40 protein-coding genes and 1 rRNA gene (1 of these 41 cut by a window edge) are annotated in these 47089 nt (G+C 34.2%); 14 read left to right on the forward strand and 27 right to left on the reverse strand.

From position 1 onward, the window contains the following. A protein-coding gene (ribB, locus tag AMQ68_RS17050) for a 3,4-dihydroxy-2-butanone-4-phosphate synthase (protein WP_054511804.1) crosses the window boundary here: on the forward strand, positions 1–687 show its 3' portion. The gene continues 435 nt to the left of window position 1, outside the view; the window shows 687 of its 1122 coding nt (coding positions 436–1122); the start codon falls outside the window, past its left edge; its stop codon occupies positions 685–687. A gap of 47 nt (positions 688–734) precedes the next feature. Here ribB and fmt read toward each other — a convergent pair whose 3' ends face one another. The 6 genes from fmt to folK form a co-directional block, all read right to left on the reverse strand. Beyond that, positions 735–1682 carry a methionyl-tRNA formyltransferase gene (gene fmt / locus AMQ68_RS17055; protein WP_054511805.1) on the reverse strand — a complete coding sequence of 316 codons (948 nt, stop codon included), beginning with the start codon at positions 1680–1682 and terminating at the stop codon, positions 735–737. Positions 1683–1774: 92 nt separating this feature from the next. Then, complete coding sequence (locus AMQ68_RS17060) at positions 1775–3676, reverse strand: ATP-dependent DNA helicase RecQ (RefSeq protein ID WP_054511806.1); 1902 nt, start codon at positions 3674–3676, stop codon at positions 1775–1777. 84 nt (positions 3677–3760) lie between these two features. Beyond that, positions 3761–5212, reverse strand: coding sequence for an OmpA family protein (locus tag AMQ68_RS17065; protein ID WP_054511807.1), 1452 nt, complete (start codon positions 5210–5212; stop codon positions 3761–3763). 203 nt (positions 5213–5415) lie between these two features. Next, the gene (locus AMQ68_RS17070) at positions 5416–6969 is read right to left on the reverse strand and encodes an OmpA family protein (protein WP_054511808.1); all 1554 of its coding nucleotides are present in this window, start codon (positions 6967–6969) and stop codon (positions 5416–5418) included. 83 nt (positions 6970–7052) lie between these two features. Beyond that, complete coding sequence (locus AMQ68_RS17075) at positions 7053–8165, reverse strand: flagellar motor protein MotB (protein WP_054511809.1); 1113 nt, start codon at positions 8163–8165, stop codon at positions 7053–7055. A gap of 21 nt (positions 8166–8186) precedes the next feature. Next, the gene (gene folK / locus AMQ68_RS17080; RefSeq protein WP_054511810.1) at positions 8187–8603 is read right to left on the reverse strand and encodes a 2-amino-4-hydroxy-6-hydroxymethyldihydropteridine diphosphokinase; all 417 of its coding nucleotides are present in this window, start codon (positions 8601–8603) and stop codon (positions 8187–8189) included. A 19-nt stretch (positions 8604–8622) separates the two neighbouring features. Here folK and sppA point away from each other — a divergent pair, with 19 nt between their 5' ends. Continuing rightward, a complete protein-coding gene (gene sppA / locus AMQ68_RS17085; RefSeq protein ID WP_054511811.1) occupies positions 8623–10380 on the forward strand; it encodes a signal peptide peptidase SppA in 1758 nt (585 codons plus the stop codon). Positions 10381–10454: 74 nt separating this feature from the next. On the opposite strand, the gene AMQ68_RS17090 is transcribed toward sppA, so the two are convergent. The 5 genes from AMQ68_RS17090 to rpmB all read right to left on the reverse strand — a co-directional run bounded on the left by AMQ68_RS17090 (position 10455) and on the right by rpmB (position 12444). Further along, a complete protein-coding gene (locus AMQ68_RS17090) occupies positions 10455–10709 on the reverse strand; it encodes a GlsB/YeaQ/YmgE family stress response membrane protein (protein ID WP_054511812.1) in 255 nt (84 codons plus the stop codon). Between the two features lie 68 nt (positions 10710–10777). Then, on the reverse strand, positions 10778–11731 hold the full coding sequence (gene ftsY / locus AMQ68_RS17095) for a signal recognition particle-docking protein FtsY (protein WP_054511813.1): 954 nt from the start codon (positions 11729–11731) through the stop codon (positions 10778–10780). A 112-nt stretch (positions 11732–11843) separates the two neighbouring features. Continuing rightward, on the reverse strand, positions 11844–11996 hold the full coding sequence (locus AMQ68_RS24755; protein ID WP_066755245.1) for a DUF4295 family protein: 153 nt from the start codon (positions 11994–11996) through the stop codon (positions 11844–11846). Positions 11997–12015: 19 nt separating this feature from the next. Further along, entirely contained in the window at positions 12016–12198 is a 183-nt protein-coding gene (rpmG, locus tag AMQ68_RS17100; protein ID WP_027373683.1) for a 50S ribosomal protein L33, read from the reverse strand. A gap of 3 nt (positions 12199–12201) precedes the next feature. Beyond that, positions 12202–12444 (reverse strand): 50S ribosomal protein L28, encoded by a 243-nt coding sequence (rpmB, locus tag AMQ68_RS17105; protein WP_054511814.1) that lies wholly within the window; start codon positions 12442–12444, stop codon positions 12202–12204. Positions 12445–12685: 241 nt separating this feature from the next. Here rpmB and AMQ68_RS17110 point away from each other — a divergent pair, with 241 nt between their 5' ends. Next, entirely contained in the window at positions 12686–14398 is a 1713-nt protein-coding gene (locus AMQ68_RS17110) for a T9SS type A sorting domain-containing protein (protein WP_054511815.1), read from the forward strand. 183 nt (positions 14399–14581) lie between these two features. On the opposite strand, the gene lnt is transcribed toward AMQ68_RS17110, so the two are convergent. After that, on the reverse strand, positions 14582–16216 hold the full coding sequence (gene lnt / locus AMQ68_RS17115; RefSeq protein ID WP_054511816.1) for an apolipoprotein N-acyltransferase: 1635 nt from the start codon (positions 16214–16216) through the stop codon (positions 14582–14584). A gap of 55 nt (positions 16217–16271) precedes the next feature. Between lnt and AMQ68_RS17120 the strand changes: the two genes are divergently transcribed. After that, positions 16272–16694, forward strand: a complete 423-nt coding sequence (locus AMQ68_RS17120; protein ID WP_054511817.1) for a VanZ family protein — start codon at positions 16272–16274, stop codon at positions 16692–16694. On the opposite strand, the gene AMQ68_RS17125 is transcribed toward AMQ68_RS17120, so the two are convergent. Then, positions 16683–17057 carry a helix-turn-helix domain-containing protein gene (locus AMQ68_RS17125; protein WP_054511818.1) on the reverse strand — a complete coding sequence of 125 codons (375 nt, stop codon included), beginning with the start codon at positions 17055–17057 and terminating at the stop codon, positions 16683–16685. The two genes, AMQ68_RS17120 and AMQ68_RS17125, sit on opposite strands and share 12 nt — an antisense overlap. Before the next feature lie 95 nt (positions 17058–17152). Here AMQ68_RS17125 and AMQ68_RS17130 point away from each other — a divergent pair, with 95 nt between their 5' ends. After that, the gene (locus AMQ68_RS17130) at positions 17153–17734 is read left to right on the forward strand and encodes a hypothetical protein (RefSeq protein ID WP_054511819.1); all 582 of its coding nucleotides are present in this window, start codon (positions 17153–17155) and stop codon (positions 17732–17734) included. A 590-nt stretch (positions 17735–18324) separates the two neighbouring features. Here AMQ68_RS17130 and proC read toward each other — a convergent pair. The 9 genes from proC to AMQ68_RS17175 form a co-directional block, all read right to left on the reverse strand. Continuing rightward, on the reverse strand, positions 18325–19128 hold the full coding sequence (gene proC, locus AMQ68_RS17135; RefSeq protein ID WP_054511820.1) for a pyrroline-5-carboxylate reductase: 804 nt from the start codon (positions 19126–19128) through the stop codon (positions 18325–18327). Positions 19129–19151: 23 nt separating this feature from the next. Further along, the gene (locus tag AMQ68_RS17140) at positions 19152–19718 is read right to left on the reverse strand and encodes a hypothetical protein (RefSeq protein ID WP_054511821.1); all 567 of its coding nucleotides are present in this window, start codon (positions 19716–19718) and stop codon (positions 19152–19154) included. An 83-nt stretch (positions 19719–19801) separates the two neighbouring features. Beyond that, positions 19802–20950 carry a cytochrome-c peroxidase gene (locus AMQ68_RS17145; RefSeq protein WP_054511822.1) on the reverse strand — a complete coding sequence of 383 codons (1149 nt, stop codon included), beginning with the start codon at positions 20948–20950 and terminating at the stop codon, positions 19802–19804. A 3-nt stretch (positions 20951–20953) separates the two neighbouring features. Next, positions 20954–22477: a DUF6850 family outer membrane beta-barrel protein gene (locus tag AMQ68_RS17150; RefSeq protein ID WP_054511823.1), complete on the reverse strand. Its 1524-nt coding sequence runs from the start codon at positions 22475–22477 to the stop codon at positions 20954–20956. Between the two features lie 23 nt (positions 22478–22500). After that, entirely contained in the window at positions 22501–23730 is a 1230-nt protein-coding gene (locus AMQ68_RS17155; protein WP_054511824.1) for a DUF4876 domain-containing protein, read from the reverse strand. 19 nt (positions 23731–23749) lie between these two features. Continuing rightward, a complete protein-coding gene (locus AMQ68_RS17160; RefSeq protein ID WP_054511825.1) occupies positions 23750–26509 on the reverse strand; it encodes a TonB-dependent receptor in 2760 nt (919 codons plus the stop codon). Between the two features lie 116 nt (positions 26510–26625). Continuing rightward, a complete protein-coding gene (gene murB, locus AMQ68_RS17165; RefSeq protein ID WP_054511826.1) occupies positions 26626–27639 on the reverse strand; it encodes a UDP-N-acetylmuramate dehydrogenase in 1014 nt (337 codons plus the stop codon). 4 nt (positions 27640–27643) lie between these two features. After that, the gene (locus tag AMQ68_RS17170) at positions 27644–28120 is read right to left on the reverse strand and encodes a hypothetical protein (RefSeq protein ID WP_054511827.1); all 477 of its coding nucleotides are present in this window, start codon (positions 28118–28120) and stop codon (positions 27644–27646) included. 11 nt (positions 28121–28131) lie between these two features. After that, positions 28132–29337: a pyridoxal phosphate-dependent aminotransferase gene (locus AMQ68_RS17175; protein WP_054511828.1), complete on the reverse strand. Its 1206-nt coding sequence runs from the start codon at positions 29335–29337 to the stop codon at positions 28132–28134. Positions 29338–29615: 278 nt separating this feature from the next. Between AMQ68_RS17175 and AMQ68_RS17180 the strand changes: the two genes are divergently transcribed. Next, complete coding sequence (locus AMQ68_RS17180; RefSeq protein ID WP_160317998.1) at positions 29616–31346, forward strand: T9SS type A sorting domain-containing protein; 1731 nt, start codon at positions 29616–29618, stop codon at positions 31344–31346. A 125-nt stretch (positions 31347–31471) separates the two neighbouring features. Here the strand turns inward: AMQ68_RS17180 and AMQ68_RS17185 are convergent, their stop codons facing one another. The 3 genes from AMQ68_RS17185 to AMQ68_RS17195 all read right to left on the reverse strand — a co-directional run bounded on the left by AMQ68_RS17185 (position 31472) and on the right by AMQ68_RS17195 (position 35253). Then, positions 31472–32218 carry a T9SS type A sorting domain-containing protein gene (locus tag AMQ68_RS17185; RefSeq protein WP_054511830.1) on the reverse strand — a complete coding sequence of 249 codons (747 nt, stop codon included), beginning with the start codon at positions 32216–32218 and terminating at the stop codon, positions 31472–31474. Between the two features lie 68 nt (positions 32219–32286). Continuing rightward, on the reverse strand, positions 32287–34155 hold the full coding sequence (locus AMQ68_RS17190) for a choice-of-anchor J domain-containing protein (protein ID WP_054511831.1): 1869 nt from the start codon (positions 34153–34155) through the stop codon (positions 32287–32289). Between the two features lie 36 nt (positions 34156–34191). Then, positions 34192–35253, reverse strand: a complete 1062-nt coding sequence (locus tag AMQ68_RS17195) for an Omp28-related outer membrane protein (protein WP_082384131.1) — start codon at positions 35251–35253, stop codon at positions 34192–34194. A gap of 200 nt (positions 35254–35453) precedes the next feature. Here AMQ68_RS17195 and AMQ68_RS17200 point away from each other — a divergent pair, with 200 nt between their 5' ends. The 7 genes from AMQ68_RS17200 to AMQ68_RS17230 all read left to right on the forward strand — a co-directional run bounded on the left by AMQ68_RS17200 (position 35454) and on the right by AMQ68_RS17230 (position 42316). Next, positions 35454–35936 carry a TlpA disulfide reductase family protein gene (locus AMQ68_RS17200; protein WP_054511833.1) on the forward strand — a complete coding sequence of 161 codons (483 nt, stop codon included), beginning with the start codon at positions 35454–35456 and terminating at the stop codon, positions 35934–35936. 5 nt (positions 35937–35941) lie between these two features. Beyond that, the gene (locus AMQ68_RS17205) at positions 35942–37594 is read left to right on the forward strand and encodes a DUF6029 family protein (protein ID WP_071254897.1); all 1653 of its coding nucleotides are present in this window, start codon (positions 35942–35944) and stop codon (positions 37592–37594) included. Positions 37595–37633: 39 nt separating this feature from the next. Beyond that, complete coding sequence (locus AMQ68_RS17210) at positions 37634–38089, forward strand: DUF1801 domain-containing protein (RefSeq protein WP_054511835.1); 456 nt, start codon at positions 37634–37636, stop codon at positions 38087–38089. Beyond that, complete coding sequence (locus AMQ68_RS17215) at positions 38067–38720, forward strand: YiiX/YebB-like N1pC/P60 family cysteine hydrolase (protein WP_082384132.1); 654 nt, start codon at positions 38067–38069, stop codon at positions 38718–38720. Before AMQ68_RS17210 ends, AMQ68_RS17215 begins: the two co-directional genes overlap by 23 nt. Before the next feature lie 411 nt (positions 38721–39131). Next, entirely contained in the window at positions 39132–39443 is a 312-nt protein-coding gene (locus tag AMQ68_RS17220) for an NIL domain-containing protein (RefSeq protein ID WP_054511836.1), read from the forward strand. Positions 39444–39841: 398 nt separating this feature from the next. After that, the gene (locus AMQ68_RS17225) at positions 39842–40396 is read left to right on the forward strand and encodes a LemA family protein (protein ID WP_054511837.1); all 555 of its coding nucleotides are present in this window, start codon (positions 39842–39844) and stop codon (positions 40394–40396) included. Between the two features lie 3 nt (positions 40397–40399). Continuing rightward, complete coding sequence (locus tag AMQ68_RS17230) at positions 40400–42316, forward strand: DUF2207 domain-containing protein (RefSeq protein ID WP_054511838.1); 1917 nt, start codon at positions 40400–40402, stop codon at positions 42314–42316. Positions 42317–42390: 74 nt separating this feature from the next. Here the strand turns inward: AMQ68_RS17230 and murA are convergent, their stop codons facing one another. Then, a complete protein-coding gene (gene murA / locus AMQ68_RS17235; RefSeq protein WP_054511839.1) occupies positions 42391–43698 on the reverse strand; it encodes a UDP-N-acetylglucosamine 1-carboxyvinyltransferase in 1308 nt (435 codons plus the stop codon). Next, positions 43699–44391: a DUF4290 domain-containing protein gene (locus AMQ68_RS17240; protein ID WP_054511840.1), complete on the reverse strand. Its 693-nt coding sequence runs from the start codon at positions 44389–44391 to the stop codon at positions 43699–43701. A 1613-nt stretch (positions 44392–46004) separates the two neighbouring features. On the opposite strand from AMQ68_RS17240, the gene AMQ68_RS17245 reads away from it, so the two are divergent. Next, positions 46005–47089: ribosomal RNA gene (locus AMQ68_RS17245) — 16S ribosomal RNA — on the forward strand; the annotation flags it as partial.

A 47089-nucleotide genomic window follows, 5' to 3' on the forward strand; every position in this document is an offset into this window, starting at 1 on the left:
GGACATACGGAAGCTGCGATTGATTTAACTCAATTAGCGGGCTTAAAAGAAGGGGGTGTGATCTGTGAGATCATGAATGAAGACGGATCAATGTCTCGTTTACCGGATCTTCAGGTTTTTGCTCAGAAACATGATATGAAAATTGTTTCTATTGAAGATTTGATTCACTACCAGCTTAAAAAAGGAAATCTTATCGAAAGATTGGAAGAAAGAAAAGTAAAAACTGCTTATGGTGAGTTTGATTTTTATGCTTTCAGAGAAACTTCGAATGACCAAATTCACTTTGCTTTAACAAAAGGAACTTGGACGGTTGATGAGCCTGTTTTGGTAAGAGTACAGTCTTCTGATTCTTATTTTGATGTGTTAACAAGACTTAATAATGGTGAAAAGCCTTTATTGGAGAAAGTAACAAGCATGGTAAATGAGGCAGGAAAAGGTGCTGTTATTTTCATTAATAACGTTTCAAACTCTGAAAATACTCTGAAAAAGTTACAACAATTCTTAGATTATCAAGATGGTCAGGAACAACGTCCAACGTTGGCTTATAACTACAGAGATTACGGTATTGGAACACAGATCTTAAAGAATTTAGGAATCAATAAGTTTAAAGTAATCACTCAAAACCCTAATATTAAACCTCAGGTTGGAGGATATGATGTTGAGGTGACGGAGCTGGTTCAACTTTAATGATATAGAAACCTTCAAGGTTTTTAAAACCTTGAAGGTTTATTTTTTTAAGCCATTTTTATTTCGTCGAAATTTCTGAAACCATTCAGAAAATCTTTAACATTCATTCTTTTCTTTCCTTCTAATTGTAATTCTAAGGGAAAATAAACACCGTCTTTGGTATAGATTTTAAATTCATTTTTTGAAATATCTAAACTTCCGACAGATTTTCCGTGGTTTTCGATTTCAAACTTTCCGCCAAATATTTTCAAACCTTTTTCTTCTTCTCCAATTTTTAACGTCGTAAAAGCAGCCGGGTATGGTGACATTCCTAAAATAAACTGATGAACTTCTTTCGATGTTTTAGTCCAGTCTATTCTTGTATCTTCCTTAAATATTTTATAGGCATTTTTAGGATGTTCAACTTCTGGTTGAGGTTTTTCTTCAATTGAATTTTCCGCTAAACCATCTAATGTTTTTACCACCAATTTTGAACCCATGGTCATTAATCGGTCATGAAGAGTCCCTGCATTTTCATCAGGTGAAATTTCTAATTCATCTTGAAGTAAAATATTTCCTTCATCAATTTTTTCATTAATAAAGAAGGTTGTTGCTCCTGTTTTTTCTTCTCCGTTAATAACAGCATAGTTGATAGGGGCAGCACCTCTATAATCAGGAAGCAGAGAAGCATGAAGGTTGAATGTACCCATTTTAGGCATTTCAAAAAGAACTCTAGGCATCATTCTGAAAGCGACAACGATGAAAACATCAGCATCTAATTTTTTAAGCTCTTCCAAAAACTCTGGATTTCTCAATTTTTCAGGTTGAAAAACCGGAATGTTATTTTCTGCAGCAAAAATTTTTACAGGAGATTGATTGATCTTTTGTCCGCGTCCACTTGCTTTATCGGCAACCGTTACAACGCCTACCACTTCATGATGAGATTGATGAACAGCTTCCAATGAAGTTTTTGCAAACTCTGGAGTACCTAAAAAAACTACTTTCAATGATTTCATAATACAAAGATAGGAGTCTTTTGAGTATTGAAAAATTAATTGATTTAAAAAATAGAAAACGAGCCATGAAAATATTACCAATTACTCATTACCTATGCTAATGCGTACGTTCTGAAGTTTAGCATTTTTACTTTTCCGGAATCTAAAAGATAAATAAGATTCTCTAAAATATTTTGTTTGGGATGATAACTCAACTGTACAGAAAGCTCTTCAATTGTAGATGCTTTTTTTGATAAAAGATTAATAATCTGAAGAGAAATATTTTTCCCAAACATAGACTGTTTGTTTTTCTCGCATACCGAGCATTGACCGCAGTTTTTAGAGTTTTTCTCTCCAAAATAGGCCATGATCAATTTCATTTTACAGTAGTCATTATTCTCTGTGTAAAATTTCATTTCTTCCCATTTCTGGATTTTATTCTTTTGAATATGTTCGAAAAGTTTCCAATACGCACTATTTGTAACTCTTTCGTCTCTGGGTTTTAAAAACTTTATGCTTGATAATGCACCGTCTACATATTCCAGATAATTTTTTTGTTGTAATTCTTTAAGCCTTTCCTTGATCAAATGAATGCTTATTCCTAATTTATTACTCACTTGCTGCTCGCTGAACATTACTTTGTGAGTTGTAATTCCTGAAATTGTACGAAGTAAAAGCTCTATAAAATAGGCATCTTTTTTAGGCAGTTGCTCAATTTCATCTGCTTTCATAAGAAGTTCTAAAGAAGACAAGCTTTTATTATCATTAAAATAGATGATTTCCTGATTGTGAAGGAAATTCAATACATTTTTGATTTTTGCATTAGATAACTTCGTGAAATTTTGAATCCCAATCGTATTGAGCTGAAATACTTTCTCGGGTAATTCATATTCTGCAACCTGAAAAATAGAGTAGAGGTAATTAATAATTCTCAAGAATTCACTCTTACTTGGAATTTGGTTTTTTAAAATTTGATCAAAATTTGATATTTCCTGCTGGTTCCAAAGCATGAAAGCAAAACTGTCTTTTCCATCTCTTCCGGATCTACCAATCTCTTGATAATAATTTTCAATTGATGGAGCAGGAGAGAAGTGGATAACAAAACGAACATTGTCTTTATCAATTCCCATCCCAAAAGCATTTGTAGAAATTAAAACATGATTATTACTTTTGTTCCATTGATTTTGTCTGGTGTTCTTTTCTTTCGTAGTTAATCCTGCATGGAAGAAATCAACATTTTTTAATTGATTCTTGTGAAGAAATTCGGTCAGTAACTCTGCTTCTTTTCTGGTACGGACATAGATGATCCCTGAATCATTATTGTATTTTAAAATATCAAAAATTCGTTGGAATTTATCAGAAACTTCTTCGGTGAAGATTTTTATATTATCTCTTTTAAAACTTTTCTGAAAAACTTGAGGATTTTTAAGTTCTAATTTTATTTTAATCTCTTCTAAAACTTTTGGAGTTGCCGTTGCAGTTAAAGCTAAGCAAGGAATTTTAGGATTATTTTTTCTAAATTCTTTTATATTCTGATAACTGGGTCTGAAATCCTGTCCCCATTCTGAGATACAGTGGGCTTCGTCTACCGCAATAAAAGACAATTGTATTTCGTCAATATTTTGTAGAAATTGTTTATTGGTTACTCTTTCCGGAGAAACATAGAGTAGTTTTGTTAAACCATCTTTACATCTGTTATAAATTGTTTCTGCATCGAATTCATCAAGTTCTGAAGAGAGATATTCCGCCTCAATTCCACGAAATTTTAATTGATTAACCTGATCTTTCATTAAGGCTAAAAGAGGAGAAATAACAAGACATGTTCCCTCTTTTAATAAAGCCGGAAGTTGATAACATAATGATTTTCCTGCTCCTGTAGGTAATAATACCAAAGAATCTTTTTCGTTTAAAACTGAATTAATGACTTCTTCCTGAGAATCTCTAAATTGATCATAGCCCCAAAAATACTTCAGGGTTTCATATTTTAATTTTTGAAAATCTTGTTCGGAAATCATTAGGTAAAAATAAGGAAAGTATTTATGACAACAAAAAAAGTCACGCAATGCGTGACTTTAATATATAATTAAATAATTCGTTTATTATTTAGCTTCAAAGTAAACTCTTCTGTTTGCTCTGTTTTTCCATTCAGGACACTTAGTTGCTGGCTCACACTCTGGGTATTTAAGGTCTTTTTCACCTTTACCAATTGCATTAAGTTTTCCGTTCTGAACACCGTTTTTAACTAAATAATCTTTAACGTTATTAGCTCTTCTTTGAGATAATTTTTGATTATAAGCATCAGTACCTCTTGTATCAGTAGCACCAACTACGTTATAAGCACCACTTGAAGTATTAATATAGTTAACCGCGTTATTTAAGATTGGTGTATTAGAAGGTAAGATTCTGTCTGAATTTAAATCAAACTCAATTCCTTCTAATTTAGTTTCAGTTTCTACTACCGGTCCTGTAGTTGTAGTTGGACAACCGTTGTTTTCAACAGGTCCGGGAACCGTTACACACTTGTCGTAAAGATCAATTACTCCATCTAAGTCTGTGTCAAGAGCTACACCAGCACCGTCAACTCTTGCACCAGCAGGAGTATCAAGTTGTCTGTCCCAATCATCACAAACACCATCATTATCAGCATCTCCTTTTTTACAAACTTCGATATCTTGGTTTTTAGTAGCCAAAACGTCTAATTTGTAATAGATTTCCTGTAATGGATCATGCCACATTAAGTGAGATTCATGCTTCCCTAACTTTAAAGAAATACCTAAAGTAGCATTGAAGAAGTTATCTGAAGTATTTTCTTCACGTTGGTTTATAGCACTGTATGGTGCTCCTCCGCCATCGAAAGTATCATCACCAGTAACTACATACATTACTCTACCTTCAATGTCTAATCTTCTGTTAACTTTAAATTTAAGACCAGCACCTGCCTGACCGAATAATGAATTCAGTTTGAAAGGTTTAACTTCAGTCATTAATCTTTGTCCAGTCTCATCTTTTTGGTACGCTTTGTATGCTAAAGTACCAATACCTGCATAACCATGTAGTGCCCATCTGTATGTAGAATGGTTATCAACTCTTCTTAAAAGATTTGAGAAGTTGATATCTCCTAAGATTGAGATCGCATCATACTGAGTTCTACCAGCAACTTGTTGATATTTTGAAGCATCTACAGGTGCAGCGTCTTTAGTATTAAACCATCCTTGTCTAGTTTCTCCTCTATCATACTGAAGGTTAATACCAAAAGCATGAGTAATAGCCTTGTCAATACTTACGTAAGCAGAATAGCCAAAAAGGTTTTTACCGTTACCGTTTTTGATTGACGTTAAATCGGCAGATTGAACCAAAGGTACCCCAGCACCAATTGAAACTGACCAATCATTAAATCTTTTAGATTTCTGTGTAAATGGGGAAACATTAGCAGAACCAGAAGAAAATGTATTTGGATATTTTCCGTTTGAAGAAACTGCCGTTGAGTCTTGTGCATAACTTGCTGTAGGAACAGCCAGTGCAAATGCAATAATTGCTAAACTTAATTTCATAGTGTATTTTTATTTAGTTATATAAATGATTGTATTTTCCAGTATGAAGTTTTTAATGCTTTTTACTTAATTTAAATCAAAAGCAATTTTAAGAATACATTCTGAAAATTATGTAAATTTAATAAAAAAAAATCATTTTATGGAAAAATAAAACCGAAAAGAGCTTCCCTTCGGTTTTATTTTGTTTATTGTAACAAAGAAAATTATTTTTTCTTCTTTTTAACTACTTTTTTTGCAGATTTTTTTACTGCCTTTTTTACAGTAGGAGCATCTGTATAATCTTTCTTTTGTATAGAATTCCACTCATTAGTATCTTCTATAGCTTTTACAGTAACTTTTCTGTCAGCTAATCTTTCAGCATCAGAAGCAGTTGCAGCGATTGTAGCTTCAGCAGAACCAACACCTTTAGATTTAAGTACATCTGCAGAAACTCCTCTATTTTCTAAAGCTACAACAACAGCAGCAGCTCTTTCCTGAGAAAGTTTAAGATTGTAGTTTGGATTTCCTTTAACATCAGTATGTCCTGTTAGTAAATATTTACCGTCATTTTCTTTAATTATTTTAGCTGCTTGATCTAACTTTTCGTTAGATTCAGGTCTGATAGTAGCTTTATTGAAATTAAAGTATACATTTTTTAATTCTTGTTCTACCGCTGTAGCAATTACATTGTTATCCTTTTTTACAGGACAACCGTTGTTTTCAACAGGTCCAGGAACCGTTACACATTTGTCGTAAAGATCAATTACTCCATCTAGGTCTGTGTCAAGAGCTACACCAGCACCGTCAACTCTTGCACCAGCAGGAGTATCAAGTTGTCTGTCCCAATCATCACAAACACCATCATTATCAGCATCTCCTTTTTTACAAACCTCGATATCTTGATTTTTAGTAGCTAAAACGTCTAATTTGTAATAGATTTCCTGTAATGGATCATGCCACATTAAGTGAGATTCATGCTTCCCTAACTTTAAAGAGATACCTAAAGTAGCATTGAAGAAGTTATCTGAAGTATTTTCTTCACGTTGGTTTATAGCACTGTATGGTGCTCCTCCGCCATCGAAAGTATCATCACCAGTAACTACATACATTACTCTACCTTCAATATCTAATCTTCTGTTAACTTTAAATTTAAGACCAGCACCTGCCTGACCGAATAATGAATTCAGTTTGAAAGGTTTAACTTCAGTCATTAATCTTTGTCCAGTCTCATCTTTTTGGTACGCTTTGTATGCTAAAGTACCAATACCTGCATAACCATGTAGTGCCCATCTGTATGTAGAATGGTTATCAACTCTTCTTAAAAGATTTGAGAAGTTGATATCTCCTAAGATTGAGATCGCATCATACTGAGTTCTACCAGCAACTTGTTGATATTTTGAAGCATCTACAGGTGCAGCGTCTTTAGTATTAAACCATCCTTGTCTAGTTTCTCCTCTATCATACTGAAGGTTAATACCAAAAGCATGAGTAATAGCCTTATCAATACTTACGTAAGCAGAATACCCAAAAAGGTTTTTACCGTTACCGTTTTTGATTGACGTTAAATCAGCAGATTGAACCAAAGGTACCCCAGCACCAATTGAAACTGACCAATCATTAAATCTTTTAGATTTCTGTGTAAATGGGGAAACATTAGCAGAACCAGAAGAAAATGTATTTGGATATTTTCCGTTTGAAGAAACTGCCGTTGAGTCTTGTGCATAACTTGCTGAAGGGACAGTCAGTGCGAATGCGATAATTGCTAAACTTAATTTCATAGTGTGTCTTTCTTAAAGGTAATTTATTGGTTGGCTAAAGAAACCAACCAATAATTACATTATTTTTGAATTAAAATATTTTATTATTTAGTTGTAGGACAACCATTGTTTTCTGGAGGACCAGGAACTGTTACACACTTATCGTATAAATCAATAACCCCATCAAGATCCATATCTAAAGCAACACCGGCACCATCTACTCTTGCTCCTGCAGGAGTATTTAGTTCTCTGTCCCAATCATCGCAAACTCCGTCATTATCGTTATCACCTTTTTCACATACTACAAAATCTGTTGAAGCGTTTTCAAGTACACTTGTTCTGTAATAAGCTTCTTGTAAAGGATCATGCCAAGCTAAGCTAGACATATGCTTACCTAATTTAAAGGATACCCCTAAATTAACGGTCATCATATTATCTGATCTGTGTTTGTTTAGCATGTTATACTTCGATACTTTAGAATTCACATCGTAGTCGCCAGGTCCAGCCCATCCGCCACCATCAAATTCGTCATCACCACTAAGGATATACATTGCTCTTGCTTCAACGTCAATAAGTTTAGAAACATTATATTTCAAACCTAGACCAAATTGAGAATAGAATGAGTTAATATCAATTTTTTGGTCAATAAACAAAGGGACTCTAGCAGGATTAGTGCTCCATCTATATTCGTTATTGTCATGTAGAGATGTATGGTATCCCATAAATCCAATACCCGCATAACCATGCAATGCCCATCTGTATGGAGAATGATTGTCAACTCTTCTTAATAGATTTGAAAAGTTAATATCTCCCATTAAAGCAATTTGGTCATACTTGGTTTTTGCAACCCCTACACCAGCTAATTGTCCGGCTACTCCATCCAATTGAGCTTTTTGGTTAGTCTCACCTCTTTGATAGATAATACTTAAACCAAATATGTGATTAATCTGTTTGTCTATGCTGACGTAGCTGTTATATCCCCAGTTAATCTTTTTGTCATAGAAAGATGTAAGATCAGCATGAGTCATGAACGCTCCTCCTCCTCCAACTGAAATACTCCAGTCGTTAAATCGTCTAGCCTTGTTGTCGAAAGTTTGGACATTGGCAGAACCTGAGGAAAAAGTATTCGGATATTTGCTAGAGGAACTAACGGCAATACTGTCCTGAGCATAAGTAGCAATAGGCAAAGTGGCCAATAATAATAAACCTAGTTTCATACAATATGTTTTATGTTTTATTTAAATAAAATCTTTTAATAATATTCTAGAAAATTCTCTTTCAAAAAGATGTTTCTGATGAGGGATTTCTAACCTTTCTGACGTGAATTTTAATTCATCATATTTAATGATATCAATGTCTATTAATCTGTCAGTATAACCTCCGGAAGCCCTTGAATCATTAACTCTTCCCATTTCAACTTCAATACTTTTAACAAAATCAAGTAGTTGAATTGGTGAAAGATGTGTGAATATTATTGATGCAATATTACAAAAAATATTGGAACTAACAAATTCTACAGGCTCAGATGTTAAAAATTCACTAATTTTTAATATTTCATTTCCGCCTTCTTTTATCTTGTGAAGGGCTTCTTCTAAATTTTTTTTTGGGTCTCCAATGTTACTGCCTAGTAACAAAATGACCTTATGGTGCGACATATAGGAAAATGATTGTTTTATGAAAAGTTTTTTTAAAAATGTACTGGCAAATATAGTCGCTATTGTGATATTATGTGTCGTGTTTTTCTTCTTTTTCATTATGATGCTTGTGTTTAGCTCAATGGGAAGTGAGAAATCTGTAGAAGTAAAAAAGAATTCAGTATTAACTATTAATATAAAGACAAATATAATAGATAGTCCTACAGAAGAACAAACCGGAGTATTTAATATTAACAATCAAAATAAGAGTATTTTGATTTATGATGCGATTGAAGCAATCAACAAAGCGAAAACGGATGATAATATTAAAGGGATAAGTATTGAAGCTGATGATCTGCATGCAGGAATTACACAGATTGATGATTTAAGAGCTGCTATTGAAGATTTCAAGAAAAGCGGAAAATTTGTGTATGCTTATGGGAATGCTGTTTCTCAGTCTTCTTATTATTTAGGATCGGTTGCTGACCAGTATTATCTTAATCCATCAGGAATGATAGAGCTTAAAGGTCTTGCAACAGAAGTTGCCTTTTTCAAAGATTTTGCAGATAAATATGGGATTGGTATTGAAGTAATTCGTCACGGTAAATTCAAATCTGCTGTTGAGCCATTTTTAAGAAATGATATTTCGCCTGAAAACAGAGAGCAATTAAGTACTCTTTTAAATGATATCTGGAAAAATACTTCTACAAGAATCGCGACTTCCAGAAAAATGGACAGTGCACAATTCAGAACGGTAGTGGATAGTTTATATGGAATGATTCCTGAGTTAGGATTGAAACATAAGCTTGCTGATAAATTAATTCAAAAAACAGAATATGATGATTTAATTAAATCAAAATTAAGTTTAAAAGATAAAGAAAAACTGAATAAAGTATCTTTAGGTAAATATATCGCTTCATATTCTAATGATGATAAATCTGGAGATAAAGTAGCTGTTCTGTATGCTTCAGGATCTATAAATAATGGAGATAATTATAATGATATTTATTCTGATAAATACATCAAATATATTAAAGAGCTTCAGGAAAATGATAAAGTAAAAGCGGTTGTTTTAAGAATTAATTCTCCCGGAGGAAGTGCAAATGCTTCTGATGAAATTTTATTTGAACTTCAACAGTTAAAAAAGAAAAAGCCACTTGTTGTTTCTTTTGGAGATTACGCAGCATCTGGAGGATATTATATTGCTATGGCTGCTGATAAAATTTATTCTGAGCCTAATACATTAACAGGATCTATTGGGGTTTTTGGAGTAATACCTTACTTTAAAGATTTGGCTAATAAAAATGGGGTACGTTCAGATATTGTTGCTACCAATGCAAATTCTCTTTATTACTCTTCTTTAAATGGGGTTACACCATACGGAGTAAATATGATTACAAGAAGTGTTGAAGGAACGTATAAAAGATTTGTACACTTTGTAACGCAAAATAGAAAACAAACTTTTGAGCAGATTGATAGTATTGGTGGAGGTAGAGTATGGAGTGGGACAAGAGCTAAGCAAATTGGTTTGGTAGATGAATTAGGAACTTTAAATGATGCGATTAAATTTGCAGCACAGAAAGCTGGATTAAAATCATCTTACAACGTTGCTTCTTTCCCTAAAAAGATGACTGCCTTTGAGCAAATATTTAATGACTTTAATGAGGATGAAATCTCTGCAAAAATTATTAAAAGTAAAATTGGTAAAGCAAACTATGAAATCTTAAATCAGATTACTAACGAAAAGTTACAGTCTGAAATAAAGATGGAAATGCCTTATCAGATTAAGATAGACTAAATTATATTGTTTCATAAAAGAAGCCGGATTTGAATTTCAAATCCGGCTTCTTTGTTTTATTTTTTTATTTGTAATTAGCTTTTCCTTGTAGCCATTCCGTAGATCCAGAGAACAATAAGTGCTCCTCCCACGGCTAATAGCATACTTCTGAAATCGAAACTGTCTGCAGTTCCCCATCCTAAAAAGCTACCTACAAATCCTCCTACGAAAGCTCCAACAATTCCTAAGATGATAGTCATTAACCAACCTCCTCCTTGTGTTCCAGGCATAATCATTTTAGCAATTGCACCTGCGATAAGACCAAATATGATCCAAGTTAAAATTCCCATAGTTTTAATTTTTAATTGTTAATATTTATGAATGTGTTTTAGTCATTTCAAGAATCATATGATAAAAATCATCTCTTCTTGAAAAATGAATCAACAAATTCTGTACCATTAAACAATTGCAAATCTTGCATCTTCTCACCGACGCCTATATATTTTACCGGAATCTGGAATTGGTCTGAGATACCAATCACGACACCTCCTTTGGCTGTGCCATCCAGTTTTGTTACTGCCAAAGCATTTACTTCAGTAGCTGCTGTAAACTGTTTTGCCTGTTCAAAAGCATTTTGGCCCGTAGATCCGTCAAGAACTAATAAGATTTCATGAGGAGCATCAGGAATAACCTTCTGCATCACTCTCTTGATCTTGGAAAGCTCGTTCATTAAATTAATTTTATTGTGAAGTCTTCCTGCGGTATCTATAATAACAACATCTGCTCCCTGAGCATTGGCACTTTGTACAGTGTCGAAGGCAACAGAAGCGGGGTCAGACCCCATGTCTTGCTTTACAATAGGAACGCCGGCTCTTTCACTCCAGATCGTTAATTGGTCAACTGCGGCCGCTCTAAATGTGTCAGCTGCTCCCAATACTACTTTTTTACCTTCCGATTTAAATTGGTGGGCTAGTTTTCCGATAGTTGTTGTTTTTCCGACCCCGTTTACTCCCACAACCATGATTACATAAGGTTTTTTCGAAGAATCAATGTTTCCTGTTCCTGCATGAGGATTTTCTAATAACAGCCCAGAAATTTCTTCACGAAGAATATTGTCTAGCTCGCTTATACTTACATATTTATCTCTGGCTACACGCTCTTCTATTCTTCCTATAATCTTGATGGTAGTTGATGCGCCTACGTCTGATGCTATTAGTATTTCCTCTAAGTTATCAAGTACTTCATCATCTACTTTACTTTTGCCAACTACGGCCTTCGTCATTTTTTCGAAAAAACCTTGGCTGGATTTTTCCAACCCTTTGTCTAAAGTTTCTTTCTCTTCTTTTTTGAAAATGTTTTTAAACCAACTCATATTAGAATTTTGATTGTATATAAGGTGTTGTATTGCCTCTCTTTATAACAAAGATAACAAAAAAACTACCCAAAAAATGAGTAGTTTTTTTATATTGTAAATAAAGCTCAGCTTATTTTTTCAAATAAGCATCCACTTCGTCTGCATTCATTACTTTTTCTTCGAAAACGTAAGCATCTGATTTAGATGACTTCACCATTTTCACAACTTTAGTCATTTTTTTTGACTGTCCGCTTTGTAGGGTTGCTACTACTTTCTTTGCCATGGTAAATTATATTTATAAATTACTTGATTTCTTTGTGAAGGGTAGATCTCTTAAGAACCGGATTGTATTTTTTCAATTCCAATCTCTCTGTAGTGTTCTTTTTATTTTTTGTAGAAATGTATCTAGACATTCCTGGCATACCACTTTCTTTGTGCTCTGTACATTCAAGAATTACTTGAACTCTATTTCCTTTTTTTGCCATGATTTAGTTCTTTTTAATCAATCCGTTTCTAGTGCCTCTTTCGATAGCCTCTTCGATTCCAATCTTGTTAATCACTCTCAATCCATGAGCTGATACTTTCAGTGTAACGTGCTTATCTTGCTCTGGAAGGTAAAATTTCTTCTCTAATAAGTTAATTTCAAAACGACGCTTCGTTTTGTTATTAGCGTGAGAAACGTTGTTACCAACCATTGCACGCTTTCCTGTTATTTGGCAAATTCTTGACATATCTCGATGTTCTTATTTGTATAATATTTGAGGTTGCAAAATAACGAAGAATTTTTTAGATAGGCAAATCTTTTATAAAATATTTGCAAATAACTGACTGATTCATACGATTGAATTTACACGTAAGAATAAACTTGAGATACCATGGGCATTGAGACTGATAAAATTCATATAAACTTTATTCTGATGCAAATAATTAATCTTATATCTTTGTTTTTAATTAATCTAAATAAAAATAATAATGAAGAAGATTTATATTTTATTATCAATGCTTCCGGTAGGAATTGTGGCGCAGACCTTTACTGAGGTTCAGACCAGTATGAATAATTACTATTATGCGGCCAGTGATATAGGGGATATTGATAATGACGGATCACAGGATATTGTGGTAAATGGAGCAATAGATTCTGATGGTGACGGAAATGTAGATACCACTTATAATGGAATATATAAAAACAATGGATCTACATTTATTCCTTATGCAGATCTGGGGGCAGATGCAACGCATTTGGGAGATATAAAATTCATTGATTATAATAATGATGGATTGGCAGATATTATTTCTACAGGATTAAGCTATATGGATATTGTAAATTATAAACATTACAGATTCAGAAATACAGGTACAGGTTTTGTGAAAGAAGCTGATCTTAAGGGAAAGATTTATGGATCCTTAGAAGTTTTCGACTTTAACCATGACGGTTTGCAGGATTATGCATTGAATGGAACTCAATATGTTGATGGAGTAGGATTTGTAAATAAATTAGATTATTACCAGAATACAGGAAGCGGTTTTCACGTAACTCCCGGTTGGATGGAAGGTACCCAAAACAGTAGCTTTAAGATGGTAGACCTTAATAATGATCATCTTCTTGATATGGTAATCCTGGGTTATGATGGCAATAGCACTCCCATATTCAAGGTATATTTAAATATGGCAGGAACGTTAACCCTTACTCAGACTCTTCCTCCTTTAGCAAGTGGGAAATTAGAATTTGCTGATTTCAATGCAGACGGTTTTCAGGATATTGTGGTTTCAGCACAAGATGCAAACTATGAAGGATATCTTGGGGTATTAATGAATGATGGAACAGGGCATTTGACCCCTCAGAAAATAAATGTTCCTGAAATTTCAGATTCATCAGTGAGTGTAGGTGACTTAAATAACGATGGATACTATGATTTCATTGTATCAGGAAATGACGGAAATAATGATGCTGTGGTAAAAGTTTTCACTTACAATCCAGGCAATCAAAATTTCACAGAAAATACTACTACAGGTTTGTACAACTTAGGAGGTCCGGGTTTTGTGCATCTACTTGACTATAATAATGATCATCAGCTCGATGTTTTATTGTCCGGATTTGATTGGGCAGATCCGGCAATGCCTTCATTAACCAAAATCTTCAAAAACGTTTCGTCCGAAACAAATGTAAAACCCGCGCCTCCTACAAACCTGAATGTTACAAGAACAGGAAACAGATTTAATTTCTCCTGGACCGGTGCTTCCGATGATAAAACGCCAGTAAATGCATTGCGTTACGAAATCAAAGTAGGAACTACTCCAGGTGCTCAGAATTTAGCTAAGTATGTCGTAACAACACCTTCTTGGTTCTTGGATCTTGATCCGACAATTCAGAATGTGTATTGGAGTGTAAGATCCATTGATGCCTCAAAAGTGTATTCTGATGTTTCTACGGAAAATACATTAGGAACTCAAAATATAAGTTTAGAAAACCAATTCTCTATTTACCCGAATCCAGCTACAGAAAAGGTATTTATAAAAGGAGATAAAGTTTCAGATATTGAAATGTATTCAATAGACGGTAGGAAACTGAATGTGACGGTAAATAGCGATCAGTCGATCAATATTTCTCATCTTCCAAAAGGAGTTTACCTGATTAAATTAAAAATAAAACAACAAGAAACCACCAAAAAACTCATTATTAAATAATTGAACTTTTTCCTTAATCAATGAGAAAAGCCAGACGTCCAGCTGGCTTTTCTCTTTCTCTTACTTTTATTTGAATGGTGACTCCGATTTTTCTGAGTCGCCATTTTATTTTTTATCAGATGTGGATTGTTTTATTATCCTTGTCTAGGTTTTAAACCTTGACAAGGATAAATGAAGAAAAGACTACGCCTTTTTCATTTTATTCTGAACTCTTTTAATCAAGAAATAAAACAACAGAAATCCCAACGCAAAAAATGAAAATCTTGTTAATAAATCTCCGCTTCTTGTGTAGAATGTTTGTGTGTCATACAGATTAATTTTAGCAAATAATGTTGTCTTATCTCCGTAAAAAGTATCTTCTACAATTTCTCCTTTTGCGTTAATATGCGCTGAAATTCCACTATTCGCGGCACGAGCAATTTCTCTTCTTGTTTCAATAGCTCTTAATTTTGCATACGATAAAAGCTGCTTATGACCTTCCGATACGCCCCACCAAGAGTCATTGGTCATGATGGCGAAGAAATTGGCACCTTTTTTCACATAATCGGTTACAAATTCACCATAAATGCTTTCATAGCAAATGATCGGAGCCATTTTTCCTTTGTTGAATGGATTTGAAAACGCAACCCTTTCTTTATCTGTTCCTAAGGAAGCAACGGTTCCTCCCAAGTTAAGCATAGCGTCCCCTAAAAGTGGTTTTAAAACGCTCATGTAAGGGAATATTTCAACACCTGGAACTAATTTTCCTTTGTGATAAACTTCTACTTTTTGATTCGGAATAATCTGAACGGCTGAATTGTAACTTTCAACCCAAAGTGCAGGATTTAGCTGATACGCTTCTTTTGGCACTTCTTTTTTGTTGGTGTAAAAATGATGGGAAGAAATACCTGTAGCGAAAACCGAGCCCGGATGTTTTACAAGGAAACCTTTAACGTTATTTAAAAGTAAACTCTTCTCAAAGGCGGTCTCAGAAATAGAACCTCTTCCTGGAAGCGCCGTTTCAGGAGCAATATAATAATCAATTTTACCTTTTGAATTTCTTTCTGCAAGACTTAAAAGGTCATTTTCTATCGTTAAACTGTCGATGGAGTATTTTTCTCCGTAAGGATCAAGATTAGGCTGAAGCATTAAAACATTTACCTGCCCGATTGGTTTCTCATTAAAATTATTGTATTTCACCAATGAAATGATCATAGGGACAACAATTAAAACAGCTACAATGGATGTATTGATCATTAAACTCTTTCTTTTTCTTCCCGCCTCCCAAATTCTTAAGGTGTAAAAAATAAGAACATTAATCACCAAGATCCAGAAACTTCCGCCTGTTGCACCCAAAGTATCATACCACTGAACGAATTTCGGGTAATCTGAAAATGCATTTCCAAGGTTCAGCCAAGGCCAGGTAAATTCCCAGTTTAAATGAAGTTTTTCAAAACTCATCCAGATGGCTACAAAAAATGCAAGTCCCCAGTACGTTCCCTGCGCATTTTTATACCAATGATAGCATTGGAAAACCAAAGAATACAAAAGAGAATTAACCAATACCGGAAATACAACCGCCATCATAGAATGGCTTCCGTCAGGGTTTTTAGAACCGTACAGCCAGCCTGTGGTTACAATATTCCAAATGACAAAACAGAGATAGGAAAGTCCGAAAACTACCCAGCTTTTTCTATTGAATTTGGAAAATTTTGAAACGCCATGTTCCATCATCAAAAGCGGAACAAGGGCAAAAAATATAAAGAACGGAATTCCGTAAGTTGGCCAAGATATAGACAACAGCATCGCCGAAATGAGCGTAAGTAAAACGTATTTCATTAATTTTATTTAACACACAAATTTAATGTTTTTGAAATGAATAAATTTGCAATTAATGGTAAAGAAAATTTATAAAATATTTATTGTTCCCTACACTTTATTTTTGCTGTATCTGATGTTTTTAGGAATGGGCAGATTTCAGTATGATGAAAATGTTGTGAGGCTAAAACCTGTGTTATCAACTATAGAGTTTATTCAGGGAACCATTCGTTGGGAAGATATTATTAAAATCGTTTTGGGAAATGTGGTTATGTTTATTCCTTTTGGTTTTCTAGGTTGGGTCTTTCCTAAGCTCAGAGATCTGAAAAGTCTTCTCTTTTCCTTTATGTCGGCAATCGTTATTGTAGAAGCCCTCCAGTATTTTACAAGAATGGGAATCTTTGAAACCGACGATGTTATTTTGAATACGTTTGGCGTTTATTTAGGGTTTTTGATCTGTCAGTTTATTGAAAAGAATTATAATCGTTTAGTTTCCTGATTGATTTTCCTGTAGTTTTTCAATAGATTGTAGTTTCATGTCTTTCAAGCCCCAATCTTGAATGACCATAATGATGGGTAGGAATGATTCTCCATATTCCGTTAATTTATATTCTACACGAGGTGGAATTTCAGCGTATGTAATTTTCTCAATAATACCATCATTTTCAAGTTCTCTTAATTGATTCACGAGCATCTGTTTGCTGATTGTTGGGATGGCTTTTTGTAGCGTACTGAATCTATTGACGTGCTTACTGATTCCATATAATATAACCGTTTTCCATTTTCCGCCTGCTTTATTGTAAAAGTGGGTAACCGGACAATTATTAGGATTAAAGTCTTTGTTTTTTCTTTTGTTTTCCATTGGTCTAAAAAAATGTACTACAAATGTAAAGAACAGTTGGAGTAAATAACAAGGCAAAAATATTACATTTGTTATAACTAAAAACAAAGTATACAATGGATAAGAAAGGATTATTCGTAGAAGAAATAAAAAAAGAAGCATTAGGCGATTGGAAAAGTATTGCTGTTGAAGTTCGACCAAGTTCATTTAAAAATGAAGATGGAAGCTTAAAACCATTTTACCTAACAAGAGAATTTAGTTATTTACCGGAAGATAAATTTCAATTAGAGATTATCAATTATGCTGATACATATGGTAAAATTCCTTTGGTTAAAATGTTAATCAAAGGTGAAGTAGAATGGCAAGGGGATCACTCGATTGCAGAAGGCGCGCAAAAAGTAGATTTTACAGCCAACGAAAGTTATGAAGTTACGCCGTTGATCCAGAATTTTGTAGACGTATTGAATAGTCTGGCGAAAGAAGGTTTTGATCAATGGGAAGTTGGAAAATCACAAAGTATTTTCAAGAAATCTTTTGTTCCTTTTGGATTAAAGGAAGGAGATGTCTTCAAAGAATATGATCTTGTTTACCTTTATAAAGATATGATGTTTTGGGGCGCCAGAAATGTGGACGGGAGAGGTTTTGATACCGAAGAAAATCGTCCGACGAACTTGCAGATTCCGATGGTTAGAAAATAATTTTCTTAAAACAATTAGAAAAGATATCTATAAAGTTTGTCATTCGAGAGGAATCTAAGCATAGTTTGCGAAAATTATTCTGTGAATTAAAGTGTTTAGATTCCTCCGGAATGACAAATTGGATGTTGAAAATATCTTTAGGCTTTATCTTAAAAAGCTTAACAACTTAAAAAATCTGAGAGCCTGTGATAATTTCTAAGTTTAAATTTTTGTATCCCATTCAAATCTTTATCTAAATTACATTTTTTAAGGATTTTTTGATTAAAAAGATAATGTACTGATTACATGTTTTTCTAACGCAAAGCTTTAGCTTCATTATGCATGTTTTAGGGAGCAAAGGATTGAATCAACGAAGTTGATTCGTCGAAGTGTATGGATAAGCATACAGCTTCATCAGCGACGAAGTCGCATCACTTTGCCCACTTAAAATAAAGCAAAATTATTCATCAACTTTGCGTTCATCTTTTTACTCAAAAAACAATTTCAAACATGACCTATTGAATCTTATCAATAAAAAAAACACCTGATAAGCATCTATATAAGGGTTCCTGAATGAAATTATCACAGGCTCTTAATGGTTCGGAATCTTATTATCCATTTAATTCCTTCGCTCGTTTTTCCGCATTTAAAATTCCGTTTTTCAGGATCTCTTTGAAATTATTTTCTTCGAACGTTTTTAATGCAGCTTCTGTTGTTCCGCCTTTGGAAGCAACATCTTTTATCAATTCTTCCAAGGTTTTATCTGAATTATTAATCAAATGATAGGCACCCAACATGGTTTGCTGAACGAAAAGTTTAGATAAGTTTTCGTCAATTCCCATTTCTGTTCCAGCCTTTATCATAGCATCTACAATATAGTAGAAATAAGCGGGGCCGCTTCCTGAAAGTGCTGTTACGCCATCTAGTAAATCTTCGTTTTCCAAATAAACTGATCTTCCTGTAGAATTTAATAATCTTTCGATATTAATTAACTGACTGAAAGAAATTCCGTTTGCAGAAGTATAACCAGTAATTCCCATTCCTAAAAGGGTAGGAGAGTTTGGCATTGCTCTTACAACCAATGGATGATTTAATAATTTCTGAATTTTTTCGATCTTAATTCCTGCCATGATGGATAAAACCATTTGGTTTTCCTTTAAGGTAAATCTGAAGTTTTCAGCAACCGTTTGAAAGTCCTGTGGTTTTACGGCGATAATAATAAGATCAGCATCCAGTTCATCTACATCGTCAAAAATAGAGATCTTAGAACGTGGGAATTCTTCTGCTATTTTTGATAATTTAGACTCATTTCTTGTAATAAGATGCAAACTTTCAGGTTTGATCAATTCATATTTTAAGAAAGATTTTGAAAATGACAAGCCCATATTTCCGGCTCCAAGAATCGCTATTTTCATGTGTGTTTTTTATTAAAATGAGATTATTCTTTCAGGTATTTTCTAAAGGTCAAAGAATAATTATCATTAAAAGTAATGAATTCTAAATTTTTAAAAGAAATTTTAGGCGATTTTTTATTGAATTTCCCACTTGGGTCATAATTCTTGATGGTCACAGATTTTTCATTCACATCTAAAATTTCACCAATTGAAAACAGGTCTTTGTTCTTTTTTGTGCTATCAACGATGCAATGGAAATTTTGTTTTTTTATTGATTTAAACAAAGATTCTCCATTTTTTAAAGAAGTATTATCAATGATCTTTTGATTGAACTTTACGAGTCCTTCTTCTGAAAATATATTTTTAGAAATGGTGTCGAATCTGTTGTGTCGTATGCTCGAAATTCTTTTGTAAGGAATGATTTTAATACCGGATAAAGTAAAATCATACGTTTCCTGAATCATTAAAAAATCATCAGATACATTAAGGATGAATCCAAAAACATAACCTTCGGGGCTGTCTTCTGTAAGATAAATTTTCACATAATTACTTTTAGCAATATGCTTTTGAATCAGTTTTTTAAATTCTTTTTCGCTTAAATCTTTAGCCATGATGATCGTATTTAATTGATTATTTTTTCAATATTAAAAATATCGAATTTTTACCAAGAAATATCGTTTATGGAGATTAATTTTTACTCAACAGGAAATTCGGGTCTCCTCATTTTGTATTTTGTTCCCGACAGTGCTTCAAGGAAAGTAACAAGAGCTTTGGTTTCTTCTTTTGTTAGGTGTAAAGGTTTCAATAAAGGATCGGTCATTGGGTATATAGGATCCAGTTGTTTTTTCTCAGGGCTAGGGTCTATTTGGTGCATTCCACTGTTGTATAGATTTACAACACCTTCCAGATCGTTGAATAATCCGTTGTGCATCCAAGGTTGTGTAAGCAAAAGATCTCTTAGTTGTGGTGTTCTGAATTTACCTGCATCTTCTGTTTTTTTAGTAATTTCATACAACCCAAGATCCTGATATTTTTTCTTGTAATACGTCAGTCCAATATTGTGGAAAGATTCATCGGTAAGGTATTGTCCGTTATGGCAATTCATGCAACGGGCTTTCGTTCTGAAAATATGCATGCCGTAGATTTCTTCATCAGACATTGCGTTGTATTTTCCTTCTAAAAATTTATCGAATCGGCTTGGCTGGCTTTTAATGGTTTTTTGGAAATCAGCGATGGCTTGTACAATTTTGTCATACGTTACTTTGTCTGTTCCAAATGCTTTTTTGAAAAGTTCTTTGTACCCTTTTACGGCCTGTATTTTTGCAGGTAAGGTTTTTACGTCCATAGCCATTTCGTGATGGGCACTCAACGGACCTGCCGCTTGCTCTTCTAATGTTTTTGCTCTTCCGTCCCAGAAAAAAGACTGGCGTTCTGCAATATTATATAATGAAATGGTATTTCTGTTTCCCTGAAGATGATTATTTCCCAACGCTACACGTCTGCGGTCTGCCCATCCCATTTCAGGGTCATGGCATGAGCTGCAAGAAACTTGATTTGATTTTGATAATTTAGGATCGAAGAACAGCATTTTCCCTAATATAACATTAGGTTTATCCTGATTTGTAAAGAAAGCAGAGTCATTTTTAATAGGAGCGAATTCGTTCCATTGTACTCCGTAATCGATCGTAGGTTTTGGCCAGTCAGTGATTGCTTTTTTATAGCTTTTTACAATGTCTTCAATGGTCGGATCCTGAATGTTTGATAAATCCTGATTGACCTTTGGCGTAAAACTCCACAATAACAATAAAACCAATCCTAAAACCCAATATATACCTCTTCTCATTCCCTAAAATGTTATTCCTATGCTTGCGCCTGCAAAATTATTGTTTTTTTCTTGAATTTTTTGTGATTGGTACTGTGCACTTACAAAGAATGCAGGTAGTTTTTCAAGTTTTAAATCATATCGTAATGATGCTCCAAATGTGGTAATATCACTTGCCTGAAATAAATAATCCTGAAAGATCCATTCATCAACAGCCGCATTTCCTGTGGCAGTTAATGCGTTAATAGATTTGTTGACAATTCTTTTTGAAAAATAAGGCTGAAAACTTAAGACCTGATTTTCTTTAATCTGCTGTTTATAATCTGCATTGATCCCGAAATAAGAATATTCAAATTTTTGTCCTGAATTAGGATACAGTCTTCTTTCTTTAATCTCTTCATATCCATAAAATGGAGTAGCGGTGATAGAAAAATGGTCTTGATTGTATTGATAGAAACCTTGTATCGTGGTTACATAATTCTCTTTACGGTAAGATTTTCTTTTGAAAATTTGTGTAATAGTTGTTTTGTTAAGAGAATAACCATATTCTGACCCTGTTCTGATAGAAGCTGTATAATTTGCTAGAAGACCTATACGATTTTTTTTATTTAGATTTAAAGATTTAGCGCCTTCAAACTCAAATTTTTTGTTTTCTAAATCTGACAGGTCAAAATTTGAACTGGAAGTATTATATGTTTTTATAATATTTGACCTTCCGATAGCTGCGTGAAGATAGAAATCTTTACTTTGTTTGTTGGATATCTGTATCCCTCCTTTGTAACCAAATTCTTCAAAAGCTGAGTTGGGATTGAGATCTCCGTTAAATAAATAATTAGAGAGTCCAAGACCTGTCATCTGGTAAACGTAAGGCCTTCCTAATAAACTTTGAAAAGTAATTGTATTGTTCTGTGTATACTTATTAAATTCACCAAAAACACCTACTTCATATTGTCTGAAAACGTTGTAGTTTACCCCTGCATTCAAACGTAAATCAGAAGTTGTACTCTTTAATCTTGGATCTTTTGAACGATATCCAAGTTGCGCCGAATAATTCAACTGAGCTCCTACTGTCCAACGATTCATCTTTTGTACATAGCCCCCAGCGAATTGATAGCGCTCGAGATTTAATTTTCCTCCAACAGAATCTGCGGTTGTATATGGTGAAATACGATCATAATCTAGATTTTCACTCCATTTGCTGGCGCCGTTTTTTAGGTTTTGATAGCTTGCGCTTCCCCAGACAAAACGGTTAGGTTTTAGTTTCTGAAAAGATTTAGCTTCAACAGTTAATCCTTTATCCCCTTTTCCTAATTGTTGACGGTAAACTTTTTCATCATTGTTATGATATCCAACGTTGAATTCTGAGAATGAAGAAGAACTATAACCCGACATGGAAGCCGGATTATAGTAATATTTGGTTTTAAAATTTCTCTCTACGTTGTATTGGTTGCTGATGGTCTTAAAAAGACTGAGGCTATCCTGAGCTTTTAAAGAAAATGAACTTAAGGTTATCAATAATAAATAGAAAGACGTTTTTATATTTAGCATAATTTATTGTAATAATTCAGTATTTATTGTGGATGTACAATACCGTTTTTTAAACTTGGCTCAGAATCTTTTACAAAGTCATTTGAAGAATTATTGGTATCCATATAAATGTTTTTACCATTTTCTGTTCCAGATACTTTACGTCTTACAGATTTTCCGTAACGAGCGGCATCATTGTCAATTGTTCCAACAGAAGTCCATCCTCCATCAATACTTGCAGAAGTAAGGGTATGAATGAATTTTGTAGGAATACTGTTGTTTACCCCATCAATAATCCAAGAATTCGGGATTGAATAAGCGCTTTTTGAAGTTATACCTCCCGCACTGTTTAGATAAGTGTAATCATATTTGCGGCCGGTTAAGAATGTTGTTTCATTTTCTCCAACAGGAAAACGCGCGATAACATAACTTTCAAACCCTCTGTTGTGTAAAAAGAACATGTTATACGTCATCTGAGAATAGATAACTTTAACATTTGGTACATCAGGATTATCAACCTGTCCTAAAGTAGGGTTTGTTGAAGGAAACTCGAAGTTGGCATTATGTAAATCATAAGCTGTGCTTGTATTTTGTTTATGATTGATCGCATTATCAGCAATGACAAGGAAGTCACCTGGTTTTATAGGGTAATCAGTTCCCGCGCCAGGCAATACCATTACCCCTTTTACAGGAAATGCTAAGTTTGTATTATATGGAGTAGGATTTTTATCATCTGTGGTAAGGAATTCTGACTGCGCAAGAATCAATCTATCTGCATATAATATCTTGTTTGTGTTATTCGTTAATTTAAAATAGCGACTTGAGTTATAATTCTTGTTATCTGTAGTTTTTACTCCTGTAAAGAAAACTTCTTCAATAATAAAATCATCATGGAATCTTTTAATAATTAAAGGAATGGTAAGATTGGTAACTGGAGATGTTAAATCTGTTTGTGCTGAAGCGCCTGCTTGCAATTCTTCATTACTCGCAATTACAATACCATTTACTGAAATTTTATATGATCCGTAAGGCAGCGGAAAAGAAAACGCGCTAGTGTTCTGAATTGTTTTCTTGGTGATAGCTCCTGTGTTAACTTCCTTAATCTCGATGTCTAAAGTTTGATAAGAGGTAATATTCTCTCCGGAAAAATTTAAAGTTAACACTCCGTTTTGGGTAGCCGTTGCTCCAAAATCATCATCACTAGAGCATGATGTCACAGTAAATGTTGTTGTCATTATTGCTACTAAACTTAATAGTAAAACTCTTTTCTTCATGTTATTTTCTTTTGATATATTAAAAATTGTAGTTTAATTCCATTCCAAAATATGGAGTGTTGGCTCCTTTTCTGTAAACTCTTGTATTATTAAAAGTATAAGGTGCACTATAGTTGAAAAGTCTGTTGACAAACATTGACGTTTTTAAAGACTTATAAATACTCTTTGTAACCTTAAGATTTCCGTTAATACTAAAGGTGTATAATGTTGGTAAATTATCAGTAATTGAAACATTTCTTACCAGCCATTGTTTGTAAATATCTGTTCTGTCTGCATCTGTAAAAGAATGTATTACTCCATCAATTCCATAGTAAGAAATAGGCTCCGGAATTCTTTGATCATTTCTTCGATGGTCATATAAACTTCCTTGGAAAGAAGCTGAAACTGTAAGGTCTAAGCTAGGTAAATACGTATCAATAAAAAGATTATAATTCATGTTTGAATTCATATAACCATCGTCATTTTGATAAATTCCGTAGTAAGGAAACCCGTCTTCTCCGATAGATTTTAGAGGTGCTTCTACAACAGCAATTGTGTTTCTATATTGTGTTTTAAACCAAGCTCCTGTGAATGTAAATCTCGTGTTGATTGCCTTGATTCTGGGAGAAGTATATCCAAATTCAATTCCTTGTTTCAAAGTTGCACTTCCGTTTTCATTAAGAGAATAAGATCCGTAAGCATGTTTTACAACATAATCTACATTGGTGAGATCCGGTCCATTAGGAGTCCATTGTGAAAGGTCTATCTGTGATTGGTCATATTGTTTGTAATCATGAATAGCCGTGTGAAGCATATTACGGAAGCCATTAGTCATATCTTCTTTAAAATAAGTAATAAAAAAATCATTGTTTCTGTAGCTTAAATCTAAACGAATTTCTTTTTTAATACTTTTTGCAGCTTCAATTTCTTTATTTTCTCTCGGTTGTACATAGGTCATGAAATTTACATATCGATATTGTGCATCATTATTGTAATAATTTAACTGTGTGTAATCCCAATATTGTTTATTTGGGTAAAGCATTCCTAAAGTCGGCTGTTTATAGAACTGTCCATATCCTAATGTAACATCTGTTTTCAGTGGAAAATTATTAATTATGAGGTGGGGTAAGCTATATTGTAAATTCAATCTTGGTTCTGTGAAAACTTTTTTGCTTATTGCGTAAGAATTATCAATGCCTAAATTTTTAGATACTCTCAAACCTGCGTAAAGTGTTAATTTATGTTGATTGATTGCATAGCTCATTTGGTCTCCTGCAAAAGCAGCTAATAAATTGGATGCTGGAATATCATTAAAAGCTCTAGGTCTTTGTATTCCTGATGCTGCAGAGGGTGGTGTTCTCATGTCATAGACTAATCCATTTCCATTATTTTTAGAATATCTCCAGTCAAGCCCTGCTTCATAATCATGGGTAATTCTTGCTATTCTTTTTGTACCATTTGTTTTGAAAAGTGCGGTTATATCTAAAGGTTTTCCTTCTGTTGAAAACTCTGTAACATATCGTAACTCTGGAAAAAATCCCACATTCTCACCTTGCTCATAGGCTAAAGAGAATGAACGAGGTCCGGATAACTGTATAAGTTTATTTTGCTCAATTTTTTCAAACCCTGCACGAATAGCTGTGTTTAAAGTTATCTTATTAAAGAATGAACTTTTATTTAATTGATAAATAAAATTATTGGCAAAACTTATTTTTTTATTATTTGATTCGTAAGTATCTGTTAATGGGTATCCATTGTCCGGATCGTACTTTTTTTTATCAATATTAGTTGAAAAATCGATATTAGATCTCCATTCTAAGGTTTTAGACCAAAGGGTAGAAATTTTCTTGGAACGAAGAGAAGCCGTAATACGTTGATAATTTTCAAAATCATCCGTAGGCGATGCTTTGGAATCTAAGAAATCAGCACTGGCACTTATTTGCCATTTGTCAGTAATCTTAAAACCTTTTCCAACATAATATTGTTTACTGAAACCATCTGCTTTAAATCTTGCCTGTAAAGGAGATTGTCCTATTTTACGCTCTATTTTAATCAATCCTGATGTTAAATCTCCATAAGCTGCAGAAGGAATTCCACGAATAATTTCTACTTTTTCAATATCGTTCGTAGAAATGGTTCTCATATCTATTCCAGAGTATGCTGTCTCTCTACCTTTTACAGATTCTGAAAATTGCTTATTATCTACAGAAATCTGCATATCAGCATTAGAATTAATGATGTTGTCATCAATCATAAATTGTACACCTAGTGAGGATGTTTTATAATCGTTACCACTATATCCTCCTGTATTTTCTCGAAGAATAGGTCTGTTTACTCCGCTTAGGTTTGGAGTCTTTGCAAGTCCTCCAGGAAGTAATTCCATTAAATCTGTAAAACTTGAAGGTTGCAAATGTTCCATTGCTTTTCTATCGATAACAGATTTTGTGGTTAATCCTTTTCCTTCTTTAGAGAATATAATAACCTCTTCAAGCTTGTTTACGGGTTGAAGTTGGAAGGTTATATTTTTTTGATTTGAAGAAGAAAGGTTGATTTCTTTTTCCTGATAATTGGGATGAACAATTTTTATATGATGTTTTCCGGTTCCTGGAGGTAAAGAAATGGTAATATTACCATTATTATCAGTTGTTAAAGTAGAGTTATCTACAATGATGGTTGCACCTTTAAGTGCTTTTTTGTTTTCGTCTTGAACAGTAAGGTTCAACTGCGATTGGTCTTCCTGAGCGTAAGCAAGCTGTGTTCCACCGAGTAATATAATAGCAATTGATAAATATTTGATCATTCTTCTTTGTTCTAAATAAAGCAGTGCAAAAGTACTGTTTTATTTAGAATAAATAAAAATAATTGACAAAAGTCAGGAAATAACTTGTGAAAAATTTACATAATAATTCTTAAAAATTATATAATATTCACTTCTCTCTCCAGTTCTATACCAAATTTTTCGTTAACAGAATGGATGATTTCTGTGGAAAAGTCGAAGATTTCTTTTCCTGTAGCACTTCCTGTAGCGTTAATGATCACCAAAGACTGCAATGGGTGAGAAGCAACGTTCCCAATTTGCTTTCCTTTCCAGCCGCATTGTTCAATCAGCCATCCGGCAGGAACTTTAACGAATTCTCCGTTGGGATATCCTTGAATGTTCTCGAATGTATGCTTCAATTCTTCAAATTGAGCTAGGGGAATGGTTGGGTTTTTAAAAAAGCTTCCTGCGTTTCCGGTAACTTTAGGATCCGGAAGTTTACTTTGTCTGATGTTAATCACAGCTTTTGAAACATCCTGAATAGTAGGATTCTTAATTCCAAGATTTTCTAATTCAGATTGTATGGCACCATATTCAGTTTTAATAATATGATTCTCTTTTGTTAATTTAAAAGTAACTTCCAGAATCACATATTTTCCTTTACCTTCCTGCTTGAAAATAGAATCTCTGTAACCGAATCTGCATTTTTCAATATCAAAAACTTCAACCTCTAAGGTTTCTAAGTTTAAAACTTTACAGTCTACAAAAACGTCTTTAATTTCAGTTCCGTAGGCTCCGATATTCTGCATGGGCGATGTTCCTACATTTCCGGGAATTAGGGAAAGATTTTCTAGTCCACCATAATTTTTTTCTAAAGTATACATCACAAGTTCATGCCAGTTTTCTCCAGATTGGGCTGTAACTAAAATGGTACTTTCTCCAGATTGATTTTCTGTAATTCCTTTTAGATTAAGTTGAATGGCTAATCCGTCAAAATCTTTTGTCAACAAAATATTACTTCCACCTCCTAGAAAAAGGATTGGGAGGGTTTTAGAGCTTGAGAATTTCAGGGCGTCCTTTAATTCTTCAATTGAGTGTGCTTCAACGAAATATTTTGCGCTGGCTTCTACGCCAAAAGTATTGTAGGGTTTTAGAGAAAAATTTTCTTGCATGGGTTTATTGGTATTCTTTTGGGAGAATTTTGTCTACTTGATCTTTGAATGCTTGCAACTGTTTATAATATAGGGTGTCATTATAAGAGTTTAAATAAAAGTAAGATTTTTGAGATGTCTTAATCTGGAAACTTTCATCAGCTCCGTCTATAGGCTGAATGCTTTCTGAACTTTTTATTTTACCAAGCGTCTTAGGATCAATTGTTGAGGTCAATTTTTTCCAGGTTTCTGGGTTGATGGCAGAATTCCATTGTTTATGAATGTTTTTTGTAGAAATACCCTGTGTGAGTTTAATAGAATCTTTCGAGACTTTGATAATCTTGTAATGTCCTAATTTTCCGCCTACCATTGATATGCTAATGAACGTGATCTTATTTGATTTTTCACTAGCTTTTTCTACCTCTTTCTTGCATGAAAAAAATATCAGCAATAAAAATGTTGAAAATAACATCTTCAAACGGTTGATCTTTATTGCTGACATCTTTTAAAAAATTAAAGGTTAAACTCTAATTTATATTGTTGAAGAGCATTTTTTAAAATCTCAACACTCTTTCTTAAATCTTCTTCGTTTAACACGTAAGCAATTCTTACTTGTTTTTTTCCTAATTCAGGATTGCTGTAGAATCCTCCCGCTGGCGCCACCATAATGGTTTCGTTGTGGAAAGAATATTTTTCTAACAACCATTGTGCAAACTTTTCCGTATCATCTACAGGAAGTTCTGCTACACAGTAAAATGCACCTTTTGGTTTTGGGCAAATTACTCCAGGAATAGCATTAAGCAAATCAACTAAAACGTTTCTTCTGTGTGTGTATTCTTCTCTTACCGCTCTAATGTAAGCTCCATCATTTTGGTGAGCTGCTGTTGCTGCAATTTGTCCCAGTAAAACAGGGCTCAATCTTGCCTGTGCAAAAAGCATGGCTGCATCATGAATTTTTTTAGAACGGGTAAGTAAACATCCGATTCTTACGCCGCACATAGAGTAACGCTTAGATTCAGAATCAATGATAATACAGTTTTCACTTAGTTCAGGGAAAGCAAGCATTGAAACTTGTTGTTTTCCATCATATACATATTCTCTGTACACCTCATCAGAGATCACAACGATATCATATTTTAAAGCAATTTCTGCTAATTTTTGAAGTTCTTCACGAGTGTAAAGGTATCCTGTAGGATTTCCAGGGTTACAGATAACGATTGCTCTTGTTTTCTCTGTAATTTTTTTCTCAAACTCTTCAATCGGAGGAAGGGCGAAACCGGTCTCAATAGTTGAAGGTACTGCCACTACATTTACATTGAATGTACTTGTAAATCCGTTATAGTTTGCGTAATAAGGTTCAGGGATGATTACCTCATCACCATCATCACATAATGTTGAAATAGCAAAGTTTAATGCTTCAGAACCTCCGTTGGTTACGATGAAATTATCAGGCGTAAGATCAGTAAAGTCTAATGAGTGATAATAATCTGTAAGCGCTTTTCTGTATTCTATATTTCCTTCAGAAAGTGCATATTCTAATACTTTTAAATCAATGTTTTTTAAAGCATTTAAAGCCGTTTCCGGAGTTTCAATATCAGGCTGTCCGATATTAAGGTGGTATACTTTTATTCCTTTCTGTTTTGCTTTTAGGGCAAAAGGAACCAGTTTTCTTACCGGCGAAGGCGGCATGTGTTGTGCTCTGTTTGAAATAGTAGGCATTGTTCAAAAAATTTGTATGACAAAAATAAGATTTAATTCTTCAATAATAAAATAATGAATAAGAGCTTCTGTTGTGAATTGTTTAATTATTCTATTTTTTACTTTTATGATAGAGAATAGTGTTGTTTATTCTGTATTTTAACTTTAATTATATAATACTAAATATTTAATTTTAATGTGTATTTTGTGTTTTTTAATACTTTTTATTCTAAATAAATGTGTAAAAATGTGTTTTGTATTGTTTTTTTATTAAATTTATGACCACAAAACTAATTAATATGAAAACAAAGCTATTTTTTGGAGCTTTAAATATTGCCGCTCTTTTCTCTGCATCGGTGATGATGGCGCAAAATTTTCAAACTATGCCTGTGCAATCCGGCTATAGTGCTGATGTAATCGCTAACGGGATAGGATCGTCGGCTATTTCTACAACAACAGATGTAGATGGAGTTTCTTTTGCATTTGTAGCGAGAGACTATCAGTTAACATCAACGAGTAATCCCATTACCTACGGAATACCTACTAACGGAACAATCAATTCAGTCATTGCTTCAACTCCGGGATTAAGTTTTCAATTGGCAGATCTAAGCTCAAATAATTCTCTAAAATTAGTAACTGCAACTGCTAATGGAACATTAGTATTTGGCACACCTAAAGCAGCTACTAAATTATATATGTTGTCTACGAGTGGTAGTGGTTCTTCAACTGTTGAGGTTAAAGTTAACTTTACAGACAATACAAGTCAGACTTTTTCTGGAGTAAGTCTTTCGGATTGGTATGATGGAGCTAATTTTGCGATTCAGGGAATTGGAAGAATCAACAGAACAAATAATGTTTTAGAATCAAGTTCTACGAATCCTAGATTGTATCAGTCTTTATTTGCAATAGATGCCGCGAATCAGGCAAAGCCTATACAAAGTGTAACTGTAACGAAAACTGCAGGTTCCGGGGTTCCTAATATTTTTGCTTTTTCTGCAGATGCATATTCAGATTGTGGAGTTCCAACGTTGCAAGCTGTTGGCACTCTTACTTCTAGTACAGCTCAGGTTTCTTGGACGGTTCCTACAGGCACGCAGGCTTCAAATTACGAAATCTATTATAGCACAACCAATACGGCTCCTACAGGTAGTACAACACCAACGATTGCCGGGATTTCAGGAACGACTACTATGATTGATGGCTTATCTCCAAATACAGTATACTATTATTGGGTAAGAACAAAATGTAATAATTCAACAGGCCAAAGTGTATGGTCTTTTTCAGGTAACTTCAAAACATTGTGTGGAGCTATGGCTACCATGTTTGAGAACTTTGACTCTTATGGTACAGGAAATATAGTTCCTGATTGCTGGATAAGATTAGCGGGAACTGGAGGCCAGACAATTGCATCAGCTACACCAGCTTCCGGTACCAGAAATCTTTATCAGTATACAAGTGCTGCTTCTACACCAACTACTGTTATTCTTCCTGTAATGAGTAATATCAACTCGGGAACTCATAAATTGAGATTTAAAGCGAGAGTAACAACAACTGCGGGTGGTACTCTAAATGTAGGATATATTACCAATACTGCAGATACCAATACTTTTGTTTTATTAGAAGCCCTGGCTATTACGAATACCACTTATACAGCGGCGAATTCAGAATATACCGTAATTGTTCCTGCTTCAGTTCCTGCGAATGCAAGGTTGGCTATAAAAAGTTCGAATGATGCAAAAACGTATTACTGGGATGATGTATACTGGGAATCTGCTACCTTAGCGACAGCTGAAGTTAATGGTAAGAAATCTCTTTCTCTACACCCTAATCCATTTAAAGAAGTACTGTACATTTCTGATACGAAAGAAGTGAAATCTATAACAATTAATGATGTTTCAGGAAGAGTGGTAAAACTTATTGATAATCCTGGAAAAGAACTTAATCTAAGTATGCTGAATGCAGGATTGTATTTGGTGTCTATTACTTTCAAAGACGGTTCTAAATCAATTACGAAAATTATCAAGCAATAATCAATTTTTAGACTTAAACAGGAGGGCAGTTATACGAAAGTATAGCTGTCTTTTTTATGGAAAGCAAAAAATCCCCATACTCATTACTGGGTAGGGGATTCGTGATGAAAAAACTTATTTTTTTGTTATTCTTTAATGATCTTTTTTGAAAGGCTATTTCCTTTCGAATCTTTTAAATGTAATAAATATACTCCTGAGTTTAAAGTAGAAGTATCTATTGTACTTTCTCCTTTTTTAAGATTTCCTGTGAATAAAAGACGTCCTTCTGTGTTATGAAGGTTATAGGAAATATTTTCTTTAGAGGTAATTTTCACATTGTTTTTAATAACGGTTGTTTGAATTTCTGCAAACGAATGTTGAGCGCTTTTTATTTCGTTTGTTCCTAAAACTGCATTCGGATCATATCTATAGGTAATGATGAATGGGGTTCCGTACTCGTTATTGAAAGTATCTACAAGGTAATATTTTAAAGTATAGTCAATGGGGAATGTACCAGATCCGGTATTAGAATTCCACATATTATATCCTATAGATGAAGTTTCTGAATAGCCATCAATATTGATGGGGGAGTTAGAATTTCCGGGATATATATCATTTACGACTACCGAAGGTAAACACGTGGTTAAATAACAAAATTGAAAACTGCTTCCTGTTGCGTTTTGAATGTTCGTGACTTTTATCCGAACTTTAATAGGATTGGAAGATGTATTTACAATTTTATAGTGTAATGTTGCGATGTTTTCATCGGTTGTATTATAGGTGAAAACTTGCCCGTTGTTGATGGGGGCTCCGTCATCTTTCGCCAGTAAGATTTGAGCCTTACTTAAGAAAGATAAAAAGAAGCATATGAGGATGATAATAATTTTTTCCATAATGGTAAGGTATTGTGACAACAACAGAATCCAATGTATAGATTGGATTCTGTTGTTGTCAAATTAAATTATTTAATGATTAATTTTTTAGTCTTTGTTTCAAAGCCTTTTTCTTTAATTGAAACAAGATAAGTTCCTTTCGTTAAACCTTGAACTGAAACATTTTTATCAGGAGAAACGTTTAATCTCTGTAATACCAGTTTTCCGCTCATATCATAGAAAGTAAGATCTACATTATGATTTGCCTGTACTTTGATGAAATCCGTTGTAGGATTTGGATAGATCGTAAGGTAGTTTGCGTTGGTTTGTGCTTCAGTTGTTCCTAATGTATTCATCGTGAAAGAGCGAGCATTTACAATTTCGCCTGTGGTAGCATCTAGGAGCAATACAACAGCTTTTATTTTGCTGGTGTCGTAAGTTGCAGGTATTGTTGTGTTGAAGGTATAGCTGGCTGCTTGTCCGTCTGATAAAATACTAGGAATTGATCCTGCTTGACCAGTATATCCTCCCAGGATTATTCTTCCTACATGATCATAAGTCATTTGAGCAGCAGGTACAGTGGTCGGTAGATTTTCATATCCGCCCATTGGTCCTAGCGCACCTCCTGAATAGTAGTTCTTTTGATTGTATCCTGATGTAGTTCCATGTACATCATCCTCAACTAAGATTACTGAAAATCTAAAATCAGCATTACTGAAACCTGTTCTAAATGTAGCGGAAGGAGTAATGGTTAATGCATTGCCGGATAAAGTAGCAGATGCATCTATTTGTGCAGGGGTAACGAGTGTTTTTCTTGTATTTACATGATTGGCCATTTCGCTGCTACCTACTTCTTGGTTAAATAAAGCTCTGTCAACATGTAATGCTGGAAAACCTGCAAAGTCAGCACCGGAATCATACTCGTCTAATTGCATTGGGTCGTTATTATGTACTGCTATTCCTATAAAATCGTTAGGGTAATTAGTGTCCATATCGTGCATTGCAACGGCTCCTCTAGGGCAATACCCACACCACGTGCCGGTTCCTTCTTCCAATACAACTTTTTTAGGCGAATTTTGACTTACCGTATTGAATGGCTTAGGTAAAGTATTGTCTAATGGAGTAGAGTCTGGAGCTCCGTTTACTAATGTTACGATTGTATTTATTGTTTTCTCTACAACTGATGGGTAATTTACAGAAATAGGATGGGTAATAGTAGCTTCTTGTCCAGACTGTAGAGGCGTTGTTAAAGCAATAGTAGAGACGTGATCATTTGTTCCGTCATTCCAATTAAGGGTAATGTTGTTGAGGGTTTCATTACCATTGTTTTTTACGGTAGCTTTTATCGAATAATCATTATTTGTGATACCATATCGGCCAAGATCTACCTTAGTTAAGGCTACATCTTTATCAGCAATAGTTTTAACTTGAATATTATCTATTATTAGATAGAATTCATCACTACAATCGTAATGTCTAAAAGATATGTATATCTGTTGTCCGATGTAAGGAGTGAGGTTAATGATTTTGTTTTTAAAACCTCCTGTTGGTATTTCTGTATATACGGGAGTTGAGTTGATAATATCCGTAGGGGAGTTGGAGGTTGTTATATAAACAGAATATTTGTCTGCAGGATAATTGGGGTGAGTCATCATATCATACAGAAGAGTAACGCTTGTTGCTGTAACGGTACTAAGGTTAATTAATGGGGAAGTGATTAAGTTATCAGGAGTAAGAGGTCCTGTTGCATTTGTAAAAGAAAAAGAAACTAAAGATCCTGCCCCAAAAGCAGAGTTAAGGCCCGATGCATCTGTATTTTCCCATTCTTCGTCATCTCCGTCAAGGTCTGTGCTTGTCCAGCCATTGAGGCCTGGGGTGTTAAAATCTTGACTATAATAAGTCTGTGTGTAATGTATTCCAAAAATAAGAATACAAATAGTGAGTAAAATCTTGTTCATGCTGTTTTGTTGTTTTTTTTAAAAATTATTAATACGTCATAGAAGTTCATAGTTGTTACTGGTACCCAATTTCTCTTCTCTTACATTCAGTACGGCTCCGTTCTCGTCCATGATCATAATGATGGTTTTTAAATGATTGATGTTAAAACCGGCCGGAATGGTATATTGAAAAGTTCTCGCATATTCCCCAGGTAGAATAGTTTGCGAACTTGGGATGGCTTCACCTGATACCGATGAGGTGAGTTTATTTCGTAAAACATTATGATGCTTGTAATTATAGATATAGCTGCTTCCTCCGTAAAGAGTGGGGATGTAGTTTTTTTGATCATGAATTAATTCGTCCTCAACAATAAAAGCGACTATTTTAAGATTGTTGAAATTTTCAGTAAACGAAACTTTGGTTTCTATTTGGGCCGAATTTCCGGAGAGGGTAGAGTTTATTTTGATTCCTATTTTGCTAAATGCTTTCAACTGACTTAATGGAAGTGACATATCCGTGTAGTTAGAATCATAAGCCCAATTTGTATTTCTGTTGATGTACATCGCAGGCCATTCTGTTACATTTTTTAAAAATTGCATTTCTGTGCTTGTGGGGCAAGACCAAGGGTCGGTAGTTCCCTCAGGTCCGTGGATTCCGATGAATACAAAATCTTCTGTCTGTAAAGCAAGATTGTCATGTCTGGCTAATGCAATCGTGCAGTATCCACACCATGTTCCAGTAAAATCTTCATATAAAATTCTGTGTTTAAAGCTTACGCCATTATTTATTACAGAATGTATGGAGATGGGGTTGACGGGTAAATTCTTACATTTTGCAACAATTTCATAGGTTCCTTTTTCTGTTGGTGTAAAAGTATTTCCAGAAATAAGCTGTCCGTCAACATAGATTTGGCTTTCCAAAGTGATATCGTTTGTAAGATTATCTTTCACCTTAAAAGTGAATGTTTTTCCAAGCAATTTTTCGCTTCCACCTTCTGAGGTAATAGTGAGGTAAGTAACTGAATTCTTACCCTCATCGCTTTCTGAGCCCGCACAACTCATGATTGTTGAGAAGATAAATGTCACGGTAGTTAGAAATAGTACTGTTTTTTTCATCATTTTAAATAAATTTTAAATTAAAAATCACCTTCTCTTATATTTTATTAAATCCATTTTCAGAATACGTTAATAATTTACCTATTTTTATTATTGAATAATCAATAATTTACGTGTTTACTTATTTTTTGTTTAACAAATGTATATAAATGTTTTTAAAAATATAATAAAAAATAGGTATATTTGTTTAAAATACATTTTATATGCTGAGAATAATATTATTTGCCTCTTGTGTTCTAACCTTCAATTTATACTGCGCACAAAAGATCCCCAATGTATCAATCAATACGATAAATGGAGAAAAGCTAAATGTCTCTACAATAGATTCTTCAGAGCCTGTGGTGATGAGTTTTTGGGCTACATGGTGCTTGCCTTGTATGGAAGAACTTAATACGATAAATGAGAAATATGAAGATTGGCAAAAAGAAACAAAATTTAGTATGTATGCCGTATCTACGGATGATGCAAGAACCACTTCAAAAGTAAAAACTGTCGTTAAAAGTAAAGGCTGGACCTACACTATTTTGCTGGACCCGAATCAAACCCTTAAAAGAGCGTTGAATATTAATAGCGTTCCTTATACGCTCCTTGTTCATAAAGGAAAAATCGTGTATTCCCATGTAGGATATTCCGCAGGGGATGAAGACGAGCTGTTGGCTAAAATTAAGGAGTGTCATCAAAATTAACCGGCATGCGAAATAAATGGATCACAGGAACACTATTTCTTTTTAGTGTGAAAATTTGCAGTCAGTTAACGGTAAATTTAGAATCTAATTCTCAATATTATATTGATGATGATAAGATCAAGCTTTCAGAAACAGAATCTTCCAATAGACTGAGGTCTAATAATTATTTAAATGTTAATTATAAACTCAAAGACTTCACCTTTGGAGCGCAATTAGAATCGTATGAACCCAAAGCATTGCTTAATTATTCACCTGCTTTCGAGAAAACGAATCTTGGGACATATTTCGTTAATTATAACAATGAAAAAGCTGGAGTAGATGTAACCTTAGGACATTTTTATGAGCAGTTTGGAAGCGGATTGGCTTTGCGTCTGTGGGAAGATAAACAGCTAGGTATTGCGAATTCTCTTTTGGGAGGGAAAATAAAGTACAGCGATCCGGATCAGATTATCACGCTAAAAGCCTTGGCAGGAAAACAAAGGTCTGGTTTTAAACTTACAGATGGTTTTATTAGCGGTTTGGATGCAGAGTTGAGGTTGGACCCGCTGTTGAATATGAAAAAACTCCAGACGAGTGTAGGTTTTAGTTATGTTAATAAATATGAAGATAATAAGGGAAATACTTTTTATCCTAAAAGTGTCAATGTCTATTCTTCACGATTTAAAATGGAGTATGCTAAATTTGCCTTAGACTTTGAATATCTCTATAAAACAAAAGATAATATCAAACAGGTTACGGTTTTGGCGCCGAATAATGTATTTCCCGGAAGTGCATTTCATCTTAACCTGTCTTATGCTACCAACAGATTTGGGATCGTGGGAAGTTTGCGAAGGTTAGAAAATTTTAATTTCTACTCACAAAGAGATCAGATCGGGAATATTTATCATAATGCGGTTCTTAACTATGTTCCGGCACTTACAAAACAGTATGATTATAGTTTGGCTAATATTTATGTCTATCAGGCGCAACCTCAATTGACGTTTCTGCCTCAGAAAAAAGCAGGGGAAATAGGTTCGCAGTTTGATATTTTTTATAAAATTAAAAAAGAAACCCTTCTCGGTGGAAAATATGGAACAGACATCTCTGTAAATATTTCAAATTGGTACGGATTAAAAGGAACGTATCGAAATTACATCAATGATGATAATGGCTATAGAACAGAATTTTTAAAGCTGGGCGAAAAATATTATTCAGATCAAAGTGTAGATATCAGAACCAAACTGAAAGATAACTGGAAGATCGCCTTTGTTTTTATCAACCAATTTTATAATACCTACCGAACAGAAGAAACGGTGGGAGCGGTAAAAGCAAAAACAGTGGTCTTAGACAATATTTATAAGTTTTCAAAAAGTTCTATGAAGTTGGAGTTACAACATCAGTGGGCCGATGGTTATCATGGAAATTGGATGGCCGGTTTGGCAGAATATAATTTTAAAAAGAATTGGTCGGTTTTTGTGAATGATCTTTATAATTACGGAAATCCTGATGAATCTAAGCAAATGCATTACTATACCGGAGGAATTGTTTTCAGAAAAAATAGCACGAGAATTCAGGCTTCTTATGGAAGACAGCGTGGCGGATTGCTTTGTGTAGGAGGGGTATGTAGATTTGTTCCGGAAAGTGCAGGATTTTCTCTCGGGATTAGTGCGAATTACTGATAAATGTTGTTATTTTGGGAATTCGAAATTTAATAGACAATGCAAATTCAAGCAGATTCTGTAGAAGATTATATCTCCAAGATTCCCGAAGAAAGACAGGAGGTTTTCAGAAAAATATTTAATGCTGTTAATGATAATTTACCGCAAGGTTTCAAAGAAAATATCAGCTACGGAATGGTAGGTTGGGCAGTTCCGTTAGAGACATATCCTGCCGGTTATCATTGTACGCCGGGTTCACCGCTTCCGTTTATTTCATTAGCTTCTCAGAAAAATTGTATTGCATTGTATCACATGGGAATCTATGCAAAACCAGAATTATTGGATTGGTTTGTAGCCGAGTTTCCAAAATATTCTAAGAGAAAATTAGATATGGGGAAATCATGCATCCGTTTTAAAAATAGGGACGATATTCCTTTTGAATTATTAGCTGAGGTGAGCAATAAAATAACTGTACAAGACTGGATTTCTATTTATGAGACAAAATTTAAGAAATAATTTTTTATTTAAAATACTTACCGTTTTTGTTTTGATGTTCTTATCAGGTTGTAAAAATTCGGTAGTTTCAGATCTAAAAAATGGAGACCTTCTTTTTGTAACGGCAAAAGAAACCGGATTATCGGGTGCCATTAATAATGTGACCCAAAAACAGAAAAGTGCTTCTTTTGATCATATTGGAATTTTAGAAAAGAAAGGAAATGAAGCATTTGTTCTTCATGCAGCCCCAAAAGGAGGCTCGCAAAAACAAAATTTGAAAGATTTTCTAAAAGATCAGGCGAATGACGGAAAAAGAGTAATAGTGTATCGTCTACAACCAGACTATCAAAATACAATTCCTGTAGCCATTCAAAAAGCAGAAGGAATGTTGGGGAAGCCATATAATTTCAATTATATTTTAGATGAAAACTCTTATTACTGTTCAGATTTTATTGAAAGAGCATTTAGGAAAGACCATATCTTTAAATTGGAACCGATGACTTTCATTGATCCGAAAACAGGTAAAACCAATGAATTTTGGGAGCAATTCTACCAAAAGAAAAATCTTAAAGTTCCGGAAGGCGAATTAGGTTGCAATCCCAACGGATTAGCCGCATCAGATAAATTGGAAAGAATAAAGGAATTCAAATAGCAGAAATAAACAATGAAGTTGTTTAAATTATTTTTTACTTTTTCATCTCAATGCATTCCCACAAAGTTTGTCAATGCTGGAAGCATCTCAATATAGTATTAGAAAATAGAATAGAAAGATTCGTGTTTAGATCCTTTCAGGATGACAAACTTGGTAATGCTTGTTAAGCGAAAAAAAGTTTCAACATTTTCGATATTAATATCAATAGAAACGGGCTTTAGTCCGTTTTATTTTTTTCCAAATTCCAAAGGCTTTAGTCAAAACTTAAAAAATTGATAAAGAATAATGTTAAAATTAAAAATTAATAGTCTACTAATTTGGTGGACTAATATTTTTTATATTTTTGTCAAAGATTTAAACAAATGAAATGAATTAAGTCAAGACAAGTCTAACCAAAAAAAATGTTTAGTTATGATTACACCAAATCCAAGTGTGCAGGTTTTACCCAAAATAATTGGCCTGCCTAAAAAAGAGTTGATACTGGAAATAGAGTTAAATGGGAAAATGAAATTTGAACATGTAATGAATACTATTTATCACCAGTTCGGAATTTGTCACAGGGTGTTATCAGCTAATGTGGAATATGTGAATGGATATAGCTTTGGTTCAGTACAATTATATATTAATGTAACTTCAGAAGAATACCAAGAACTTGAGTTCTTTCTGAATAAAAATAAACTTTTAAATACAACTGTAGAATATCTCTGCAGAAAATATTTTTAGGGGAGGTTCATATAGTTTTAATTACGAAAGTGTTCAGTTTTTACTGAGCGCTTTTTTTATTGAACTTTAAATTTTAAAGGTAAAAGAGGCAAAAGATTAAAACAGAAATTATTTTAAATTAGCCATTAAGCAGTGATTAAGAATACCTAGGTTTTTGAAAATCTTCTTGTATTAAATAGAAGTGAAATATTTTATTTTTACAAAATTTGTTTTGTAATTAGCTGAAATTATAATAGATAACTCATTGCTTTTGTATCTATTAATTTTATTCAAATATCATTCATCAACTAAAAAAGATAAACTTCTTATTTGTGGTTAAGATTTTGTTTGTTTAAAAAGTATATTATACATGATAATATAAAAAAGGGTAATTTTAAACTAAATTAAAATCGAAATCTATGATCATTCTAATTATTGTAATCGCATTAGTAGTAATTTTTCTTCTTTACGGAGTTTCCATTTATAACCGATTGGTAAGACTGAAAAATTTGGTTCAGGAAGCCTGGAGCAGTATTGATGTAATGCTTAAAAAACGTCACGATCTTATCCCAAATTTGGTAGAAACTGTAAAAGGGTATGCTACTCACGAGCGTGAGACATTAGACAGCGTAACAAGAGCAAGAGCTCAGGCGGTAGGTGCTAATTCTGTAGAATCAAAAGAAGCTGCAGAGAAAAACCTGAATCAGGCGATGATGAATCTGTATGCCGTTGCAGAGCAATATCCGGATTTAAAAGCAAACGCTAATTTCCAACAACTGCAATCTGAATTGACTTCTTTAGAAAATGATATCGAAAAATCAAGAAGATATTACAACGGAACCGTTCGCGATAACAATACATTGGTAGAAACTTTTCCTAGTAATATTATCGCCAATATGTACAAATTCCAAAAGTCTCCGTTCTTCGAACTGGAAAATGCAGCAGAAAGAGAAGTTCCAACGGTAAAATTTTAAGGAATGAAAAAGTTTTTATTACTTTTTTATGTACTCACTTTTACGCTGGCTTTTTCTCAGGAAGGGGATAGTATAAAAGATAGTAAATCGGGAACAGAACGCATCCTCTCTTTTCATTCTGATATTACGGTTGATAAAAAGTCTGCACTGAGTGTTACAGAGGATATCAAAGTACACAGTCTCGGAATTAATATCAAAAGAGGAATTTATCGTGCGCTTCCTTTATCTAGAAATTTAAATAACAAAACTCAGAAAGTAAGATATAACATTATTTCTGTAAAGAAAGATGGAGTAGAGGAAGATTATCATGAAGAAACCGGGGATGGTTATCTGAAGATATATGTAGGAAAGAAAGATGTTATTCTAAGTCCTGGTGATTACAATTATGAAGTAAAATATACAACAGAAAATCAGATCGGATTTTTTGATAAATATGATGAGATCTATTGGAATGTCAACGGAACAGTTTGGGATTTTGCTATAGACACCATTTCTGCAAAGGTAACACTTCCTGAAGGTTCAAAGATCCTTCAGAATTCTTGTTATACAGGAGCTTATGGAAAGAGTACTCAGAATTGTACTTCTAAAGTCTTAGCAGACAATTCAATGGAATGGTCTGCCACTAACTTAGGTCCCAACGAAGGATTGACAATTGCTGCCGGATTTCAAAAAGGAATTATGGTTCCGCCACCACCGCCAACTTCTATTGAGAAATATGGTGTTCTGATGGGTGGAATTATTATATTTTTAGGATTACTTTTCTATTATTATTCAACTTGGAGAAAATATGGAGTAGATCCTGAGAAACCAACAGTTTATCCACAATTCAATGTTCCTGAAAACCTTTCACCGGCTTCTATGGGCTATATAAAGGATGAAAATTTTAAAAATAAATTGGTAACGGCTTCCATTGTAAATCTTGCGGTAAAAGGCTATTTGAAGATCATCGAAGGCGAAAGTTCCGGCATTTTAGGATTGTTTAATACGAAGACATTTACGCTGAATAAATTAAAAGAACCGGATCAGTCTTTATCAAAAGAAGAGATTAGTCTAATGAATACTCTTTTTACAGGAAATGAGACTATTACATTTGATGGACAATACAACTCAAAAATTGAAAATGTAGTTACTAGCTTTAAAGGAGCATTGCAATTTCAATATGATCAATTGCTAAATGAAGGCAATAATTATGGCAAACTTGTTGTTCCGATACTATTAATTTCAATGGTATATGCTTTAGGATTAATCATAAGCTTTAAAATAGATCCTGAAGTAGAAAAAGTAATCGGTGGAATTTTCATATATGTTATTTCTTTAGTGATATTCTGCGTAGTTGCCTTTTTATCCAACAGAGTTTCATGGAAATTTTTAATACCGGTTCCATTTGTTGTTCTCATTGCACTTTTTGGTTTTATTAAAGTAGGCAGTAACGGAAGTGAACTCATTAATTTTAGTGTATGCTATTTCTTCGTTATGTTAGGATTTACTTCTTTGATGATCTATCAATATTTAATTAAAAGGCCATCAGAAGAAAAGTTGAGAAAACAATCTTTAATTGAAGGTTTCAAAATGTATATGGGAGCTGCTGAAAACGAGCAGTTGAAATTTCACAATCCACCTCAGATGACTCCTCAGGTTTTTGAAACATTGTTGCCTTTTGCAATGGTGTTGGGTGTGGATGATATTTGGGGAAAGAAATTTGACCAGGTATTGAAAAATATGGCAAGCGGAACAGACTATGTGAGCACATGGTATGTTGGCAGCGCCATCAATTACTATAGTTTTGGAAATGTACTGAATTCTAGTCTTACCCATTCCATACAATCTGCATCTACCCAACCGTCAAGCTCAAGCAGCGGTTCAGGAGGTGGCGGATTCTCCGGTGGAGGTGGCGGAGGCGGTGGAGGCGGAGGCTGGTAATCCGAACTTCTCAGAAAAATAAAAAAGCGTTCAAAATATTTTGAACGCTTTTTGTATGTTGAATTTTCAGTATATTAAATTCTTTCGATGTCAGCTCCGATCGCTTTTAGTCTTCCATCAATATTTTCATATCCTCTGTCGATTTGCTCGATGTTGTGGATAATCGATTTTCCTTCTGCAGAAAGGGCTGCAATAAGAAGGGCGTTTCCAGCTCTGATATCTGGAGAAACCATTGTTGTTCCTCTTAATGGAGCTTCCTGGTTAAGACCAATGACAGTTGCTCTGTGCGGATCACAAAGAATGATCTGTGCGCCCATATCAATCAATTTATCAACAAAGAATAATCTTGATTCAAACATTTTTTGATGAACCAGAATACTTCCTTTAGCCTGAGTTGCCACTACTAAAATAATAGATAACAAATCTGGAGTGAATCCTGGCCAAGGGGCATCAGAAATCGTTAAAATAGATCCGTCAATAAATTTCTGGATTTTATAGTTTTCCTGAGCAGGAATATAAATATCGTCGTTGCTTTGTTCAAGCTGAATTCCTAATTTTCTGAAGGTATTTGGAATAACACCTAATTGATTCCAGTTTACATTTTTAATGGTAATTTCAGATTTTGTCATAGCTGCAAGACCAATCCAAGACCCTATTTCTACCATGTCAGGAAGCATCGTGTGTTCGGTTCCGTGAAGGTAATCTACTCCTTCAATGGTTACTAAATTAGAGCCGATCCCTGAAATATTAGCACCCATTCTGTTCAGCATCTTGCATAGTTGCTGAAGGTAAGGCTCGCATGCTGCGTTATAAATTCTTGTTTTTCCTTTTGCTAAAGCGGCTGCCATTACGATATTGGCTGTTCCTGTTACAGAAGCTTCTTCTAAAAGGATAAATTTTCCTCTAAGTTCTTTAGCTTTTAATGAATAGAAATATTCTTCCTCATCATAATGAAACTCTGCACCAAGTTCTACAAGTCCTTGAAAGTGAGTGTCTAATCTTCTTCTTCCAATCTTGTCTCCACCCGGAGTTGGCATATAAGCTTCGCCGTATCTTGCCAACATAGGTCCCATTAGCATGATAGAGCCACGAAGTTTGGCACCGTCTTTTTTGAACTCGTTGGATTTTATATAATCGAAGTTTACTTTATCAGCCTTGAAAGTGTAATCACCGTGACCGTTTTTAGTCACTTTTACCCCGAAATCTCCAAGAATTTCAATCAATCTGTTGACATCATGGATATCCGGAATGTTTTTAATTCTTACCTCTTCATCAGTTAATAAAACTGCACATAAAATTTGAAGAGCTTCATTTTTAGCTCCTTGTGGAGTAATTTCACCTTGCAGTCTTTTTCCTCCTCTTATTTGAAATGTTCCACTCATTTACTTTCTGTTATTGTTGTTACTGTTACTTCTGTTGTTATTACTGTTATTATTGTTGTGCCTTCTTTTATTAGGCTGGTTTTGGTTTCTGTTGTTGTTATTGCTGTTACTTCTGTTATTGTTGTTTCGGTTGTTGTTGGTGCTATAATAGATCTTGCTTTTTTCCAAAGATTCTATATTGGTAAGATCCAACCTGTTTTCCGAAAGCTCTTTCAAATGACGGAAGATTACATCATCTGTAACATGTTCCTTATTATAAACATTGTAAGACTTCTTCATATTGTTGGCAATAACCTCGATAAGGGCTTCTTTTTCGTCGCCGGGTTCCAGTTCTATTGCTTTCTCTATTAATTGAAGAATACTTTTTCCGTAAAATTTAAAATCTCCCTGTAGTTTAGGGTATTCCATTGTCTTGGGCTTCTCTGCCAACTGTTCCCTTGTAGGAAATGGATATGGAGAGTCTACATCCAGATCATAGTTTGCTAAAATAAAAAGATGATCCCAAAGTTTATGTTTATAATTGTCTTCATCACGAAGTTGTGGGTTTCTTTGACCCATAAAATCGATAATCGCCATCGCCATTTCGCTTCTTTCGTTTCTGTCAACAAGCTCTTTGCAACGCTCAACCAATTGTTGTATAATTCTGCCATATTCTGGCATATTAAGCTGAGTTTTTTGGGTATTGTATTCCATAGTATGCAAATATATGGATTAAAAGAAAAATTGTCTTGAAAATCTTAAAAGTTTATGATTTTTTAATGAAAAGATAATGGATGTAAGGGTTGCTAATTATAGAGTTAGGTCTGTAAATATATTTTTCAGTTCCTATTTTATGGAATATTTTATATTGATACATAGCGGGGGAGTACGAATATCAGTGAATATTATAGATGATGAATGAAAATTTGCGGGTTCTTTTTTAGATGCTTTTCAATTAAGAGCCTATTATAGTTTTACAAAAGTGAAATATGAAATAATAAAAATTAAAAAAAGAAAACCATCCCTTCCCTCAATATTATAAATCTTAAGGATTGAAAAAATAACACTTTCCTTATTATATGTGTTGTATTCATTAATCCCTCACAATCTTCTAACGACTTGAGATGACTCCTTACATTCATACTTTTTATTTCAAAAATTTCATGAGCTAAATCCAGCTATCCGCTGTATCTTTTTTATTACGGCCTCCGCTTTACTTCGGCCGCAACAAAAAAGGATGTCGCTTCTATCTGGGCTAGGGTATTGGTCATTCTTTTTAACAGTTAGCATTAGCATAAAGTTTGTCATCCTGTAAGGATCTCAACAGCGAAATTCAAAAAAAGGGTAGAGATTCTTCACTCCACTACATTCCATTCAGAATGACAGATTCATGAAATACTTTGAAATAAAATAAGACAACTATGTATTCGAGGATAAATACCTCAAGGCTTACCTCGGGGATTATTTATTGGTAATCCTCATTCTCTCTAAACCTAACAGGTTTGCCTTAAGAGTAAAAAATCAACATTTCATCCATCTACTAATACCTATCCTCAATTCTTTCTATACCTAACTCCTCAAACATCTGTGTAAATCTGTGAAAATCTGCGGGAAATAAAAAAATCCTTTCCTAACCCATAGCCTCCCATACTTCAAACCCCAACCTCATAGGTTTCAAAAACCTATGAGGTTTTTTATACCTTATATATGATAGGAGCACTTTTCAAAAGTATTTTAAGCAGTATAAAGCAGTCTTATAACATATTCAAAACCAAAATCGAACAATGTGGATAACTACCACATATTATATAAAGTTAATAAAATCAATTATTTAGCACGCTTACTTCTCCACAAACCAATCCCAATATAAACATTAAGTTAATAAAGTTTGGATTGGTGGGGTAAAAGAGAGTACTTTTGCCCCACTGAAAAACGATATGTTGATTGGTAGCGCAGAAGATAGTAAGACAAAATCTACACAACAAAAACGAATCAAAAAATAACTTAAACTTTTTCTTAGAAAGAGTTGGAAAAGTTAAAAAGATTTGTATCTTTGCAGTCCGGTAAAACGGGAGCAGAGGAGTAGAAGATAAGGAGTATTAAAAACGAGGTTAGGGTTATTTACAAGACACTAAATTAAGTTAGAAAACGCTTTGTCAATTAGAAATAAAGTTTTACTTTTGCACACGCAAATCTATACTGAAAACGACAGAAAATTAGGTATAGTAAAAAGCGTAAGATATAAGAAGATCATTGAAAAATAGATATAACAACCAAGTAAGGAAAAGACTAGAACGTTAATAACTTTGAGTGAGTCAGACAAACATACAATGGAGAGTTTGATCCTGGCTCAGGATGAACGCTAGCGGGAGGCCTAACACATGCAAGCCGAGCGGTATTTGTCTTTCGGGACAGAGAGAGCGGCGTACGGGTGCGGAACACGTGTGCAACCTGCCTTTATCTGGGGGATAGCCTTTCGAAAGGAAGATTAATACCCCATAATATATTGAATGGCATCATTCGATATTGAAAACTCCGGTGGATAGAGATGGGCACGCGCAAGATTAGATAGTTGGTGAGGTAACGGCTCACCAAGTCAATGATCTTTAGGGGGCCTGAGAGGGTGATCCCCCACACTGGTACTGAGACACGGACCAGACTCCTACGGGAGGCAGCAGTGAGGAATATTGGACAATGGGTGAGAGCCTGATCCAGCCATCCCGCGTGAAGGACGACGGCCCTATGGGTTGTAAACTTCTTTTGTATAGGGATAAACCTTTCCACGTGTGGAAAGCTGAAGGTACTATACGAATAAGCACCGGCTAACTCCGTGCCAGCAGCCGCGGTAATACGGAGGGTGCAAGCGTTATCCGGATTTATTGGGTTTAAAGGGTCCGTAGGCGGGCTCGTAAGTCAGTGGTGAAATCTCATAGCTTAACTATGAAACTGCCATTGATACTGCGAGCCTTGAGTAAGGTAGAGGTAGCTGGAATAAGTAGTGTAGCGGTGAAATGCATAGATATTACTTAGAACACCAATTGCGAAGGCAGGTTACCATGTCTTAACTGACGCTGATGGACGAAAGCGTGGGGAGCGAACAGGATTAGATACCCTGGTAGTCCACGCCGTAAACGATGCTAACTCGTTTTTGGGGCTTTAAGCTTCAGAGACTAAGCGAAAGTGATAAGTTAGCCACCTGGGGAGTACGTTCGCAAGAATGAAACTCAAAGGAATTGACGGGGGCCCGCACAAGCGGTGGATTATGTGGTTTAATTCGATGATACGCGAGGAACCTTACCAAGGCTTAAATGGGAATTGACAGGTTTAGAAATAGACTTTTCTTCGGACAATTTTCAAGGTGCTGCATGGTTGTCGTCAGCTCGTGCCGTGAGGTGTTAGGTTAAGTCCTGCA

Source organism: Chryseobacterium sp. ERMR1:04, assembly GCF_001297705.1.
In the GTDB taxonomy this organism is placed as follows: domain Bacteria; phylum Bacteroidota; class Bacteroidia; order Flavobacteriales; family Weeksellaceae; genus Chryseobacterium.

Coding starts and splice junctions, on each gene's coding strand:
- AMQ68_RS17150 (WP_054511823.1), bottom strand. CDS start 22,477: ATGCTAAATATAAAAACGTCTTTCTATTTATTATTGATAACCTTAAGT.
- AMQ68_RS17155 (WP_054511824.1), bottom strand. CDS start 23,730: ATGAAGAAAAGAGTTTTACTATTAAGTTTAGTAGCAATAATGACAACA.
- AMQ68_RS17185 (WP_054511830.1), bottom strand. CDS start 32,218: ATGGAAAAAATTATTATCATCCTCATATGCTTCTTTTTATCTTTCTTA.
- lnt (WP_054511816.1), bottom strand. CDS start 16,216: ATGAAATACGTTTTACTTACGCTCATTTCGGCGATGCTGTTGTCTATA.
- sppA (WP_054511811.1), top strand. CDS start 8,623: ATGAAAAGTTTTTTTAAAAATGTACTGGCAAATATAGTCGCTATTGTG.
- murB (WP_054511826.1), bottom strand. CDS start 27,639: ATGCAAGAAAATTTTTCTCTAAAACCCTACAATACTTTTGGCGTAGAA.
- AMQ68_RS17195 (WP_082384131.1), bottom strand. CDS start 35,253: ATGATGAAAAAAACAGTACTATTTCTAACTACCGTGACATTTATCTTC.
- AMQ68_RS17090 (WP_054511812.1), bottom strand. CDS start 10,709: ATGGGAATTTTAACTTGGATCATATTTGGTCTTATCGCAGGTGCAATT.
- AMQ68_RS17125 (WP_054511818.1), bottom strand. CDS start 17,057: ATGGAAAACAAAAGAAAAAACAAAGACTTTAATCCTAATAATTGTCCG.
- AMQ68_RS17120 (WP_054511817.1), top strand. CDS start 16,272: ATGGTAAAGAAAATTTATAAAATATTTATTGTTCCCTACACTTTATTT.
- AMQ68_RS17190 (WP_054511831.1), bottom strand. CDS start 34,155: ATGAACAAGATTTTACTCACTATTTGTATTCTTATTTTTGGAATACAT.
- AMQ68_RS17240 (WP_054511840.1), bottom strand. CDS start 44,391: ATGGAATACAATACCCAAAAAACTCAGCTTAATATGCCAGAATATGGC.
- fmt (WP_054511805.1), bottom strand. CDS start 1,682: ATGAAATCATTGAAAGTAGTTTTTTTAGGTACTCCAGAGTTTGCAAAA.
- AMQ68_RS17220 (WP_054511836.1), top strand. CDS start 39,132: ATGATTACACCAAATCCAAGTGTGCAGGTTTTACCCAAAATAATTGGC.
- AMQ68_RS17180 (WP_160317998.1), top strand. CDS start 29,616: ATGAAAACAAAGCTATTTTTTGGAGCTTTAAATATTGCCGCTCTTTTC.
- AMQ68_RS17060 (WP_054511806.1), bottom strand. CDS start 3,676: ATGATTTCCGAACAAGATTTTCAAAAATTAAAATATGAAACCCTGAAG.
- ftsY (WP_054511813.1), bottom strand. CDS start 11,731: ATGAGTTGGTTTAAAAACATTTTCAAAAAAGAAGAGAAAGAAACTTTA.
- AMQ68_RS17160 (WP_054511825.1), bottom strand. CDS start 26,509: ATGATCAAATATTTATCAATTGCTATTATATTACTCGGTGGAACACAG.
- AMQ68_RS17205 (WP_071254897.1), top strand. CDS start 35,942: ATGCGAAATAAATGGATCACAGGAACACTATTTCTTTTTAGTGTGAAA.
- proC (WP_054511820.1), bottom strand. CDS start 19,128: ATGAAAATAGCGATTCTTGGAGCCGGAAATATGGGCTTGTCATTTTCA.
- rpmG (WP_027373683.1), bottom strand. CDS start 12,198: ATGGCAAAAAAAGGAAATAGAGTTCAAGTAATTCTTGAATGTACAGAG.
- AMQ68_RS17230 (WP_054511838.1), top strand. CDS start 40,400: ATGAAAAAGTTTTTATTACTTTTTTATGTACTCACTTTTACGCTGGCT.
- AMQ68_RS17145 (WP_054511822.1), bottom strand. CDS start 20,950: ATGAGAAGAGGTATATATTGGGTTTTAGGATTGGTTTTATTGTTATTG.
- AMQ68_RS17225 (WP_054511837.1), top strand. CDS start 39,842: ATGATCATTCTAATTATTGTAATCGCATTAGTAGTAATTTTTCTTCTT.
- murA (WP_054511839.1), bottom strand. CDS start 43,698: ATGAGTGGAACATTTCAAATAAGAGGAGGAAAAAGACTGCAAGGTGAA.
- AMQ68_RS17200 (WP_054511833.1), top strand. CDS start 35,454: ATGCTGAGAATAATATTATTTGCCTCTTGTGTTCTAACCTTCAATTTA.
- AMQ68_RS17215 (WP_082384132.1), top strand. CDS start 38,067: ATGAGACAAAATTTAAGAAATAATTTTTTATTTAAAATACTTACCGTT.
- AMQ68_RS17175 (WP_054511828.1), bottom strand. CDS start 29,337: ATGCCTACTATTTCAAACAGAGCACAACACATGCCGCCTTCGCCGGTA.
- AMQ68_RS17110 (WP_054511815.1), top strand. CDS start 12,686: ATGAAGAAGATTTATATTTTATTATCAATGCTTCCGGTAGGAATTGTG.
- AMQ68_RS24755 (WP_066755245.1), bottom strand. CDS start 11,996: ATGGCAAAGAAAGTAGTAGCAACCCTACAAAGCGGACAGTCAAAAAAA.
- AMQ68_RS17070 (WP_054511808.1), bottom strand. CDS start 6,969: ATGAAATTAAGTTTAGCAATTATCGCATTCGCACTGACTGTCCCTTCA.
- AMQ68_RS17140 (WP_054511821.1), bottom strand. CDS start 19,718: ATGGCTAAAGATTTAAGCGAAAAAGAATTTAAAAAACTGATTCAAAAG.
- AMQ68_RS17130 (WP_054511819.1), top strand. CDS start 17,153: ATGGATAAGAAAGGATTATTCGTAGAAGAAATAAAAAAAGAAGCATTA.
- AMQ68_RS17210 (WP_054511835.1), top strand. CDS start 37,634: ATGCAAATTCAAGCAGATTCTGTAGAAGATTATATCTCCAAGATTCCC.
- AMQ68_RS17170 (WP_054511827.1), bottom strand. CDS start 28,120: ATGTCAGCAATAAAGATCAACCGTTTGAAGATGTTATTTTCAACATTT.
- AMQ68_RS17075 (WP_054511809.1), bottom strand. CDS start 8,165: ATGAAACTAGGTTTATTATTATTGGCCACTTTGCCTATTGCTACTTAT.
- rpmB (WP_054511814.1), bottom strand. CDS start 12,444: ATGTCAAGAATTTGCCAAATAACAGGAAAGCGTGCAATGGTTGGTAAC.
- folK (WP_054511810.1), bottom strand. CDS start 8,603: ATGTCGCACCATAAGGTCATTTTGTTACTAGGCAGTAACATTGGAGAC.
- AMQ68_RS17065 (WP_054511807.1), bottom strand. CDS start 5,212: ATGAAATTAAGTTTAGCAATTATTGCATTTGCACTGGCTGTTCCTACA.